Origin of the sequence: Paraburkholderia sp. RAU2J (assembly GCF_003634845.1) — a bacterium.
Lineage (GTDB): Bacteria > Pseudomonadota > Gammaproteobacteria > Burkholderiales > Burkholderiaceae > Paraburkholderia > Paraburkholderia fynbosensis.
In genome coordinates this window covers 55,094-110,154 of sequence record NZ_RBXG01000002.1, presented here as the reverse complement: position 1 = coordinate 110,154, position 55,061 = coordinate 55,094, and the positions used below count along the sequence as shown (strand labels likewise).

General features: G+C 60.3%; 55 protein-coding genes and 3 pseudogenes (1 of these 58 cut by a window edge). 18 read left to right on the top strand and 40 right to left on the bottom strand.

The genetic code is table 11. The features are described from left to right. Positions 1–20 precede the first annotated feature (20 nt). From B0G69_RS17970 to B0G69_RS17935, 8 genes are all read right to left on the bottom strand, one after another. On the bottom strand, positions 21–1,190 hold the full coding sequence (locus tag B0G69_RS17970; protein ID WP_121319714.1) for a porin: 1,170 nt from the start codon (positions 1,188–1,190) through the stop codon (positions 21–23). Positions 1,191–1,710: 520 nt separating this feature from the next. Further along, a complete protein-coding gene (locus tag B0G69_RS17965; RefSeq protein WP_121319712.1) occupies positions 1,711–2,997 on the bottom strand; it encodes an MFS transporter in 1,287 nt (428 codons plus the stop codon). 337 nt (positions 2,998–3,334) lie between these two features. After that, positions 3,335–3,757, bottom strand: coding sequence for a thioesterase family protein (locus tag B0G69_RS17960; protein ID WP_158608944.1), 423 nt, complete (start codon positions 3,755–3,757; stop codon positions 3,335–3,337). Between the two features lie 92 nt (positions 3,758–3,849). Further along, positions 3,850–4,791 (bottom strand): FAD-binding protein, encoded by a 942-nt coding sequence (locus tag B0G69_RS17955; protein WP_121319708.1) that lies wholly within the window; start codon positions 4,789–4,791, stop codon positions 3,850–3,852. Positions 4,792–4,805: 14 nt separating this feature from the next. Continuing rightward, the gene (locus B0G69_RS17950; RefSeq protein WP_121319706.1) at positions 4,806–5,555 is read right to left on the bottom strand and encodes an electron transfer flavoprotein subunit beta/FixA family protein; all 750 of its coding nucleotides are present in this window, start codon (positions 5,553–5,555) and stop codon (positions 4,806–4,808) included. Between the two features lie 62 nt (positions 5,556–5,617). Beyond that, a complete protein-coding gene (locus B0G69_RS17945; protein WP_121319704.1) occupies positions 5,618–7,228 on the bottom strand; it encodes a long-chain fatty acid--CoA ligase in 1,611 nt (536 codons plus the stop codon). Positions 7,229–7,301: 73 nt separating this feature from the next. Continuing rightward, positions 7,302–8,447 (bottom strand): acyl-CoA dehydrogenase, encoded by a 1,146-nt coding sequence (locus tag B0G69_RS17940; protein WP_158608943.1) that lies wholly within the window; start codon positions 8,445–8,447, stop codon positions 7,302–7,304. A gap of 32 nt (positions 8,448–8,479) precedes the next feature. Then, on the bottom strand, positions 8,480–9,562 hold the full coding sequence (locus tag B0G69_RS17935; RefSeq protein WP_121319700.1) for an acyl-CoA dehydrogenase: 1,083 nt from the start codon (positions 9,560–9,562) through the stop codon (positions 8,480–8,482). A 319-nt stretch (positions 9,563–9,881) separates the two neighbouring features. On the opposite strand from B0G69_RS17935, the gene B0G69_RS17930 reads away from it, so the two are divergent. Beyond that, positions 9,882–10,598, top strand: coding sequence for a TetR/AcrR family transcriptional regulator (locus B0G69_RS17930; RefSeq protein WP_147440736.1), 717 nt, complete (start codon positions 9,882–9,884; stop codon positions 10,596–10,598). Positions 10,599–10,828: 230 nt separating this feature from the next. Next, positions 10,829–11,002 (top strand): hypothetical protein, encoded by a 174-nt coding sequence (locus tag B0G69_RS41855; RefSeq protein ID WP_241991384.1) that lies wholly within the window; start codon positions 10,829–10,831, stop codon positions 11,000–11,002. A 578-nt stretch (positions 11,003–11,580) separates the two neighbouring features. Here the strand turns inward: B0G69_RS41855 and B0G69_RS17920 are convergent. From B0G69_RS17920 to B0G69_RS17905, 3 genes are all read right to left on the bottom strand, one after another. Further along, positions 11,581–12,216 carry a malonic semialdehyde reductase gene (locus B0G69_RS17920; protein ID WP_121319696.1) on the bottom strand — a complete coding sequence of 212 codons (636 nt, stop codon included), beginning with the start codon at positions 12,214–12,216 and terminating at the stop codon, positions 11,581–11,583. A gap of 1,256 nt (positions 12,217–13,472) precedes the next feature. Continuing rightward, positions 13,473–13,688 (bottom strand): SOS response-associated peptidase family protein, encoded by a 216-nt coding sequence (locus tag B0G69_RS42975; RefSeq protein WP_347232482.1) that lies wholly within the window; start codon positions 13,686–13,688, stop codon positions 13,473–13,475. Then, positions 13,678–14,076, bottom strand: coding sequence for a hypothetical protein (locus B0G69_RS17905; RefSeq protein WP_121319692.1), 399 nt, complete (start codon positions 14,074–14,076; stop codon positions 13,678–13,680). Before B0G69_RS17905 ends, B0G69_RS42975 begins: the two co-directional genes overlap by 11 nt. Before the next feature lie 858 nt (positions 14,077–14,934). On the opposite strand from B0G69_RS17905, the gene B0G69_RS17900 reads away from it, so the two are divergent. The 3 genes and pseudogenes from B0G69_RS17900 to B0G69_RS17885 all read left to right on the top strand — a co-directional run. After that, complete coding sequence (locus B0G69_RS17900) at positions 14,935–15,987, top strand: tryptophan leader peptide (protein ID WP_241991383.1); 1,053 nt, start codon at positions 14,935–14,937, stop codon at positions 15,985–15,987. Between the two features lie 246 nt (positions 15,988–16,233). Beyond that, positions 16,234–16,884, top strand: a complete 651-nt coding sequence (locus B0G69_RS17895; RefSeq protein WP_121323759.1) for a DUF429 domain-containing protein — start codon at positions 16,234–16,236, stop codon at positions 16,882–16,884. Between the two features lie 644 nt (positions 16,885–17,528). Further along, positions 17,529–17,983: pseudogene (locus tag B0G69_RS17885) on the top strand (OB-fold nucleic acid binding domain-containing protein); the annotation flags it as partial. A gap of 88 nt (positions 17,984–18,071) precedes the next feature. Here the strand turns inward: B0G69_RS17885 and B0G69_RS17880 are convergent. Beyond that, positions 18,072–18,461: a response regulator gene (locus B0G69_RS17880; protein WP_121323758.1), complete on the bottom strand. Its 390-nt coding sequence runs from the start codon at positions 18,459–18,461 to the stop codon at positions 18,072–18,074. A gap of 144 nt (positions 18,462–18,605) precedes the next feature. On the opposite strand from B0G69_RS17880, the gene B0G69_RS17875 reads away from it, so the two are divergent. Next, on the top strand, positions 18,606–19,568 hold the full coding sequence (locus tag B0G69_RS17875) for an SOS response-associated peptidase family protein (RefSeq protein WP_121319688.1): 963 nt from the start codon (positions 18,606–18,608) through the stop codon (positions 19,566–19,568). Between the two features lie 102 nt (positions 19,569–19,670). Here the strand turns inward: B0G69_RS17875 and B0G69_RS17870 are convergent, their stop codons facing one another. The 11 genes and pseudogenes from B0G69_RS17870 to B0G69_RS17815 form a co-directional block, all read right to left on the bottom strand. Beyond that, positions 19,671–20,192: a hypothetical protein gene (locus tag B0G69_RS17870; RefSeq protein WP_121319686.1), complete on the bottom strand. Its 522-nt coding sequence runs from the start codon at positions 20,190–20,192 to the stop codon at positions 19,671–19,673. Between the two features lie 297 nt (positions 20,193–20,489). Further along, positions 20,490–20,984 (bottom strand): TIGR01841 family phasin, encoded by a 495-nt coding sequence (gene phaP, locus B0G69_RS17865; RefSeq protein WP_121319684.1) that lies wholly within the window; start codon positions 20,982–20,984, stop codon positions 20,490–20,492. A 658-nt stretch (positions 20,985–21,642) separates the two neighbouring features. Further along, positions 21,643–22,014, bottom strand: a pseudogene (locus B0G69_RS42970) (porin); the annotation flags it as partial. Positions 22,015–22,293: 279 nt separating this feature from the next. After that, positions 22,294–22,641, bottom strand: coding sequence for a Rieske 2Fe-2S domain-containing protein (locus B0G69_RS17850; protein WP_121319680.1), 348 nt, complete (start codon positions 22,639–22,641; stop codon positions 22,294–22,296). 3 nt (positions 22,642–22,644) lie between these two features. After that, positions 22,645–22,956: a YciI family protein gene (locus B0G69_RS17845; RefSeq protein ID WP_121319678.1), complete on the bottom strand. Its 312-nt coding sequence runs from the start codon at positions 22,954–22,956 to the stop codon at positions 22,645–22,647. Positions 22,957–22,961: 5 nt separating this feature from the next. Next, positions 22,962–23,849, bottom strand: a complete 888-nt coding sequence (locus B0G69_RS17840) for an intradiol ring-cleavage dioxygenase (RefSeq protein ID WP_121319676.1) — start codon at positions 23,847–23,849, stop codon at positions 22,962–22,964. Positions 23,850–23,865: 16 nt separating this feature from the next. Continuing rightward, positions 23,866–24,933, bottom strand: a complete 1,068-nt coding sequence (locus B0G69_RS17835) for a maleylacetate reductase (RefSeq protein ID WP_121319674.1) — start codon at positions 24,931–24,933, stop codon at positions 23,866–23,868. A gap of 7 nt (positions 24,934–24,940) precedes the next feature. Next, complete coding sequence (locus tag B0G69_RS17830; RefSeq protein WP_121319672.1) at positions 24,941–26,407, bottom strand: aldehyde dehydrogenase family protein; 1,467 nt, start codon at positions 26,405–26,407, stop codon at positions 24,941–24,943. Between the two features lie 32 nt (positions 26,408–26,439). Continuing rightward, positions 26,440–27,459 carry a hydroxyquinol 1,2-dioxygenase gene (locus B0G69_RS17825; RefSeq protein ID WP_121319670.1) on the bottom strand — a complete coding sequence of 340 codons (1,020 nt, stop codon included), beginning with the start codon at positions 27,457–27,459 and terminating at the stop codon, positions 26,440–26,442. Between the two features lie 42 nt (positions 27,460–27,501). Then, positions 27,502–27,996 (bottom strand): hydroxyquinol 1,2-dioxygenase, encoded by a 495-nt coding sequence (locus B0G69_RS17820; protein WP_121319668.1) that lies wholly within the window; start codon positions 27,994–27,996, stop codon positions 27,502–27,504. Positions 27,997–28,109: 113 nt separating this feature from the next. After that, a complete protein-coding gene (locus tag B0G69_RS17815; RefSeq protein ID WP_121319666.1) occupies positions 28,110–29,039 on the bottom strand; it encodes a LysR family transcriptional regulator in 930 nt (309 codons plus the stop codon). 819 nt (positions 29,040–29,858) lie between these two features. Between B0G69_RS17815 and B0G69_RS17810 the strand changes: the two genes are divergently transcribed. Then, positions 29,859–31,112: an MFS transporter gene (locus tag B0G69_RS17810; RefSeq protein ID WP_121319664.1), complete on the top strand. Its 1,254-nt coding sequence runs from the start codon at positions 29,859–29,861 to the stop codon at positions 31,110–31,112. A 454-nt stretch (positions 31,113–31,566) separates the two neighbouring features. Next, the gene (locus tag B0G69_RS17805) at positions 31,567–31,746 is read left to right on the top strand and encodes a DUF2934 domain-containing protein (protein WP_121319662.1); all 180 of its coding nucleotides are present in this window, start codon (positions 31,567–31,569) and stop codon (positions 31,744–31,746) included. Positions 31,747–32,058: 312 nt separating this feature from the next. On the opposite strand, the gene B0G69_RS17800 is transcribed toward B0G69_RS17805, so the two are convergent. Next, positions 32,059–32,487: a hypothetical protein gene (locus B0G69_RS17800; RefSeq protein ID WP_121319660.1), complete on the bottom strand. Its 429-nt coding sequence runs from the start codon at positions 32,485–32,487 to the stop codon at positions 32,059–32,061. A gap of 658 nt (positions 32,488–33,145) precedes the next feature. Here B0G69_RS17800 and B0G69_RS42965 point away from each other — a divergent pair. Further along, a complete protein-coding gene (locus tag B0G69_RS42965; protein ID WP_347232481.1) occupies positions 33,146–33,349 on the top strand; it encodes a hypothetical protein in 204 nt (67 codons plus the stop codon). 257 nt (positions 33,350–33,606) lie between these two features. Here the strand turns inward: B0G69_RS42965 and B0G69_RS17790 are convergent. After that, positions 33,607–33,801 (bottom strand): annotated as a pseudogene (locus B0G69_RS17790) (DNA-binding protein); the annotation flags it as partial. A 134-nt stretch (positions 33,802–33,935) separates the two neighbouring features. On the opposite strand from B0G69_RS17790, the gene B0G69_RS17785 reads away from it, so the two are divergent. Continuing rightward, the gene (locus B0G69_RS17785; protein ID WP_121319656.1) at positions 33,936–34,175 is read left to right on the top strand and encodes a hypothetical protein; all 240 of its coding nucleotides are present in this window, start codon (positions 33,936–33,938) and stop codon (positions 34,173–34,175) included. 746 nt (positions 34,176–34,921) lie between these two features. Here the strand turns inward: B0G69_RS17785 and B0G69_RS17775 are convergent. Together B0G69_RS17775 and B0G69_RS17770 are read right to left on the bottom strand one after the other, a co-directional pair. After that, the gene (locus B0G69_RS17775; protein ID WP_121319652.1) at positions 34,922–35,926 is read right to left on the bottom strand and encodes a VacJ family lipoprotein; all 1,005 of its coding nucleotides are present in this window, start codon (positions 35,924–35,926) and stop codon (positions 34,922–34,924) included. A 2-nt stretch (positions 35,927–35,928) separates the two neighbouring features. After that, positions 35,929–38,544: an MMPL family transporter gene (locus B0G69_RS17770; RefSeq protein ID WP_121319650.1), complete on the bottom strand. Its 2,616-nt coding sequence runs from the start codon at positions 38,542–38,544 to the stop codon at positions 35,929–35,931. Between the two features lie 213 nt (positions 38,545–38,757). Between B0G69_RS17770 and B0G69_RS17765 the strand changes: the two genes are divergently transcribed. Then, entirely contained in the window at positions 38,758–39,360 is a 603-nt protein-coding gene (locus B0G69_RS17765) for an ABC transporter substrate-binding protein (protein WP_121319648.1), read from the top strand. Between the two features lie 108 nt (positions 39,361–39,468). On the opposite strand, the gene hpnH is transcribed toward B0G69_RS17765, so the two are convergent. Then, positions 39,469–40,620 (bottom strand): adenosyl-hopene transferase HpnH, encoded by a 1,152-nt coding sequence (gene hpnH, locus B0G69_RS17760; protein WP_121319646.1) that lies wholly within the window; start codon positions 40,618–40,620, stop codon positions 39,469–39,471. Between the two features lie 10 nt (positions 40,621–40,630). After that, complete coding sequence (gene ispH / locus B0G69_RS17755) at positions 40,631–41,575, bottom strand: 4-hydroxy-3-methylbut-2-enyl diphosphate reductase (RefSeq protein WP_121319644.1); 945 nt, start codon at positions 41,573–41,575, stop codon at positions 40,631–40,633. 334 nt (positions 41,576–41,909) lie between these two features. Here ispH and hpnC point away from each other — a divergent pair, with 334 nt between their 5' ends. Together hpnC and B0G69_RS17745 are read left to right on the top strand one after the other, a co-directional pair. Next, positions 41,910–42,776 carry a squalene synthase HpnC gene (gene hpnC, locus B0G69_RS17750; protein WP_121323757.1) on the top strand — a complete coding sequence of 289 codons (867 nt, stop codon included), beginning with the start codon at positions 41,910–41,912 and terminating at the stop codon, positions 42,774–42,776. Then, on the top strand, positions 42,776–43,948 hold the full coding sequence (locus B0G69_RS17745) for a glycosyltransferase (protein WP_121319642.1): 1,173 nt from the start codon (positions 42,776–42,778) through the stop codon (positions 43,946–43,948). Before hpnC ends, B0G69_RS17745 begins: the two co-directional genes overlap by 1 nt. 60 nt (positions 43,949–44,008) lie before the next feature. Here the strand turns inward: B0G69_RS17745 and B0G69_RS17740 are convergent, their stop codons facing one another. Together B0G69_RS17740 and hpnA are read right to left on the bottom strand one after the other, a co-directional pair. Next, on the bottom strand, positions 44,009–44,605 hold the full coding sequence (locus B0G69_RS17740; protein WP_121319640.1) for a hypothetical protein: 597 nt from the start codon (positions 44,603–44,605) through the stop codon (positions 44,009–44,011). Between the two features lie 142 nt (positions 44,606–44,747). Next, a complete protein-coding gene (hpnA, locus tag B0G69_RS17735; protein WP_121319637.1) occupies positions 44,748–45,758 on the bottom strand; it encodes a hopanoid-associated sugar epimerase in 1,011 nt (336 codons plus the stop codon). A 173-nt stretch (positions 45,759–45,931) separates the two neighbouring features. Here hpnA and B0G69_RS17730 point away from each other — a divergent pair, with 173 nt between their 5' ends. Continuing rightward, the gene (locus B0G69_RS17730) at positions 45,932–46,225 is read left to right on the top strand and encodes an acylphosphatase (protein WP_121319635.1); all 294 of its coding nucleotides are present in this window, start codon (positions 45,932–45,934) and stop codon (positions 46,223–46,225) included. A 79-nt stretch (positions 46,226–46,304) separates the two neighbouring features. On the opposite strand, the gene egtD is transcribed toward B0G69_RS17730, so the two are convergent. Beyond that, positions 46,305–47,285, bottom strand: a complete 981-nt coding sequence (gene egtD / locus B0G69_RS17725) for an L-histidine N(alpha)-methyltransferase (protein ID WP_121319633.1) — start codon at positions 47,283–47,285, stop codon at positions 46,305–46,307. 552 nt (positions 47,286–47,837) lie between these two features. On the opposite strand from egtD, the gene rarD reads away from it, so the two are divergent. Then, positions 47,838–48,734 (top strand): EamA family transporter RarD, encoded by an 897-nt coding sequence (rarD, locus tag B0G69_RS17720; protein ID WP_121319632.1) that lies wholly within the window; start codon positions 47,838–47,840, stop codon positions 48,732–48,734. Positions 48,735–48,779: 45 nt separating this feature from the next. Here rarD and B0G69_RS17715 read toward each other — a convergent pair whose 3' ends face one another. Then, complete coding sequence (locus tag B0G69_RS17715; protein ID WP_121319630.1) at positions 48,780–49,319, bottom strand: Mpo1-like protein; 540 nt, start codon at positions 49,317–49,319, stop codon at positions 48,780–48,782. 91 nt (positions 49,320–49,410) lie between these two features. On the opposite strand from B0G69_RS17715, the gene B0G69_RS17710 reads away from it, so the two are divergent. Next, positions 49,411–50,124, top strand: a complete 714-nt coding sequence (locus B0G69_RS17710; RefSeq protein ID WP_121319628.1) for a Crp/Fnr family transcriptional regulator — start codon at positions 49,411–49,413, stop codon at positions 50,122–50,124. A 149-nt stretch (positions 50,125–50,273) separates the two neighbouring features. Continuing rightward, positions 50,274–50,429: a hypothetical protein gene (locus B0G69_RS17705; RefSeq protein ID WP_241991382.1), complete on the top strand. Its 156-nt coding sequence runs from the start codon at positions 50,274–50,276 to the stop codon at positions 50,427–50,429. Between the two features lie 40 nt (positions 50,430–50,469). Here the strand turns inward: B0G69_RS17705 and B0G69_RS17700 are convergent, their stop codons facing one another. From B0G69_RS17700 to B0G69_RS17675, 6 genes are all read right to left on the bottom strand, one after another. Continuing rightward, entirely contained in the window at positions 50,470–50,982 is a 513-nt protein-coding gene (locus B0G69_RS17700) for a dihydrodipicolinate synthase family protein (protein WP_121319626.1), read from the bottom strand. A gap of 2 nt (positions 50,983–50,984) precedes the next feature. Then, positions 50,985–51,326: a hypothetical protein gene (locus tag B0G69_RS17695; RefSeq protein ID WP_121319624.1), complete on the bottom strand. Its 342-nt coding sequence runs from the start codon at positions 51,324–51,326 to the stop codon at positions 50,985–50,987. A gap of 243 nt (positions 51,327–51,569) precedes the next feature. Then, positions 51,570–51,941, bottom strand: a complete 372-nt coding sequence (locus B0G69_RS17690; RefSeq protein ID WP_121319622.1) for a hypothetical protein — start codon at positions 51,939–51,941, stop codon at positions 51,570–51,572. 300 nt (positions 51,942–52,241) lie between these two features. Then, positions 52,242–52,502: a hypothetical protein gene (locus tag B0G69_RS17685; RefSeq protein ID WP_121319620.1), complete on the bottom strand. Its 261-nt coding sequence runs from the start codon at positions 52,500–52,502 to the stop codon at positions 52,242–52,244. Then, a complete protein-coding gene (locus B0G69_RS17680) occupies positions 52,495–53,244 on the bottom strand; it encodes a DNA/RNA non-specific endonuclease (protein ID WP_121319618.1) in 750 nt (249 codons plus the stop codon). Before B0G69_RS17680 ends, B0G69_RS17685 begins: the two co-directional genes overlap by 8 nt. Positions 53,245–53,550: 306 nt before the next feature. Further along, positions 53,551–53,910, bottom strand: coding sequence for a DUF3564 domain-containing protein (locus tag B0G69_RS17675; protein ID WP_121319616.1), 360 nt, complete (start codon positions 53,908–53,910; stop codon positions 53,551–53,553). 160 nt (positions 53,911–54,070) lie between these two features. Here B0G69_RS17675 and B0G69_RS17670 point away from each other — a divergent pair, with 160 nt between their 5' ends. Beyond that, positions 54,071–54,751: a DUF4410 domain-containing protein gene (locus B0G69_RS17670; protein ID WP_121319614.1), complete on the top strand. Its 681-nt coding sequence runs from the start codon at positions 54,071–54,073 to the stop codon at positions 54,749–54,751. Positions 54,752–54,802: 51 nt separating this feature from the next. Here the strand turns inward: B0G69_RS17670 and B0G69_RS17665 are convergent, their stop codons facing one another. Beyond that, positions 54,803–55,061 carry the 3' portion of an acid phosphatase gene (locus B0G69_RS17665; protein WP_121319612.1) on the bottom strand. Its footprint extends 1,448 nt past the window's final position, so the window shows 259 of its 1,707 coding nt (coding positions 1,449–1,707); the start codon falls outside the window, past its right edge; it ends in the stop codon at positions 54,803–54,805.

Here is a 55,061-nt window from a genome sequence, read left to right as displayed (position 1 = left end):
GTGCAGTCCAAGGTATGACATTAGAACTTGTGCCGAATACCGATGCGAACGAGGATGGTGTGATTGTTCGAGGAATCGCCTTGGTTGTCGATGTTAGCAACTGCTGGCGTGCCGAGCGAAGATGTCCCGGATGCCCGTTGCCATCCAGCACCGCCATATAGGTCAGTCCGCTTTGAAAGGAGGTAGTCCACCAGGAATGCGACCTGATTGTAGTGCTGAGTGCCGACCATACTACCTTTGGAAGTCGTCACGGCTCGGGCATTGAGATAGTCATACGCAATGCCGGCCGACAGAGCGGGCATGAATCGATAGTTGAATCCAATGTCGAAGTTATTGAATATGGCCGTCCCATTGGAGAACGCAGCGCCAAGGTTGGCGTATTGCACGTTGGAATACGATGCCGCTAACGTCAGGTTACCGATTACATAGTTCGTGCCAACGACTGCCGACTGGTAAGCTTGAGCAACTGAGTAGGCTTTGTTTAGCGAGAACGCGAGTGGACTCGCACCGTTTCCGTATGCTGTAAAGAACCCGCTCCCGGCCGTTGACGTGGGATTTTTGAAATAGTCGAACGCAGCCGCAATCTTGAAGGGTCCGTGCGTATAGCCGGCGCCGACCGAGTACCCCGAAGTCGAGGTGAAGTTTCCAGGGACGCCACCGAAGCTGTATGCCGCCCCAAAAGTGAAGCCCCTAAAGTCGGGACTCATGTACCGTGCAGCATTGTTAAGGCGTACCGAGTTTCCCGCGTTATCGAAGTCGCCCGGGTGGGCCGACACCGAAGCACCTACGACAGCGTTTGCCGTGAGGAATTCGGGGAAGTACCAAATCATGTCGTACTGGCGACCAAACGTCACGGCACCGTAGTCAACACTGCTGAGCCCTACGAAAGCCTGACGTCCGAACAGGAGACCGCCTTGGCCAGACGAGCCATTTTGAAGATTAATGCCGGACTCAAGGGTGAAGACTGCGCTCAACCCTGCGCCCAAATCTTCTTTGCCGGTAAGACCCCATCGACTACCGACAATACCGGAAGCCGAGTCGAACCAGACTCTTCTCCCGCCATTGTAGTTGGTTTGATACTGGATGCCCTGGTCGAGCCAGCCATACAGAGTGACGCTGCTCTGAGCATGCGCCGATGAACACACTGTACAAACCAGTGTGCCGACCAAGAGCGCTACTTTCCTTTTCATTTCGTCTCCGATTTCTCATACTGTCGCCGCGCCGAGCGCGACGCTCTGCCGATTCTCTGACCATCTGTCACGCTGGTTAGAATCGGTTGTTTTGACGGCTATGGGTTAGACCTATTCGGTCGAATTTCCGCAGTCGCCATCGACTTGACGCGCTGTATCTTCGGGACAGCTACGCGATTAGCGGTACAGTTTTTGGTCTCCAACGGATGCACCGAAGCGAAGATGCATCACACCAATTTGACCGTATCCATGAATGCGAGTCCATACAACCGCTTCGATACACACATTCGATTTTCTCGATAACGTTCGAGCCATTTACAGATGACGATTTCTCTGGAAGCGAACAACGACAATATGGGTTGCTGAATAGTCAAAACGTGACCATCCTCGATGCAAATGTAAGCCTCGAGTCGTCTCGTGGGCTCGCACTACTACGGCATATAACTGCGACCCTTCACGTCGATAACGTCTCTTGAAAGTGATTGAGGGCTGCTGCCTGCAGCAGGCAGCAGCGTCTTCTTCATCGCGGCGACGCGCTCGATGGGCGCTCTCCATTCAGAGGCACCGCTTGCTCGCGTGCCGCATTGATTGGCGCCCTGGCCCCATGGGTAGGAGGGAAGATGTAGGTACCGAGACTCAACACGCAGACAATTCCTATAGCGACGAGCCCCATGAGCACGAGGACCACGCCGTCATACGATTTGAACGTGTCGTAGCTCTTGCTGATGAGCAACGTGCCAGCGGCCCCGCCCCATGCGAAAGTCATCCATATGGAGCCGGTCACGCGCCCGAACGAATGGATAGGGAAATAGCGGCTTACGAGGTAGGTGATGACATCGCCTTCGGCGCCCAGTCCTATGCCCAGTAGCACTGCTCCAGTCGTGATGATTGGCAGCGCTCCGCCATGGACTATCAACCAGATGCCAACCATGGCCGCAACGAAAATTACGGATGTGACGAACGGAGCAAAGATGCGGTCGACGAAGAAGCCAGTCCCAAGGCGTGCACACACGGAACTCAAACCGACCGTTGAGAGAACCCCACCTGCGACCGCGGGAGCGTAGCCCCGGTCAGTGAGAATTGGGAGAATCTGCGACGTCACGCCGAACGTTGAGAACGAGATAAGCCCGATTGCAGTGAAGAGGAGCCAGAAGTTCCGGTTGCGAAGGAACTGAAAAGACCGACTCCCGTCGATTGCGCTTTTGCTCTTGCGTTCGGCCTCAAATCCCTCCGGAACGCGCACCAGCAGAAGCAGGCAAAGCACCGGAATGAGAGCCGCCATTAATCCAAACGACACGTACCCGGTTCGCCAGCCGAATTTCTCGAGCAACGGAACGGCAATAACCGGAACAAGCATGCCACCAATGCCGTTTCCGGAGTTGATAATTCCGAGAGCCAAGCCGCGCTGTTTGTCGAACTGGGCACAGACGGCGACAGCGTATGGAACCATGACAGCCGCCGAGCCGAAGAACCCAATAACTACGAAGATGGCTAGAAAAATCGGGAAACTTTGCGGAATGAGCGACACTGCGGCTATGGACAGTCCAAAAAGCGAAATCATTACCCCGGTCGTCCATCGGGCGCCCCATTTGTCTATTGCGGCTCCAATAAAACCGATGCCAAATCCGTTGCCGATGGTATAGGCAGTAAGACCGAGCGCAACGGACGTCCTCGACCATCCAAATTCCTGTCCTATCGCTTTAGCGAAGATGCCAAACATAAAGGCCGCGATAGTACTCGACCCCAGCAACATGGCCAGTGTCCCGCCAGCTACGCTCCACCACCTGTTATGAGCGTTATTGAACATCGTCTCCTCCGTTGTATAAATTGCACAGCCCCAGCTACGCGGTAGCGTATTACTCGGATTCTCAGTTGATTTTAATGCGTTATCCTAAGGTTATTGTCTTGATTACTGGATTGCAGTGGCCCTCTGACCGGCAATTACTGCAGCTCGAACGACAGTTTGAAAACTACCGAACCAAGAAGCTCCGCGAGAACTTTCTCAGCACGATACCGTGACCTTCCGTATCTACATGTTCGCGTAATTCGGGCCTCCGGGTTTCGGGTTGATATCCGACATCGGTTAAGCACTTCCGGCGACCAACACCGTGTCCCGCTATCTACCATTTCCCAAAGAGGGTCGGTCAACGAAGCCTGCGCTCGGTCATTCGCGCACGCTGCGGGCGCGGAATTTCAACCGGATTCCGGCTTTCGCCGTCAATCAGAACCAGAATCACGGCAGCGACTGCGACACATATTCCATCCGAGAAAAGGCCCTGTATCAGCTTGCATGACGTCTTCCCAACGTCAAGAACCGCCGTCCCGACTGTCACCGGGTCTGGCCAGTGCAGTTCCCGGAGAAAATCTATCGTCAGTGATGCTGTGACGAAGATTTGGCCTCTCTCCTCGATTTCCGACACGAATCGTGAACGTCCTGTCTCGAAATAAGCGCCGATTGCAAGGTGATTGACATGCCCAAGCTGGTCCGTGTCGGACCAACGCACCGTGTCGGTAGACCAATGCGGGTATGCGTGCTCTTCCTCACCTTGTCGTTTCTGCCTCGTCATATCTCTTGACCTTCCCGGGTTTGGGGGAATTCGATTGGAATTGTGTTGCACCTGTAGGGAGAGGCTGAATTGGTCAGGCCTCGACATTGCCGTCAACGGGCAGAAATTGCGGCGACTATCTCTGGCACTGCGGTGAACAGGTCACCCACGAGACCATAGTCAGCGACGGCAAAGATGGGAGCTTCCTCATCCTTGTTGATTGCGACGATGACCTTCGAGTCCTTCATACCGGCAAGGTGCTGGATTGCGCCCGAGATGCCCACCGCAATGTACAGTTGGGGCGCGACAATCTTGCCGGTCTGACCTACCTGGTAATCGTTCGGCACGTAACCTGCATCGACCGCCGCGCGCGAGGCGCCCAGGGCGGCGTTGAGCTTGTCCGCGAGAGGCTCGAGGACCTTGGTGTAGTTCTCTGCGCTGCCCAGGCCGCGTCCGCCGGCGACGATAGTCCTCGCGCTCGTGAGTTCCGGACGGTCGAGCTTCGTCACTTCGCGGCTGACAAACTTCGAAAGGCCACTATCGGTGGCCGCCTCAATCTTCTCGACCTGAGCGGCCCCGCCCTCTGAAGCGACCGCATCGAATGCAGTCATGCGCACCGTGATGACCTTGACCTGGTCAGCAGACTGTACCGTCGCAATGGCGTTGCCCGCATATATCGGTCGTTCGAACGTATCGGCGCTGTGCACGGCTGTGATTTCGCTGATTTGCGCGACATCGAGCTTTGCTGCGATACGCGGCGCGACGTTCTTGCCCGCGGCCGTCGCCGGCGCCAGGATGTGCGAGTACGCGCCCGCGATGGAGAGCACGGTCGCTTCCACGTTTTCAGCGAGACCCGCTTCGAGCTGCGGCGCGTCGGCAAGAAGGACCTTCGAGATGCCAGCAAGCTTGGCGGCCGCGTCCGCAGCGGCCTGCGCATTGTGGCCAGCGACCAACACGTGCACGTCGCCGCCAATCTTCTGCGCAGCCGCCACGGCGTTAAGGGTCGCTGCCTTGATGGACACGTTGTCGTGTTCGGCGATTATGAGATTCGTCATGTTTCATTCGCTCCTTACAGCACCTTCGCTTCAGTATTCAGCTTCTCGACCAGCGTCTTCACGTCCGCCACCTTGCTCCCCGCGACGCGCTTCGGCGGCTCTGCCACCTTCAAAGTCATCAAGCGCGGCGTAACGTCGACTCCAAGGTCCTCGGGCTTGATGGTCTCCAGCGGCTTCTTCTTCGCCTTCATGATGTTCGGCAGCGTCACATAACGCGGCTCGTTCAGGCGCAGGTCCGTCGTGACCACGCCGGGGAGCCTCAGCGACAGGGTTTCTGCTCCGCCGTCGACTTCACGCGCGACGGTAACCTTGCCATCGGAGATGCAAATCTTCGAAGCGAAGGTGGCTTGCGGCAGATTTGCCAAGGCGGCGAGCATCTGACCCGTCTGGTTCGAATCGTCGTCGATGGCCTGTTTACCCAGAATCACCAACTGTGGCTGCTCCTTGTCGACCATCGCCTTGAGCAACTTCGCGACCGAGAGCGGCTGCAGGTCTTGGTTCGACTCGATGAGAACCGCGCGGTCCGCGCCGATAGCCAGCGCCGTACGCAGCGTTTCCTGACATTGAGTTACGCCCGCCGACACGGCGATGACTTCCGTCGCTACGCCCGCTTCCTTCAGGCGCACAGCCTCTTCGACGGCAATTTCGTCGAACGGATTCATCGACATCTTCGCGTTACCCAGCTCGACACCGGTCTGGTCCGTTTTCACCATAACCTTCACGTTCGAGTCCACAACTCGCTTCACGGCAACCAATATCTTCATCTCATTTCCTTACGGAATTCTAATTAATTGGAAACGACAGAAAGTCTGTCCCCGCCTTCCCGTTACAAAAACTGCTTCCTTAGTGCGACCTTATTGACCTTGCCCGTGGCCGTCGTCGGAATCTCTTCGACGATTTTCACCGTCTCCGGGAGCCACCAACGTGCGATGTGGGGACGCATGAATTCGATAATCTCCTTGCCTTCCAGCATGGCGCCAGGACGCAGAGCGACTAGCAGCATCGGCCGTTCGCCCCAACGCTCATCGGTCACGGCGATTGCAGCTGCGCGTTCAACGTCCGGATGGCGCATGGCCACGGCCTCAAGCTCGGCGGAGCTAATCCATTCCCCACCGGACTTGATGACGTCCTTCGCGCGGTCGACGATTTGGACATAACCGTATTGGTCAATCGTCGCGATGTCGCCGGTCACCAGCCAACCGTCAGCATCCAATGCGGCGCGCTCGGGTTGGTTGATGTACGTGTGGGGCGCCCACAAACCACTCACGCGCAGATGCCCAGCCGTCTTCCCATCGCGGGGTAACTCCCGACCATGTTCGTCGACAATGCGCAGGTGCATGCCGAATATTTCTCGACCCGTCTTGGTGCGATAGGCCATCTTTTCCTGCTCGGGCAATTTGTCATGACCTGGCTTGAGTGTCCCGCTACTCGCATTCGGCACTTCGGTCATACCCCATGACTGGGACACGTCCAGGCCATAGCGGACCATGAGTGCGCTTAGCAGCTTGGCTGGGAGAGGTGAGCCCGCAGAGAACGCGTGACGTAGCGTGAAGAATCGCTTGTCGTTCTGGTCGAGCCAATCGACAAGGATTTGCCAGACTGAAGGCACACCGGCCACACGCGTGACGCGTTCGGATTCGATAAGCTCGTAGAGACTCGCTGGCCGCATGTCACGGCCAGGAAACACCACCTTCGAACCCGTCAGCGGGCCCATGAAGGGGAAATTCCACGCATTCGCGTGGAACATCGGCGCGAGCGACAGGAGAACTTGCTGCTCACCGTTGGGGCCGCCGGGCATGTTCGCTGACGTGCCAATGAGCGAGGAAAGCAGCAACGACCGATTGGTGTAGGTGACGCCCTTGGGGTCGCCTGTGGTACCCGAGGTGTAGCAAATCACCGCCGGCGCGCGTTCATCGAAAACCGGCCACCCAAAGGTCTGGTCCCCTTCGTTGACAAGGTCTTCGTAGTAAAGCACATTGGGCAGCTTCGTGTCGGGTACGTCACCCTTTTGCCCCATCGCGATGTAGACCTGCACGCTTCTCAGTCGTGGCGCGATTTCCTCCACGAGCGCAAGCGTCTCGCTGTCAAAAAACAGCACGGTGTCGTTTGCGTCGTTGATGATGTATTCGACCTGCGGCGCAAAGAGTCGCGGATTGACCGTGTGCAGGGCGGCACCCGTCCCCGGAACTGCGTAGAACAATTCGAAATACCGAATCGTGTTCCATGCAAGCGCTGCCAGTCGGGACTCAGGTCCGAAACCACGCGCCACCAATGCCGACGCCAAACGGCGTGAGCGCAGCTCAGCTTCAGCATACGTCTCGCGACGAATTTCGCCAGATATCTCCCGAGCTACGACCTCGGTATCGCCGTGGCATCGTGATGCATAGGAGAGCACGCTCGAAAGGAGCAGATGCTCATCAAGTGGAATACCACTCATTTACTGTCTCCTCAGCCTCATCATTGTTTTCTGCGAGGGGGTCGCGCGCCGTCGGCGCGAGGAAGGCAAATGCTTAACGCAGGTCCTTCTGGCCGTACCCCAGCAGGTGACGAGCGATGATGAGGCGTTGTACTTCACCCGGTCCTTCGTAGATGTCGGAGATGCGAGCATCGCGGAACCACTTCTCCGCCAGGTCGGCTTCGGTCAGCGAGCAATTCCCGAGCAGCTTGAGGCAACCCTGGGTGATGTTGCGCGCGGCCATGCCGCCCATCGCCTTAGCGGTCGACGCTTCAACCTTCACGCCGCCCGTTTTGTCCTCAAGCCATTTTGCGCGCACTACGCTAAGCCATGCAGCCTCGTACTCCGCCTCGAGGTCCAGCAGACGCTCTACAAGAGCGGATTGGTTCCCAATGCCGCTGCGATAGTCTGGCGTGACGCCGACCTCGGCGAGCTTTTCCATCGTGAAGTCCAGCAATGCACGGGAGGTGCCCAAGCCGAAAGCGGCGACGATGGGGCGGGAAAAGTTGAAGACCTCGAAGACGGTCTTGAAGTTGGCCTTCACATGATTGAACGCCGGAAGGCGACAATCCTGAAAAACCAGGCCTGCCGTGTCTTCAGCACGAATGCCCATTTTCTTGACCTGCGGGCCGACCGTAAAGCCAGGCGTGCCCTTCTCGACCAGGAAGGTCGTCAGACCCAAATCTCCGGTCGCATCCTTGGCCCGCGCGAACAGCATGACTGCGTCAGCGTCCTCGGCGTAGGTGATGAAAATTTTCTCGCCGTTGATGACCCACTCGTCTCGCTCCGCGTCGTAGACCGCATTCGTCGTCACGCGTGCGGGGTCCGAACCTGCACCGGGTTCTGTGATGCCGATGGCAATCCGCGCTTTGCCCCAGCGCTCGAGCTGTTCAGGGGAGCCGACGCTCTCGAGCACATAATTTCCGAGACTGATTTGCGGCACGCGCAGCGGCACCACGTCGCCGCGGAAAAACTCCATGTGGAGGAGCGCTTCGACAATCGCCTTGCCACTAATCTGCTCACCCATTTCGAGGCGCTGCATGAACGGGTCGGGGCGGCCGGCCGCTTCCTTCAGTTCGCGCGGCGGAACCTCGTTCTCGTTGTGGTCATAGTACCGCGCATAGTTGCGAGCGAGCAGCGCCTGTTCCCTCGCCTCGTTGACGAGCATTTTGTCGCCGTCTGACAATTCAAAGTCAATCATCTCGACCATCCGTATACGTTGCTGTTTTGCGCCTAGATACCGACCATGCCGTCCAGGACCGAGAGAGTCCTGACATTGCGATACCACATCTCCAGCGGAAAATCTCTCGTAAACCCGTGTCCCCCGAGCATCTGAAGGCCCTCGTCGGCAACCCACATCGCGTGCTTGTTCGCGTAGATTTGCGAAAGGCACGAGAAGCGCGTGGCAGGATTCCGACGGTCAAGGGTCGATGCCGCCCGCCAGTACATCCACCGCATGCATTCGAGCTTCATGTGCATCTCCGCGATTCGGAACGCGATGACCTGCTTCTTGGCAAGTTCCGAACCGTGAGCAACGCGCTCTTTCGTGTAGGAAATGACGTAGTCCAGCACCGAGCCGCTAACGCCGGTCAGGATTGCGGAGAGTGACGCCCGGGATGAATCGACAAGGCGATTCACGATATCGCCGGCAGCTCCTTGCAGCCGGTTGCTCTCGGGAATCCACACGTTGTTGAAAGCGATTTCGCCCGCGGCCAACCCGCGCAATCCCAGCGTCGCATGGCGCTTCTTCACCTCGAGCCCGGCACAACCAGCATCAATGATGAAAGCCTCTTCTTGACCACGCAGCAACGCGATGACGAGGAAGTGCTGGCTGGTCTCGGCGAATGGCACGAAGCTCTTGACGCCAGTGAGCACGTAGCCATCGGTCGCCTTCTCGGCTTTCATACGCAGCTTGGTACGGTCGAAAGCTGGGGTCGGTTCGACGAGCAGGACGCTCGCCGCATGGAACCTGTCGTCACCGAACAGCGAACGAAAACGCTCGACCTGTTCAGGCGAACCGAACTCACGGATGGCCGCCGCGAAGCCAAGCGACGAAGCAACGGCCGCGGCAGCAGATGCATCGCCGCGCGCCAGTTCTTCAAGGATAAGTGCGCCCATCAGCGCGCCACCCTCTTCGTCATCCGATTCCAGACGCGATTGCACGACGCCGAGCGACCACACCTGCTTCAGGGTTTCAGGCGCGAACTGCGCAGCATCGTCCGCCTGGCGAGCTTTCGGCGCGAGCACCTCGGCCGCGAACTCGCGAGCAGTCGACTGCGCGATTGTCTGCTCTTCAGTAAGTTCGAAAGAAATCATGGTTTTTCATCCGTGTCTTCATGTTGGGGCTGTTTTCATCATTGCTCCTGCTGTAGGTCAATATAGGCATCGTTAAAACAAGCGTCAAGAACAAATGACTAAAACACGTGTTCCTATAAACCCCTATTTGCACGGCGATGCGAAACCGCTCACTCTCTTGTTTCGGGGGCTCAGTGCAGTGCAGTAGAATCCTGCAACCGACTCAGGCGCGGCGCATAGACGCCTGGCAGATGGACCGCGAGGGTCCGCCCTATTTACTTACTACGTTGCTTGTTCCGCGGTGCCTGTGGCCCATAACCTTGTTAAACAGATTGGCTTGATGGAAACCAGTGACCGAATCAAACTTGCTGCTGTGCGGCTCTTCGCGCGACTTGGTGTTGAAGCCGTGACGGTCCGTGACATTGTTGCGGCAGCAGAACTTAAGAACCCAGGCTCGCTGAATTACTACTTTCGCTCGAAAGAGGAGCTGATTCGTCAGGTCATAGTCGACGCGATGGGTCAGGCCAACGAAATCTGGGGAATGCGGCTCAAGGCCATCGAGGACCGAGGTGGTCCTACGGCCTTGCGCGAAGTCGTCGAGGCGCTTGTGACCTGGCCACTCTCCGAGCCGCTCGACGGCAGCGTATCCCATACCGCTCGATTCCTCGCGATGGCAGTTCAGACGCGAAGTCAAATGGTTCGTTCGCTGACGCGCGAGATGCAATACAAGGAATACGACCGCGCAATTCTCTATATCCGACGGTTCCTCAAAGACCTGCCGGACGACGTCATCGCACAGCGAGTCATCTTCTTTTTCTGGTCGCTCACTGGATTCTTGACAGCGTACGAGGCATACGTCGACTCAGAGGCGAACTCAGAATCGGTCTGGCACAAGGTTGACCCCTTCGGGAACTTCGTCGATTCCATGGTCGGAATGCTCACGGCACCGGTATCGACGTTAATTTCGACTCCAGCAAAGGCCAAGCGTCAGCCCTCAACGAAATCAAAAAACGTCGAAAGGCCGAGAGGCAATCTGAAGCGCGCCTCCGATGTATAGAGGAGACACGACGGGCGGCATGTAACGGCGTAATTCGAACCAGGACGACGGACTGCACCGACCGGGTCGCAGCCGGTCGCTCTGCATACGGAGGAGTCCATCATGCGAGTTGCGACGAAAGGAATCCTGCTTGCTTCGGCGTTAATGTTGAATCTGTCCGGCGCCGTCTACGCGCAGGGTGCGGGAACAAGTGGTGGAGGGGCGCCGGTGCAGGCCAAGGTGGCACCGGAATGGGAACGCCGAATGCAAACGGCGCTACCGCGTCACCATCCGGCGCGTCCGGCGCAAACACCATGGGTAATTCGGGGGAGATGTCGCAGAAACAGATGAAGCCGAAAACGCAGAAGAAGGGGGGCATGAACGCGCCCGCCTCTGACAGCAGCGGAATGAAGAAGACTTACTGAAAAGGGTGTCGCTGCAGGCATCCTGTTTAAGCTGCCAGGTCAGTCTCGCGGTCAGGAGCGTGGTGCGGCAGGACACCAGCGACGCGGGATAGCGTCCGGGAACGTTGAGTGGTCGGCGCAAAGCGACAACGAAGAGGCTCGTTGCGAGCCTTGCGCCGCTGTCGCTCCGCCTTCAATCATTGCAACTCGACTACGCGGAAGCCTACTGCAATCCAAAGAGTCGCTCCTTAGCCGAACCCGCGGCATGCTTGCGAAGTGACCTTGTCGATGCCGACGTGAGTTGATGCGCCCTTGAAGCCCGGGCGCATCATGCAACGAGGATTGCGGCGAGACCTTAGGTGTCGACGCAATGCATTTTCACTTTGCCGGCTCATCAACAATTGGTCAGAACTTGTGTCCGAAGCCCTCCGCGCAGCCGTCGCACTCAGCACTGCCGCGTCCGCTCCAGAGATAGCGGTGACGTTAAACGACTGTGTTATCTGCGACACGAGGCCCTCGGATTGTCGGCGGACTCTGCAATTTCGTGAACGATTTCTGCGAGTCGGGCGGCTCACCGAGCGCGCTGAAGAGGGACCAGGTCACAAAAGCGTGCACGCCTGGTCGAAATCAAGGCGCGGCCCGCGTGGGTGGAGCGCGGAAGCATCACCGTACCCCAGGTTGCACAGGAAATTCGATTTGAGGTGGCCCTCCGGGAAGAACTCTTCGTCAGTGTCCTGGTCGCTCTCTCCGGCCCCAAAAAACTCCTCGTCGACCTTGGCATTGTCAAATCCGGACATCGGTCCACAATCAAGGCCCAATGCGCGAGCGGCGAGAATCAGATAGGCCCCTTGCAGAGACGAGTTGCGCCTCGCAGTTGTGTCGACCAGGTCCGGCGTGCTGGCGAAGTGGTCGCGCATGCCGGGGTTGTGTGGAAAAAGCGTGGGGAGTTTTTCATAGAACTTCAGGTCGTAGGCGATGATGGCGGTCACGGGAGCGTTCCTTACCTTGTCCACGTTACCAGGGGAGAGCGTTGGTACCAGCCTTTCCTTGGCTTCCGTTGTGCGAAGGAAGACGATTCTTGCGGGGTTGCAGTTGGCGCTCGTGGGCGCCCACTTCATCAGGTTGTACAGTCGCCGCAGTGTTTCATCGGCGACGGGTTGGTTCAGCCACGTGTTAAGTGTGCGAGCTTCGCGGAACAGAAGGTTGAGTCCGTCATCATCCAGTATCTTGTTCATAAAATCCTCCTTGATTGGGAAGGCTGACGCGACCACTCGCGGTGCGCTTCGGCTAACGGAATTGTAGTCGCAGGGCATGCCGACAGCTACTTTGTAGACCGGTGGTAGCATCAGGTCTATCTCTTGAAAAACGTCGGCCTCGTAATGCAGACGCTTCGAAATCCCGGCTCACCGGACAGAGAAAGTCTGGCGGGTATGCTGGCCAGGGCTTTTATACGTGACCCACTCGCGCTGCACGTGTTCCCGGACAACATGGTTCGCCAATGAAGGCTGGTAGCTGTCTACCGACTCTACCTTCGCGTATTCTTGCGTCGCGGTATTGTTGTCACCAACAATGAGCACCGCGCTGCAGCACTTTGGTTACCTCCCGGTCGCTACCCGCTGTCGCTGGCCGCACATCTACGTTTACTGCCACGCATGGCGATGGCTACCGGTTTGACGGCACTCCCCAGGGCACTGCATGTGTTGGGTCATCTTTGAGAAGATGCATCCTCCTGGCCGAAGGCTCTGGTATCTCGGTGTCCTGGGAGTTGAACCATACAGGCAACGCACGGGCCTTGGGAGCGCCCTGCTCAAGACGGGACTCCGCATGTGCGACGAAGAGGGCACAGGTGCCTATCTCGAAACTGCTGAGCCCAGCAATCTGCCGTTTTACTCGGCGTACGGATTTAAGGTACTGAGTACTTCTGAGCTGCGGAATGGACCTCGCGTCTGGAGCATGTGGCGTGAGGCACGCGACACTCGAGATTGTTGACGGGAGACCGCGGCAACAATGGCGCGAAAGCGCTGGCGTTTGCCGAACGGCGGCGCGCTTCGCACGACGGGCGTGCCCGGGACACGGAGACAGCGCAGCTAACGGTATGGCGCTGGACAAACGTGTCTCGCTCGTGCCCTCGGGCGATGACGCGTCCTTATAGCGCAACGGCTTAAGCCATATTCCTTTCCGCGATTCGGGTAATCGGTTGTTTCGGCAGATGCCGTAGTAGATTTCGCGGCTGCCGATAACTTTGCAGCCAACTCCCGTTTTGCTATCAATCAGGCCACGGCCTTCTCGTCGACCGACGGATACGCGGACATTGATAATCACGCGCTGGAAAGCTTGACCACATGACGGTCGCAACTCATTCCAGCAGTGACGGTTGCCCGTCCTCCGCGTGTTTTATCTTCGACGCCGTGGGCGGGAAAGGGAACGGTGCTGCATGCAGCGCTTTCGCTGGATACAGATGAAAAAGCTTCGGACCCTCGTCGGTGCATTTTTACGAGAGCCAGTCCGAATAGGCGTCGGCCCGAATAATGACAACGCCGCGTTTTTCGTCGCCCGGTTTGTGAAACCGGCGCATGAGAGGATGCTCATCAGCATTTACCGTGAGCATCGTGAAAGACAGTGTCGGCGGTCCGTCTGCTTGCTCCCAGGCTCGCCATAAGCCGGTGATTGCCGCGCGATTGCCGAAACTCGGCGGTTCAATGGCCATGGCCTCCCCCGTGCCCGCCATGACCGCCCGAGTAGCCATGTCCACCGCCCCAGTAGCCGAAGCTGAACGACACCGACGGCCCCCACCAGCCGGGCCAGCCATACCACGGGTAGGGGGGATAGTACGCAGGGTAGTAGGCGGGCGCGACGTACATGGGCGCCGGAGCGACATATGAGGGTTCACCCGGCGACGCGGGCGGGATGTTCTGGGCGTCGGCGCCGTTCGGCAAGCCGTAACCTTGAGCAGGGACTTCGTGCTGGGTAGCGATAGCAGGAACGGCGGGATAGTAGCCGTATGGATAGTAGCCGGGGCCGACGTAGTAGCAGCCGGACAGCGCAAGCAGTGCAACGGCGCTACCGGCGCGCGCCGTTGCCGGGAAGGGCTTCATGACATGCTCCTGTTTCGTTGCGACGCCACGATGCGGCGCGCACTCATGAGCTTACTTCAGCGCTGGAATAGAGGGAACGGAGCGCATATGGCCGGACGCGTCCGAATCCGAAGGTCATCGCGAAGTGGGTCTCTTCGCGGCCGGGTGTGACGCTCAGCAATTACGTCGCGCGAATAAAGCGTGGCAGGGACCCGTTCGCATATTCCATGGCAAACACGACAAGAGACAATTGATAAACGTTAAGAGCAATCAGCCCTTTTTCTACGCCGCCCTGCGTCCAGCGCCGGGTAACTTTCGGCTACGACGACAAGGCTGCGGAACAGGTAAAAAAGGCTATAGGCGACCTGGTCAACACCATCCTCAAGCCAACGCGCTTGCCCTAGCTTGGGGCCGGAGCGGGCCGAAAAAACCTTGCTTTTGTCGGCCGTTCATCAATCGCTGGCGCACCAGGTGACATCGCGCGCCCGTTTCGACTTCAAACCTTGCTCACGCCCCGGCCCCATTGAAGCTACCTCGGAAGAACAAGTCAGCCGCCGGTTTACGGCCCCGGCCGAGTGTGCAAGTATTTGCAAGCGCACACCGCACACCTTTGCGAGGTTCAGGATGGCCTGGAAGCTCTGAAAAACCGAGAAGCGGCACGATGAGACGCAAATCTGGCCCAGCGATACGCATCAGTCGATACAGCAGCTTCTGGGCATCTACCTGGGCAGCGACGCCGCACCCTTCGCAGGCTGGGCCGCGCCTGGCATCACATTCACGCAAGATGTCGAACCGCTCGTACGTAACGGAGTCCGGGGATATCAGCTTGCCCTCTGGTTCTGGCTGTTTGCCGGGAAGCACGGCACTATAGCGGCACGTATGGTACGCGAGTCGTTCTGCCTGCTCGCCGAGGCAGCGCAGCCGTCGTCGGGCGACAATATTGATGCGCTCCTCGAGCTCGAAAACCGCCTGGCGCATTCTGTCGAGGCAATTTCCTCTGAACAGCGCACCTTCCGGCAGGAGGGCCTGTCCGTGGAACTTCCGATGGAGTTCTTCCTGGCCGCAGGCTTCCTCCGACTCGCCCCCGAATCTCCTTATGCCGGTAACGAGGGTGCCAATCTGCAAGGCAACGAGTACAAGCTGGCAGACTGTTTTCGCCATGCAACCGGGGAGGCGCTTGCGGTGTTCCGACCGATGATAGTCGCAGTCGACTTCGATGCAAAATCACTGCCCAACTGGAAATGGAGCGCTCATCCAGGCGCTACCGAGCGACACCTGCAACGACGCTACAGCAATCCGCTGTTTCCCCTGCATCGCCAGATGGTGACGGCTCACGAGGTCTATGAGGCCCGTCTTGCCGACGCGCAAGCCCTTGAGGATGTCAGGAACGAGCTTAACGAGGTGAGCCGCTCGTTCTCCCAGACGAATGAACTGCCGTTGAACTGGCAGTCCTTCCTCGAAGGATATCGTGACCAGGTCGACAGACTCGATGAACGTCGCCTCGTGGCTGGCGGGCAGAATGCACCACTCGGCGACGCCATTGGAAGCCTGCGCACCGACATCCTCACGACCTGGCGAGCTTCGATTCACAAGAACCGGCACAGCCTTGCCGCCCTTGAGCAGCAAGAAGCGCAAAGGACCGAGCGACGCGCGCTTCTGTACGGATGCGACTGGACCGCACAGCTTCTCAGTCACGGGTCTCTGATACCGCCAGACGAGGTCGTTCCTGCCCTGTTGAGCGAGTCCCCGTCTGAACTGGAAAAGGTGGTGACCGGCCTGCAGGCCGAACCACGACTGCATGAGACGTTTGCGCAATGTCGTGCAACCGCGCATCGGCTTGTCAACGAGTTGCGCGCGGGCGGTCACAATATTCCCGATATCGGCGACAAGCTTCGGATTCTTGACAGCGCACCGGGGCAGGCGCCGGCCTGACCTGGCCCTCTCTAAGGCTCTTCCCATAGTTGCAGGAAGCCGTCGTCCCGACGCCCTTTCTTTTCTGCCGCATATCGTGTCCGACTGGCCAATCGGGCCGGGAGCCCGACTCAGCTCGTGGAGCCGCGCCGGTCGGATTGAGCGCCGGCGTGTTGCCACCTATGCCGTTCGACGACGAAAATGCACTCGTCTATTGCGTTCCTCCTCCCTGCGAACGCTGTGATTTATTTGAGGGGCAATTGCGTGATGAAGTCGGGACGAGCTGTAGCTGGAATCGATATCGGCGGAGACCGGAAGGGAAATCATCTCGTCATCCTGCGCGGCACCCAGATTGTCTGCAACCTCTGCAAGGAGACGCCCGAGCATATGCTCGAAAAGTGCCTCCAATTTGAGGTAGCCGCGGTGGGCATTGATGCACCCTGTCAGTGGCGAAATCGTGAGGCCGCAAGGCAAGCAGAAAAGGCGCTTGCACAGCAACGAATCTTTTCGTTTGCCACTCCGACTCGTGAACTGGCCATGGCCAGTAAAAGCGGATTCTACGGGTGGATGTTCAACGGCGAGCGTGTCTATTATGCATTCTCGCCACACTTTCCTCTTTTCAAGAATGGGGGAGAAATCGGGGACCGGGTGTGCTTTGAGACGTTTCCCCACGCCATAACTTGCGCTCTTATTAGGAATGCAGTCGCATCTGCGAAGCAAAAGCGAACTCAGCGCCGAGAAATTCTTGAAAAAGCGGGAATTGATGCAACGTCGCTGAGGTCTATCGACGAAGTGGATGCGGCGCTATGCGCCTTGACCGCAAGCTTCCTACTTGAAGGGAGAGTCGTTGCGTACGGCGACGAGCTAGGTGGATTCATTATCGTGCCCGCTCCCACTGGCCACGGCAGAGAGGCTTAGGGCAGACCGCTTTCGCGGCCGAACCGACACGGCTGACGTAGCCGAAGCGCCAAGTGTCCCTGAGTCCATCAGGTACACCTCGGGGTCCGCGCAAAAGCGACCGCAGTTTAATCCAGGCAAACACGTTCAGGGAGAACCGGTGCATCTGAGACAATATGTGGCGTTGCTGCTATCACTGGCAGCGTTTGGTTCGACCGGAGCATGGGCGAGCGATATTCGATGTGCCACCACGCGGCAACCGGCTGAGCGCGTCATATGCGACCACGCCATCCTAAATAGTGAATACGACGACAACCGTATTAAAGCGCTGATAAGAGGCTTACCGCACAAAGGCGGTAAAACTGTGAAGACGGTTGGCTGGGGTTAAACCGGTTTGGCAAGGCCTTGGTCAATCGGATGTATCTATTCGCGGAACTCTCGCTCTTCAGCGCGGGGACCGTCGGGGACGTGGAAAACGTGGGGCGACCTTCGAATACGCAGCCGCGAATTCATGGGACACCGACGCCTCGACACATCGCGCCTGTTGGACATAGGAGCGTCCTTGCAGCTGCGCCACTGTCCGGTAGGACGAGTACCTGTGTGCAGCGACACTTGTGCGTGGTAGCAAAGGCATTGCGGCGTTTCAGCAACGCCGAGCTCGTCGTTCAGCGGTTCAGGACGAGACGCCCGAATTGGGCGCACCGTCGGAAGCGAACGACATCGCCGCAGACTATAGGTCTGTCGGATTGACGTTAGGACGGCACCCGCTCGAACTGCTTCGGCCGCAACTGCTCGCAAACCGGCTGATGCCGCGTCAACGCTGCGTACCTATCGCGACGGGCGGTTGGCACGGGGCTGCGGGCTCGTGACGGTGCGTCAACGCCCCGGAACTGCCAAGGGGGTCATGTTTGTCACGCTTGAGGACGAGACAGGCAACGTCAACGTCATCGTCTGGCCGAGCTTGTTAGAGAAGCAAAGGAAGGAAGCGCTTGGGGCGTCGTTGCTTGCCGTGTATGGGACATGGCAGTGCCAGGGAGAGGTTCGACATCTGGTCGCACAGCGCCTTGTCGATATGTCTCATCTGCTCGGCGGCCTGATTGCTGCGAGCAGAAATTTTTGCGGACTTGCCAACGTGCCTTTGGAATCGGCATTTCCTTTCAACAGCCATATTTCGATTTCCCTCGTCAGCACAAGAGGCGGCTTTTCGACTACGATGTCTTGCCGCGCTGTTGCTCGCGATGGGTTACGTGGTCCGCCAGCAGCCGTCGCATTGTGGCCAGCAACACCGGTCCGTCCACGGGTTTGCGAAGGAAGCCGTCGTAACTGATGAAGGCCGGTGGACTGGGTTCGCCGGAAACCAGTATAAAAGCAACGTCGGGTAGCGCCGGGAGCGTGCGCAAACGATGGCACAGTTCACTTCCGGACACGCCAGGCATGCGCCAATCCGCGACCACTATATCGACAGGGATTTCGGTGAACATCGCCAATGCCGACTGGCCGTCGCTCGCGATTCTTACCTCAAATCCGTCGGCGGCGCAGATTGCACCCCACGCTGCCAGCGTTTCCGCGTCGTCGTCTACCAGTAGCACGCTAGCCATACCCAAGTGCCCGAGTCGCCACATGGTATGTGGCAGCTCAATGCTATCCAAAAGTTCACGCGGACATGTCTCGGAACCCGAAATTCGTTATGCCCGCCTTGTTCCGGAGAGTGCGTATTATGGGAGCAGTAAACGGAGGCACCCATGTGCTACTCGGCTCAGATTCAAGCAGACTACCGCAAGTTTGTGCGTACTTTCGGCGCTCTGATGGATATCCACGAGTTTGCGCGTCTATTTTTTGAGCGCGCAGAGGGCATCAGCAAGGCAAAGGTGCCCAAGGCGATGGAAGATGCGTTTGCTGAGCCGCAAACTGACGCCGAAGGCGCCATCAAGGCCCTTATCGACAGGTTCGAAGCAGAACAGACATCAAAACTCCAACAAGACCTCTTTGCACAGCGCAAGCGACTGGCTGACGCAGAGCGTTCGCTCGAGAGCAAGGTCACAAAAGCAGCGACCGAAAGCAAGCGCATTGCAGCGAACAAAATTGAACAGACTCTCGGTTGGCTCGACGACATTCGGCGAACCGAGCCGAAGCCGCGCGACTCGCGCATTTTTCCGGGTCATTACGCTCCCCTGATGGTTATGGAAAATGGGCAGCGCGTCATCAGGCCGATGCGCTACCAGTGTCGCATTGCGCGCAAGCCCGCGTCACACGACGTCAAATACCAAGGGGGCTACAACGCGAGGCGTGACAATCTCGAAGGATTCTGGAAGCCGCTCTTTGGCTACTCGCACGGTATTCTCGTGGTCAACGCGTTTTATGAGAATGTTAGCCGGGCCAAAATGGAAGGTCGCGTGCTCGCCGAAGGGGAGCAGGATGAGAACGTCGTTCTGGAGTTTCGTCCCAACCCTGCTCACGAGATGCTGGTAGCTTGCCTGTGGTCACGCTGGTCTGCGCCAGGTGAGCCAGACTTGCTCTCATTCGCCGCTATTACCGACGAGCCCCCAGCGGAGGTCGCCGCAGCCGGCCATGACCGATGCATTATTCCCATCAAGCCTGAGAACATTGACGCGTGGCTCAGCCCGAATGCATCGGACCTTGCGAGCCTATATGCGATACTGGACGACAGGGACCGGCCGTACTACGAACACAAGATGGCTGCGTGACGACTGCTCAACAGCCTGCTCGGTGTATCACTCCCACTACGACAAATGACGGAATGCCATTGGCGCTTTAACCTGGATGGTGAGTGCCCCGAATGGCCCGCCTCAGGACGTCGACCTCGGCTCTGGCCAGGGCCAGCCCCTTTTCTCGTTACGTAAGGCCGGCTTCACGGGTGACACAACTGGGTCATTCGGCTCGGCCTGTGTTGTCTTATCTGCGGCACCGTCCGCCGGCTCTGTCAACACGTTCCCTTTCACTGCGGGAAACCCGATTCCGAACCAAGGCACTTTCTTTTGAATGTGAGCGACGTACACGTTCCAGCCGTTGGGGTTATCGTCAAAGAGGTTGTGCTGAACGGTTGAGGCTAGCACATCCCGGTTGAGCTTCGTCTCAAGCAGCTCCCGTGGCCACTGGGAGAACGCACTGGCGACCCGTGCGCCAAACTCTGACACCTTCATCTTTGGGGCTAGCGCCCAGAGGAACTCAAAGGTCTGCAAAGCATCATTTGTCTGCACGACCTGCGTCACAGGGGCGCCTGGTTCACTCGTCCTGGTTAAACAGTTCAAAGCGTCGAGAATGTCGCCAAGGTGGAGCAACAGTTCTCGTCTATCAAATCGGTCGTCCATGCTGTCTGTCCGTTAATTCATTCCTTGGGTTGATGCCCTGTTTGGGCGCAACGCTTTGTCCGGTCGCCGCATATGCCGGCGCATCTTCGTCGAAAGGTCGACGTGTCTTGATAGCAAGAAGCGGCAGCGCTGTCAGCCGTCGCGAGCCGGCATCGCCATTCGTGGCGCGTCAACGCTTCAAACACATCGAGTCACGGTCGACATTCGTCGCTTCCCGGTACATCCAATGCCGGAAGGACAAATGCGAACCGAAGTTCGCATTTGCCGACCTACAAGCGCTAGGGGAGAACAGCGGTCTTACTGGACGGTGGACACCGTAGCGACGAACTGCTTTGCGGCTTTGTTTGCCGATTCGTAGGTCGCGTTCGCCGCAGAGAAGACCGAGTTCCACGCAGCTATAGCTGATTCGCTTCCAGCAGGCGCGTTCTTTTTGAGGCTTTCGACGAACCCTTGGGTATCTCGCTGCAATTGCTCGCCCTGCGCTGTCGCAGCGGCTGAAATTTCGCTTTGAACTTCGGACACGATTTCGTGAACGCTGCGGCCGTACGCGACCAACTTTTCCACAGCAGCCTGGCTGAGGCTTGCTTGCAATGCGAGCAGCGCGCCCGGGTTGCCGGCCGAAATGGCTTTGGTCACGATTTCCTGGGTCTCGGAAAGAGCCGCCTTACTGACCTGCAAATTCAACGCGACCAGCTTTTCGAAGCCTGCAAATGCCTTGTTCGTCACGCCAAAAAATGCATCCAGGTTGGCTTGCTGGGCGGCAATCAACTGCTGAGGGGTAAGTGTGCTCATCACTGCTCCGTAAGGTGAGGCGGCAAGAGGCCACGAGTGAAACCAGACACGCGTCAAGACGGCCGAAGGTGAAATGCTGCGCTGCAACATGAGTCCATTGTACGGGGCGAGCTCAGGAAGTCAAACAGTTTCGGCGTGGGGCAACGGGACGAGGAAACATTCGCGACTACGCGTTCCGCGAACATCGCTTGAAGGGAGTGGGCCGCCACGGTGGCGCAACGGAATCGGCTGGAATTTCAACGTGGCCGATGAATTCGCGCTTTCGTGCTGGAGCAGTTTTTTCTGAGCACCGATGCCGCAGGGTCAGGACTTTGCTCCGCGATGTTAAGGTAGGCAAATCGCGCGGCAGCGCCCCTCGCGCAATCTCAGCTGACAGCCATGTCGGCTCGCAATACCGGCAACCGACGATGGAACTTTGGATTCAGCCATGCGCCCGGGGCGCTGGCCTTGACGGGACGGCGGCCATCGAGTCTCCGCGCCGGGACCTCACCCTCAACGGCTCCGGTGCCGGCGAGAATGTGCGAGCGGAAGAGCACTACGCCGGCGCTCGGTGCCGCGCGGTTTTTGTGCGCATTCTTGCGGAGCCAGAAATTCAGTGGGTTTGGTTGCTTCAGAACGCAGGGCAGCATTGACTCAAAGCTTGTTCAAAATCTCGTTTTCCTCGGCAAAAAAGAGAATCCACCATGAAATCGTACTGATTCCCTAGAGTAAGGCTGGCAAGTCGGTCGCTTTCCAAGCCGACGTATCCGGTGCGCCCAAAGATACCGGAGCCGATGGTTCCCCCATTGGCCATGGAGAACTGTTCACGAGCGCGAACTTGGCGCGGTAATCTCCACCAAGGTCCTCCACGCCACTAAAGCAAAGAGGTTGGGGGTGAATATCCCGTCGTCAAATTTGACGTTCCTTCCTCCGCCCGAATTGCTGACATACGTGACCCCGGCGTCCATAAGACCGAACATCGTCACGCTGCTTGCGCCGATGCGCTTTCAGCCACGGCGAGAATGGCAATCGTTCCAAACCGCAGTTTCATTTTGTCTCCGTCTTATTATTAAAATGCGAGCCAGCCACCCGCGTGGTGTCTGTCTGCGCGATTCGTTTATTGGTGGCACTCCGCCTGCTCGACCCGATTTCCTACAATGCCGATACAGCAATTTGGCATATATATAGTTATACTAATGTCTTTGGCTTTGATAAGGGCGTCATACCCGCGCACAAGGCGACTGTTGCGCTTAAACCCTATTGGCTTCCTGCTGAATCCAAGCGCCCTGCCCGAAAACACGCCCAGAGCGGGTCAGCACGGCTCAACTCGCTAACGTTGATATTGAGGGCCCAAAGAGACGACCCATGCGGATGAATCCACCTCGACAGGCACGCCTTCTAACGTCGCCCCCGCGCATGGTCCCTCGATACAGAATCCATCATTAAATCTGAACAGCGCGCTGTGATGAGCACACATTAAGACCTGGGACCGGTAACACGATACGCTGCCCGGTACAAAATCGAGTGGGACCGAAAAGTGTGGGCATCGATTGACATACGCCCACACTTGTTCACCGCGCCGTACCACAATGACGGGGCGACCGATGCATGCTTCGTCGATTACTCGCGCACCGCCGTCAGGGACGTCTGAGAAGCGGCAAAGTTGTCTCGCACTCATGACTCACACTCTTCGCTCTGGGTTCCCTAAGCTCCAGTCCCACGGCCGCACTTCCACTCGCGAAAAAAGGCCTTCCTTCATATATGGGTCGTTCCCTACGAATTGCATAACGGCATTGATGTCGTCCGCCTCAACGACGAGGAGCGTCCCGTTCATTGCGTCGCACAGCGGTTCCAGCGTCGGGCCGCCGAGTCGCACATAGACACCGTGCTGCGCGGCGGTCCGCAGGTAATTCCGATGACTTGGACGCACACGGTCGCGTACATCGCGCATACCAGGCTGGTCGGTAGCAAAGACCGCGAAGAATCGAGCCATTTCAATTAGCTCCTGTCGAGGATGAAGTCATACGTCGCTTCGCGGTATGGGCCGTTCAGTTTGAACTGACGCGCGAATTGGTCATTCCCGGCCCGCTGACGATACTGGACCATGAGCGATGGCTTTACGCCGAAGACTGCGTCCGACTTCAGATACGGGTCGTGCTTGTCGAAAAGATGGGTGACAAGAGTGCGGTAGCCGGGCGCGTCAATCATGAAGTGCAGATGCGCGGGACGCCAAGGATGGCGCCCAGTAGCGTCGAGCATCTTGCCCACGGGCCCATCAGTTGGGATGGGGTAGCTGACTGGCAGTATCGTCGTGATTGCGTACCGGCCTTCCGCGTCGGTCCGGTAACGGCCACGCAGGTTACCGTGGGGCTGTTGCGTGTCTTGCCCGGAATACATGCCGTTCTCCGCCGTCTGCCACACGTCGAGCACGGCGTCCGTTATTGGAGCACCATCGATGGTAAGGACGCGGCCACACACGACGACTGGTGCTCCGGGAGTGTGTGCCATATTCTCGCCAAAGGCTCGCTCCGGCATTCCCTTGATGTAGAACGGCCCGAACACGGTCGTCTCGGTCGCCCCTGTCTCGTATCGATGGTTGATTGCGTCTACCAGCATCGATACGCCGAGCGTGTCGGACAGAAGGATGAACTCCTGGCGAACGACGTCATCGCACATCTTTCCGGTCTCCGTCAGGAATCGAATTGCCGCCATCCACTCGGCTTCGGTCGGCTCCGTCTCGTGCACAAACGCGTGAAGGTGCCGCACGAGGCTCTGCATCAATGCGCGCAAGCGCGGATTTGGAGTGTTCTCGAAACTGGCCACGACCTGCTCTGTGAGCATGGCACCGCTATCCTGATGTTCATTATGGGTCACGTCTGTCTCCATTCTCGCTTTCGGTAACTCAGCGCGGGGGCCGCCCTTCCCACGCGTCCTGAAGCAACTCGCGAATCGCCGCGCGCTCTATCGGACGCGGGTTCGCATATGGCTTCTTGCATGCGATTTCAGCAGCTTCATCGAGGCCGTCCTGCAGCATCCCGATTTCTGAGAGCGCTGGCGAGATACCGAGCTGCGCGTTCAGCTTGAACAGCAGCGGACCTGCTTCAGCCGCTTCAGTCCCGCCCAACGCCCGCGCGACGCGGCGCAGCGCCTCGGGCGCAGCGGCATGGTTGTAATGCGCGGTATGAGGCAACATTGCAGCGTGCGTCTGAGCGTGCGGCAGGTTAAAAGTGCCCCCGAGGGTGTGACAGAGCTTGTGGTGCAATGCCATCCCGACTGCACCGAGGCACGTCCCCGCAAGCCAGGCACCGTACAACGCCCGGCTGCGCATCAAGCGGTCCTCCGGTGCGCGAACCACAACGGGCAGTGCTTCGCCGAGCGCACGAATGGATTCCTCTGCCATCAAGCTGATGACGGGGTTCGTATCTTCGGCATAGAGCGCTTCCACGGCGTGCGCCATCGCGTTGATGCCAGAAGCCGCAGAGATGCCCGGCGGCAGCGACAACGTCAAAGACGGGTCATAGAGCACGGTACGGGGCAGTACCCGTGCGTCGCGCCCGGTGCGCTTCAGCCGACCTTCCGTCAGGCCAAAAATCGGCGTCATTTCCGAGCCCGCGTAAGTCGTAGGCACCGCGAGGATGGGCAGCGAGGACTCGAGTGCGATTGCCTTGCCCAACCCGATAGTTGAGCCACCACCAATCGCGATGCAACAGTCAGCGCGGAGCTCACTGGCCGTCTCGCGAGCCGCGCGCGCCACCTCGACCGGTACATGCATGACCGCCTGGGGGCAGACACCGGCCGCGCGCTCGCCCAGCACTTCCTTAACCCGGTCAGCGAGAAGGCGCTGCTCAGGTGTCGACAGAATCAGCGCGCGGCGGGCACCGAGCCTTGTCAGCTCATCCGGCAGCTTTGCGAGCGCGTCCCATTCAAAAACAACCCGGGAAGGGGTCCCTTGGTAGACAAAGCGCTCCATGAAGACCTCAGCGCTTGAAGTGTGGCGGCACGTTACCGTCGACGTTGACCCACACGGACCGCGCTTCCGTGTAGTCGTGCATCGCCTCGAACCCCATCTCGCGACCGTAGCCCGACTTGCCTACGCCGCCGAACGGGCTGCCGGGATTGACGCGCTTGTAGCAGTTTATCCAGCACATACCAGCATTGATTTGCGACGCCATCTTGTGGGCACGGGAGAGGTCGTTTGTCCAGAGACCGCTGCCCAAGCCATATTCTGTTAAGTTCGCGATGGACAGCGCTTCCTCATCGCTACCGAAGCGCAACACCGTGACGAATGGGCCGAAAACTTCTTCCTGAGCGACACGGTCGGACGCACTCTTAGCCTCGATGACCGTAGGGCGGACATAGTAACCATTCGCGAGCGTAGGGTCTTGCGGAGCGCTTCCGCCGGCGAGAACACGGCCGCCTTGTTCGCGAGCCACGTCGACGAAGGCGAGCACGCGGTCCAGGTGCTGTTTCGACGTCAGCGGACCCATCTCTGTATTGGCATCGAGCGGATTGCCGACACGGACGGAAGATGCCAACGATATGAATCGCTCGAGGAACTCATCTGCGATACGTTCGTGCAGAACGAGACGCGAGCCCGCGATACAGGCTTGTCCCTGGTTATGAAAGATAGCCCAGGCTGCGCCGTTGATGGCAGCATCAAGGCTGGCATCTTCGAATACGATGTTCGCACCCTTGCCGCCCAACTCCAGTTGAACACGCTTCAGGTTGGTTTGCGAGGCTTCGACAATTCGTCGGCCCGTCGCCGTTGAGCCCGTGAACGCAATCTTTCCAACGCCGGGGTGTTCGGCGAGCCGCTGACCGGCCGTGTGGCCATAGCCCGGGACAATATTCACGACGCCCGCAGGGAAGCCGACCTCGGCCATAAGTTCCACGATGCGCAGGGTTGAGAGCGGCGTGATTTCAGACGGTTTCAATACTACTGTGTTGCCTGCGGCAAGTGCGGGGCCCATCTTCCAGCTCGTGAACATGAGCGGAAAGTTCCAAGGAACAATCTGGCCCACAACGCCGATGGGGCCACGCTGCACGTAGTTCAAAAAACCAGTTTCAACGGGAATAACGGAGCCCTGAAGCTTGTCCGCCATGCCGCCGAAGTAGCGGAAGCAGGCTGCCGTGCGCGGAACGTCTAGCGAGCGCGAATCGCGAATCGGGTGGCCAGTGTCCAACGATTCGAGCTGCGCCAACTCTTCTGCATTCGCCTCAATAGCGTCAGCAAGGCTCAGCAACAGGCGGCCACGTTCGGCTGCCGGCATGGCCGACCATTTCGGGAACGCGCGGGTTGCCGCTTCGACTGCCAGGTCCACGTCCGCCGCAGTCGCCGCGGCAATTTTCGTGACAAGCGAACCGTCGTGCGGATTGAGCACTTCAATGGTGCCGCCGTCTAGGGCGTCAACGAAGCGCCCGTCGATGAAAAGTTGGTTTTGCATGAATCTTCCTCGATTTATTGCTGGCTCGCCACTTAGAACTCGATGGGATACGGAGCAAGCTCGCCACTCTCGTATCGCTTGGGAAGGTCCGGCGTCGCGTTTTCCCAGACGAGCAGCATCGAACGCTTCGTGGAGTAGCCTTGATGCCGGATGTCGGCTGGCATTGCGCATATATCACCCGCACGCATTGTGATTCGCGCTCGGGGCGCCCCGGTGTTCTTGTCGCCGATGTCCCATACGATTTCATCGGACAACTGCAGGAACCATTCGACGCGGTCATTGCCGTGGAAGACCGGCAGGATGAACTCTTCGGTGGTCGGGCAAAACAGGCTGGGGCCGCAAACCGACGTGACTGAGGGATTCCAAGTCACGTCAGAGCGAGATAGGTATTTGAAGAGGTTGAAGGCGTGCAGTTCGCCTTCGAAGCCTGGCTCGACGTGGACTTCCGGCTCGTCCTGGGCGACATCCAGGAAGCCGCGATTGACAGGCAACTCGTCGCGCAACGGCGAATCACCTTCAAGGCCGGGCATCCGGCGTGTCGCGATGCGTGTGCGTTCGATTGCCGAACCGTTGTCGCCGTGCTTGCGACCGAATGCTGTACCAGTCTCATCTGGGGCCGCGAATGGGTCAAACCCTTCGTTCGTCCAGTCGTGCAGGATAGCCTTGAAGGTTGCCATGATGGTCGGCGTCTCGAAGGTCTCGGTGTAGTCAACCCCGGCTTCTTTCAAAATGCCGTTGAAGGTGCCTGCGTAAACATCCACCTTGCCGTAATGATTGCGAGTGCCGAAGACGTGGTCGAAATTGACCCAGCCATAAAAGAAGCCCCATGCTACATCCCGCATCATCGCCCGAAGGAACGCATCAGCCGGCACAGCATGCGTGCGAGTCTGTCCTTTCGCCGGCCAGCTGATTTTCACAAAGTACTCGTCACGCTGGAACTCGAATTTGCCGAGCTGGAAACTGCGGTAACCGGTGACGGGGCTGGGTTCGCTGGAGCGCACCGTATCGGCAGCAAAGCCTGCGGGATTGTCGAAGTTTTCGAGGGTGGCCATAACTTGTCTCCTGGGATATTCGAATAGCGGCAGTCGCAAGGGTCAATGCAGACAGATGTCTGCCCACTTCTCTATGGACAGTTCGCCGAGAATTGTCTGCACGAGTGCAACGCCGGGTTCTGCGGCAGTGAAGCGGTATGCACAGCCGGCGGGAAGCAGCGCTTGATGCCCCTTGCGTAGGACAATGTGCCCCATCTTGCGGCCAGCGGGCTGCGCACCAGCGTTCACGGTCCCCCGGCCTGACTTTGGCGGGACGTCGAGCTTGATGAAATCGATTCGGACTTGGCCATCCATCTGAATAGTGAACTCGTCGTGTGCGCAGGCGAACCAGGGCGACTCGCCTTCGGTACGCATCACTTCAATGACATATTCGAGATTCTTGCCGGCGACCACCTTATCGTAGGGGGCCGACCTGGATGCCACTTCGAAGACGTTCGAAAAGGCGTAGTGATGAGCGCTGCCGCTAGTGATTTCAATTTCACCCTTCTTATAGCTGTCGAGCGAGCCAAAGACGGTGTGGTATGCCGTGTCGGTCATTGCTGTCTCCTGTGTTGAACTGCTTGTTACATTCAACTTTAGGGGCAACGGGCGGCAGCAACAAGCTGCGGTACGGCGACTACGGCATTTGCGTTTCCCGAATAATCAACCCGTCACCGCACCCAGCCACGCTCCAGCAGCGGTGCGTCCCATGCGGGCTCGTTTCCAATGTGTTCCACCAGGAATTCAACCAGCGCCCTGACCTTTAAGGCCTGTCGTTGAGTCTCGGGGTAGACCGCTGCGAAGCTTAGGGGGGCCAGTTGATATTCGCTCAAGACAGGCAGCAACGTACCAGCAACAAGCGCATCGCTCGCAACAAGAGTCGGCAGACAAACAAGGCCCCCGCCTGCAAGCGCGTATTCCCTTAGCAAGTGCACCGAATTCGAGCGAATCATACCTGGCAGCTCCATCTCGATAACTTCTTCGCTGCGGGTCATTGTCCAGCGGTTGCGTGAGGGATATCCCGAATACAGTGCCGTTGTGTGTTGCAACAAGTCGCGTGGATGTTGTGGTGCACCATGCTCGGAGAGGTACTCGGGCGCAGCGCAAAATAGGCGTCGAACCGTGAAGAGCCGTCGCTCGATAAGTGATTCTGATATCGGCGGGAAAATCTGGAATGCGATGTCAAAACCCTCTTCAATGGGGTCTACAACTCGGTCATTGACAATGATGTCCAGCTGGATGCCGGGGTAGCGTCGATTGAATTCGACCAACGGAGCACCGAAGTGACCGAGCGCGAAACCCGGGAGCATCTGAATACGCAGCCGTCCGGTCGGCGTCGCGCGAAGCTCGCGCATCTGGTCAGTCAATTCGTTGACACGACCAACCACCTCGGCACACTCGCGATAGAAAGCCTCGCCAACTTCGGATAACCGCACATGCCGCGTGCTTCGATGGAAGAGCGGCGCATTGACGAACTTCTCCAACTGCTGAATGCGGTTCGTCACCACTGAACTTGTCACACCCAACTGCCTGGCGGCTTCCGCGAAGCTGCTCGCCTCCGCGACTCTTACGAATGTCTCGATGCTCAGGAACCGGTCCATACCGCGTCCTTCTCGTCAGCGAAAACGTAAGTTTATATGTACAAGACAGCTAGCTGCGTCTGGAGAAGACGTCGGCCTGTTACCAGGTTGATTCCAATCCCACATGCTGCTTCCGCGGGAATCGCTCGTCATGGACTGTCCCCTATTGCCCCGATGCTGAGGGGGCTCTCTTGGGATAGGCATTTGCACGAAGAGTTGCACCGTTTATCTTTTAAGCGCTGACATCGCTGGTCACCCGTCTGAGTGGCGATGCGGACTGAGACGACCACCTCCTGTTAAGCAGCAGCAAAGACGATTGGCCCGATGTTTCGTGCAGGCCACCGGCGATGCCGAAGGCATCGTACCTGACCTCAACGTCGGGCATCGTGGCCCGGCCAATACCGTTCAGTTGGCCGGTATGTTTCTGGGGGCCGACGTCCGGCGCTTACAACGACTGTCGGACGGAGGGCCAGTTTCGACACCTGCCGAATGATGTGTTCGGCCCGTACGTCACCCCTTCCATGTCTATGAGGGATTCTCCCAAGGAAGCGGAAATCATTGATTTTGCTTCGCGGTGATAGTCGCGCCGCGCTTCTCAGTCAATGCTTGGCGCGTTTTCCATCGATTGTTTGCGTTTGGCAAATGGTGCGTTCGCTCGTTGTTCCATACCCGAAAAAAGAGCTTGCTCCTACTGTTGTGACGTCGGCGAATTGAATTCACCGCCTCGGCGGGTGGCCGACCATCCCTCGCGATTTACGTCGCACACACAAGACATCGGAGCTGGCTAAGCGCAAACGCCCCCGGGCGCGCGCGGATGACCCGGCGTCCACGGAGACGGACATGAAATCAAACGAGTGGGACATATCCTACGAATGGAAAGCGGTGACGCTGCTGGCTCTGGGCTTTGGGCTGGTCGGCTTGGACCGCTGGTTAATTGCGCCGCTGTTTCCTTCAATCATGAAGGACCTCAACCTTAACGCGCAGGACGTGGGCAATTGCATCGGCGTGCTCGGCCTCTCTTGGGGCGTCTTCGCTGCACTGATGGGGGGCATCTCCGACAAAATCGGCCGTAGGAAGGTCCTGATACCAGCCATCATCGCTTTCTCGCTGCTTTCTGGGTTTTCGGGGCTCGCAGGCGGTCTCTTTGGTCTGATAGCCATCCGGAGCCTCATGGGCGTCGCGGAGGGCTCGTTCTGTCCCACGAGCTTCGCAGCGACGGCCGATGCGTCGCATCCGCGCCGTCGGGGCCTGAACCTCGGTCTCCAGCAAAGCGGCTTCGCGCTGTTCGGATTGGCGTTGTCGCCCATTATTGCCACACAACTGCTCAGCTTCGTGACGTGGCGTTGGGTGTTTGCCCTTGTGGCACTCCCCGGTCTGATTCTCGGCGCGATTATGTTCTTCGTTATCCGCGAACCGAAGGTCACTTTGCGGGGCGCGTCGGAACATGCACCCGCTTCGCTGGGGCATGTACTCAAGAATCAAAACATCATCGTCGCAATGGGCGCACTCTGCTGTGCGATGACGGGTGTGTTCGTTCTCGGCGCGCTGCTGCCGCTCTATCTCACTGGATATCTATCGCTTGATACACAGAAGATGGGCCTTGTTGTTTCGGCCATCGGCTTTGGTGGCTTTCTGGGGCAGTTCGGGTTGCCCGGACTCTCCGACCTGGTTGGTCGTCGCCTTGCAAGCGTCGTTGGCTTCGCGGGAACAGCGGTGATGCTCTATATTTTCCGCGGGCTCGGCCCGCAGCCCCTCCTGCTATTCGCAGTCTTGTTCGTTGCTTCGTTCTTCACCCTCGGCCTGGTCTCACTCCTGTCCGGCCCGGTGGCAACCGAGGCCGCGCCAATCGGCCTTGTCTCGACTTCCATTGGTGCGGTCGTCGGCGTGGGCGAAATTTTCGGAGGAGGTATCGCCCCTGCGATGGGCGGGTACGTCGCGGCGCACTTCGGAATCCAGAACATCCTTTGGCTGCCGATGGTCGCGGTTGTTCTTGGCATTTTGGTCAGCATGCTTCTGAAGGAAACCGCACCGGCTGTCCTACAGCGTCGCTCGGATGTGCGACCGGACGTGGCAGCGGGAGAGCAGCCGCAGTAATTGCTTCGGGACTGACGACCTGTTTGTGAGATTGACGTGCGCTGACACTCGGCCCGAATCCAACGCTCAGGAGCGGGTTAGTTGTCCCGAAGGCGGTGACTCGCCGTCGTTAATGGTTGGGCAGTCCCTCAGCGAGGAAGCATCGTGTACTGCTCTTGAACCAGCACTGCGTCAACTAAAACATGACAGAGAGTAACGCGATGCGTCATTAACTACAGATGGTGTTGGCGTACCCTGCAATCTGCATGGTCAGGCTCCCGGTTAGTGAGCGTTATTCGGCAGGTTGCCGGGGAACGCAGGAGAGCGTCCGGAACGTCAGATGCCGATAGCTATCATATGGTCGCCCACTTTGGGTTTATCGGTTCTTGCGTTAGCTCTTGCGCCTTCCATCGAAAAGGTCGCTGCACAAATTGATGAATAGTTGGTCGTGAGGAACCCCACCAGGAGCCATGCAATGGATAACGATTTGCGGGAAGAGAAGATTCGTGTAAGGGCCTACGAGCTCTGGGAAAAAGACGGCAGCCCGGAGGGACGCGCCGACGAGTATTGGGAACAAGCGCGGTTTCAGATAGATGAGGAAGAATCAGAAGCCGACGACAACGGAGACGGCCCGAAGGGCCGGCTGCCAGGGTGACGAAAACCGGCTAGCGCTGAGGAGTAGCCACGCCGTTGAGTGCGTGGCCGAGCCATAACCCAGGCCACTACATTCCTCTTGCTGGCGAACTGCACGGCGGCGCGGTGCTCGCGTGGTGTTCCTTCGTTGCCGCTTCGTGCGACCGCGATGACAGTCCAAGCTGGCGCCGCCTGTACCCAAGCTTCGCGTGATGCGGAATCTCGGCGCTCGCTGAGGAATAGCCGACATAGAGTTCCTCACTAAGGGTCCTGGTGACCTACAGGTATAGCGAGGGCTGTCTCCGACAGACTCAAAAATGCTCGGCGTTGAGAATCAGTTTTCCGTGGACCCGTCGAGGTCGAAGGGGGCACCACCTGCGTGCTGCTCGAACCAAAGGAGCGCATCTTCCGAGCCGAGAAACCTGACGCGCTCTCGTGCAGCTTTCAGCGTCTTCACTTGGTCCTTGATGTCCGACGGCGGGTTGCCATAGGCGTTCAGAATTGCCTTGCCCGCAAATACGCGTTCATAAGGTACACCGTCCCTCGTCAAGGTGACCATGAAAAAGCCACGCGAAAGGGGCTCGTTCGTCAGGCTGTCGTCCGCAGTAATCACCTCGACAGAGGCATCCGGGTCAGTCGCCTCCGACCATAGCGGCGAGCCGCCCGCCGTATCAGTGCCTATCAGTTCAGCGGCTCGCGCGTAGCCATCCGGGACACTTGTCACAGTCTTGCGCAGTGGGTCGATGAGAAAAGATACGTCCATTGGCTCCTCTGCTGACAACCTGTTTCGGGGCAACGTCGGTGTTCACGATAATACACGACGCCCGCTGGCCGGAGGCTAAGCGGCCGAGCGGTGTACTCCGGCAAAACGACGCGGTAACCTAGGGGAGGGAACAAGCAGATTAGCTGTCGACGCCAAAATGATTTTGACCCGCATGCCGACATCGGATTGGCCTACCTGCATCAAACCAAGGTTCCAGCATCGATGCCTCGCGGCCCAATCTGACTGGTCATCCGCATTACGGCATGCGGGTCAAGCTGGCATTGGCGACAACAGTCCGGCCAGCGCGTGTCTCGCCTTGAGCTGCAAGACACATCGGATTTGAGCCGGTGTCATGGGTCACAGCGTGCTAACGGGCCGACCTGACCGTTGCCTTGAGAGGCTCGGCAAAAAGCGGTCGTGCAGCCATCGTGCTTTTCGTCCATCTAACTCAACATGTTGGCCGTTTGCCGCGCTACCAGACAACTGAAGGAGACCCGCAAAATTCGTTCTCAAAAACACAGCCGCCCGGCAATGTCCCCTTTTCTGCGCACGCTGACTTACAGCCACGCTTCGCTTGAGCCTGTGACGCAGGCGATGCTTCTGCAGTGCTACATCGCACTGGATGCTTTCCGACGGGGAATCGGCACAAGCCACGCTTATGCATATCAACGCCGAAGAGCACGCAGGCGGCGGGTGGCGTGTCTGCGATGCAGATTACTTGCCTGTATCCACCGCTCTTGCTGTATTCAGTGAACAACTCAACGCTGCTTCCCTCAACGACATCACGAAAGCTGAGGCCCGGATGCTTGAGGGTCTTCCTGGTTCGGAGCGGGCGACGCGACAGGTTAAAGAGCTGGCCTGAAGGCTTTTCATCGCCAGGCTTGCCGCCGTCGAATGACGTCGCACCGTAGTGAGGCTTTCGGCCCGGACGAGAAGTGTCGTGCGTCATACTCACGCGCGAGCTGGTCCTTCAGAAGGAAATGGCGGGCGCTCAACCAGAATCGGGTCACTCACAAAACGACGCGCTATCCAATTGCTACGCCGACGTCGTGCGTCGCAAATCAAAACGCCCCCCGGATTTTGGTCGCGAGGGGCGCTATCACGTCAGAACACTTTCGCTTACAGTGCGGCGTCCTTCAGCTTCTTCAGCGGCCGCACTTTCAGACGCATTGAAGCAGGTTTCGCGGCGAACCACTTGTCTTCACCCGTGAACGGGTCCTTGCCGAAGCGCTTCTTCTTGGCGGACACGTCCTGAGCCACAACCTTCAGCAGACCGGGCAGAGTGAACTCCTTCGCGCCCTTCTTGTGAACCGATGTCAATCACGTCGAACGAGTGTGCAAGTCATCGAGCGTCTGATTGATGCCCGGTGATTTGCTGCAATGCACCTACCGCATCGCGACCAACATGCTAGGATTTCTGCGTACAACGCAGGCGTCAGGAGGGTGGCATGGACGGCTTCGTCAGGCATCAAATAGAAGGTGCGTCCGTCGACATCGACGTGATACCGGCTACGCCACGTGGCTACTGCGCGCGCTTTCGCATCTTCCGTGACACGTCTGATAACCCGGAGTGGCACCGAGTGCATGTGTCGGGCAGTGTGTTCGATACGGCCGAGCAAGCGGAGGAAGCGGCCAGGTCGATGGCGCTCGAACGGGTGCTGGCGGGGGCGGCTAAGCCGCACCCATGAAAATTGCCGACCAACGGTCGGCAATTGAGTCTCTTGCGGTCCAGGACACGCTCTCGGCGGGGGACGCCGACGCCATACGCACGGCGCGCAGGTGCTACGAAATCGGAGGTGGTGACCAGTTTGTCAGCGCGGCGGGAACGCTCATTCCCCCCGGTGTCCCCAGGAGGCACGCCTGCTGTTTTGTCAGTCACCTACGGACGACGCGTATCCGTCCGCGCCCGAAGCGTGCCCGGGACCAGGCTCGTGCCGGTCTGGGCCGTCACGGAAAGTGACGGCTGAGCTGCGACCAGTTGTCGAATGGAATTCAATTGAGATGCGAGTTCTTGTTTGTACCAGTCCGGCGCCGTATTGCTAATAAAGGGCTCCCGAAAAGACCTTCATCACCACCATGAGTTATCAGCAAGCCAACGTCTTGCTTTAGAGTGCGCATACTTCCATGCAGCGTCCCAACCCGAATGCATAGACTTGCGCGAACTTCGCGGCTATGGATTCGGAGCGGGCAAGAATGGCACCCGCCTATAATGACTATCACAGAGGCGGATAGCCTGCATTGAGGCCGAGTTGACCGGCTCCGGTGTCGGCAGGAGTCGCGGCGGGGGGCGCTGCGCCGCATACTGAAGTGATGCGGCATTCCTGTTCGGTGGAGTGGCCAGCGTCTAGCTAGTTTTTACGGGACGCCCGTTCTGGGCGTCCCGCAGCGCGTTCGTACGTCCGCGGCGCTTTTCCCACCTCTCATCTTTCCTGCGTTATTGCGCGACCGGTGCCGCAGCCGGCTGTTTGTCGTCGGCCGGGCTGGATTGAGGCGACGGCGCCGGTGTGGCGGACGCAGGCGCCGGGGCCGTCGCGGGCGCGGCCGGCTCTGCGCCCGCTGCGCCGCTGGCCGGCGTGTCGCCCGGATCGGTGTAGTTGGGCACGCCTGCCGGTGCGCCCGTGGCCGCCCCGGAGGCCGCATTCGGGGCGTCGGCTGCGTCACCCGGGTCGGCGTAGTTCGGCAAGCCTACCGGTGCGCCGGCAGCGGGCGCTGCCGCGCCCGAGTCGCCCTGGTCGTCGTAATTCGGCAGCGGCGTGGCGTTGCCGCTTGTACCGCGCAGTCGCGCGCGGCGCTGCTGCGTGTACGCGTCGCGCACGAACGAGTATTTGTCGAGCGCGGCTTGCTGCAGCAGATCGGTTGCGCCCAGCAGATCGGAGCGCACGCTCACGAACTGCAGCACGTACAGCGGATTGCGCACGGCCGGTTCCATATAGTTCAACGGATTGAACTTCACATCGACGATGAGGCCCATGCTGTCACGCACGGTGCTCGGCCCGAACAGCGGCAAAACCAGATACGGACCCGACGGAATGCCCCAGTGCCCGAGCGTCAAGCCGAAGTCCTGATGGTGCTTGGGCAGACCGGCGGGCGTTGCCCAGTCGAGCAGGCCGCCGATACCAAAGACGGAGTTGAACGCGAAGCGCATGATGTCTTCCGTCGCGTCGGTGAACTTCAATTGCAGCAGTGCATTGGCGGCGTTGGTCAGATCGCCGAGGTTCGAGAAGAAGTTGCTGACCGCCGTGCGCAACGGCTGCGGCGTCACCTTCTGATAACCCTTCGCGACGGGCACGGCGACATAGCGGTCGACCCCGTCGTTGAAATTGAACACGGCCCGGTTCATCGGTTCGAACGGGTCGCCGGGCTTGCGGTCGGGCCCGGTCGCACAACCGGAGATCAGACCCGTAGCGGCGAGCGCCAGCGCGGTGTTACGCAGCATCATGCTTATATTCCTTTTTGCTTCGCGCGACGTTGGCGCGGCTTGCCCATGAGCACAGGTTGAAACACCACGGCACCGATCAGCGTGCAGAACAGCGACAGCGCCAGCAGCCGTCCCATGCTGGACGTTCCCGGGTGGTGCGACAGCCAGAGGCTACCAAACGCGGTCGCCGTTGTCGCCGCGCTGAACAGTACTGCGTGCGTCAGGCTCGACTGCAGCAGGCCGGTCTGGCCGTTGCGCCACGCCATCACGAAGTAGATCTTGAAAGCGACCCCGACGCCAAGCATCAGCGGCAGCGCGATGATATTCGCAAAGTTGAGCGGCATGCCGAACACCACGCACAGCTCGAGCGTGACGAGCGCGGAGACCAGCAGCGGTAGGAGCGTGCGCAGCACGTCGCCGATCCGCCGCAGCGCGATCCACAGCAGGATGGCAATCGACAGCAGCGCATAGCAGGCCGCTTGCAGGAACGCCTTGATGATCGTGTCGGCCGAGTGCAGGATCGAAATCGGCCCGCCGATCGCGCCCGGCTCCGCCTTCTTCACCGCGTGGGCGAAGCGGGCGAGCATCGCGTCGTCGCCGGGATCGGTGCCGGGTTTGACCTTCGGCGCGATGTCGACGAGGGCGCGGCCGTCCTTCGATACCCACGCAGCGGAGATGGCCTTGGGGAGGTTCTCGCGGGTGATTTCGGTCGGCTGCAGCAGGTTTTCCAATTGCTTTAACGCGATGCGCAGCGTCTGCGACATCGCAGTTTCGGCGCGCTCGCGTGTGGCGACGTCGGCGGCGGCGAGTTTTTGCAGCGTCGCCGACAAATGCTGGGCTTCGGCGGCGCCCGGGCCGGGGTGATCCTCGGCGGCGAGCGAGAGCTGGTTCGCCGCGCGCTTGAGCGCGGCGACACGCACCTCATCGGTGGCCTGCTGCGCGGGTTGCTGCTGCAGCGCGGGCAGCAGTTGCTGCGCGGCGCTCGCGATCAGCATCATCTTCTGCTGCTGCTCGGTCGGGACGAACGTGTTCAGCGTAGTGACGCGGCCCACTTCCGGCAACGCTCGCAAGCGCTCGGCCATGCGCTCGGCCTCGTCGAGCGACGACGCCAGCGCATGCACGTTGTTGACCGAGGCTTCCGGCGAATCCTTCAGCGACAGCAGCGTCGCCATCGATTCCGTATGCGGGTCCTTCAGATGCAGCGGGTTGAAGTCGAAGCGTAAATGCGTAAGCAGCGGCGTCGCGCCGATCACGACGATCAGCGTGCCGATCAGCACCGGGCGGCGGTGATGGTCGAGGAAATCGTCGACGGGCGCGAGTTGCTTGAAGCCCGGCGAGCCGGTTTCGCCCGGTGGATTGAAGACTTTCAGCAGGGCCGGCAGCAGCGTCATGTTGGTGAAATACGCGACGAACATGCCGACGCCGGCAATCTGCCCCAGTTCCGACACGCCGCGATACGCGGTCGGCAGGAACGAGAAGAAGCTGAGCGCGACCGCCACCGCCGCGAGCGTCAGCGGCACGCCGATGCTGTGCGCGGTGTGCATCAGCGCGGCGGACAGCCGGTTGTCGCGGTTGCGCTCCTCGCGGTACTTGACGCCGAACTGCACGCCGAAATCGACCCCGAGGCCGATGAACAGCACCATGAAGGCGACCGAAATCATGTTGAGTGCGCCGACCATCAGCAGGCCGAGCGCGGCGGTAATGGCGAGTCCGACGAACAGCGTGATGAACACGGCGGCGATCATGCGGCCCGAGCGCAGTGCGAGCCACAGAATCACCAGCACGACGATGAACGTGCCGATGCCGTTGAGCACCGCACCGTCCTGGACCGACGCGAACTCTTCGTCGGCGAGCGGCTGTTCGCCGGTCAGCCGGACCGTTGCGCCGTAGCGCGCGTCGAGGTGCAGCGACGCGGCCGTGTCGCGGATCGCTTTCGATGCGCTCGCCCCCGGTTGCAGCGCGTCATAGTTGACGACCGGTTGCACGATCACGAACGCGCGGGCCGGATCGGTGGCGGCGCTTTTGTCGACCAGCGCGCGCCACGAGAATGCCGCGGGCTTGCCGGCCAGCACGAGATCGAGCGTGTTCGCGCTTTGCGACAGCAGGTGGCTCATGTCGGCGAGCTTCACCTGACCGAGTTGGAGCGGCAGCAGCAGGCTCGTGGTGAGCGTCCCGGCGAGGCCGGTCAGGCTCGGATCGTGGGCGAGGGCGTTCACGAGCGGGCGCGACTGGACGAGCTGCGAGGTGGTGGACATCACCTCGTCAGTGGACAGGAACAGCAGGCCGTTGTGTTCGAAGAACGGCCCGCCGGCGGGCTGCGAAACGGCGACGAATTCCTTCGTATCGGCTTTGAGCGCGGCTGTCAGCGCGTTGGCGGCGGCGTCGGCGAATTCCGGCGCACGCGCTTCGACCACCACGAGCACGGTGTCGCCGCGATCGGGGAAGGCCTGGCTCAGCGCGTTTTCGAGCGCCGTCCATTGCTTGTCGGTTTCGATCAGACGGCTGATGTCCGTGTTGATCTTGAAGTTATGCACAACATAGAAGCTGCTCAGAACGGCGAGCACGAGCGACAGTGCGATGACCCTGTACGGATGGCGCACCGAAGAGGCGACGAGACGGACAATAGATGACTTCAGCATGTAGGCGAACGTAGCCTTATCACGGATGTTGTTTTTAACGAAAGTGCACAAGTATACAGAGCCCGAGCGCTCTAACCCGACTTCGGTAGCAAGTACGGCTCCCGCAAGGGCTTTCAGGGGCGGGAACGCATTGTCGATATACTGGTCTATCCTGCTTTCGCCTTGGGCTCGCAAGCCTGTCGGCGCTTACTTTTCTCAGGTCCTGACGAACGTATGAAACGTTATCTGTCTGCTTTTCTGGCGGCGGCCGTGGTGTCCACGGCGGCCTACGCGCAAACTGCGCCCGATGCGGTCGTAAAAAGTGCCGTCGAAGGCACGGTTGCCGCGATGAAGGCCGACCCCCAGGCGCGCGGCGGCGACATGGCGAAGATCACCGGTCTGGTCCAGACGCGCTTCGTGCCGGCCACCGACTTCCAGCGCACCACGCGCATCGCGGTCGGCAAGGCATGGGCGACCGCCACCCCTGAACAGCAGAAGCAGCTGTACGAGCAGTTTACGCTGCTGCTGGTACGCACTTATGCCGCGTCGCTTTCGCAATTGCGCGACCAGGACGTGAAGTTCAAATTCCAGCCGGTGAACGTGCCGGCCGGCGCGACGGACGTCGTCGTGCAGTCGCACGTCATCAGCAACGGGGGTGACGATGCGATCGACTACCGGCTGACCAAGGGCCCATCCGGCTGGAAGATTTACGACATCAACATGATGGGCGCGTGGCTGATCCAGGTGTACCAGACTCAGTTCGCCGATCAGATCGCCAAAGGCGGGATCGACGGGCTGATCAAGTTCCTGACCGCGCATAACGCGCGCGGCGCCTGACGCCCAACTGATACAAGGCCGCAAAAGAAAAAGCGCGGTGGCCATCTGGCCACCGCGCTTTTTTGTCGGGCACAATCCGGGACGGCGCGAGGCCGCCTCATTGACTCATCAGTGCGCGGTTGCCGTCTGCACCTTCTTGCCCTTGCCGCTGCGCTGAATCTCGTCGAGCTTGATCTCGACGTGACGCGAGAACACGTATTCAGCCGGGCGCTGCTTGCCCAAAGGAATGTCCTTCGCGAAAGCGCCCGTGGTCTTCGGACCACGCAGGCTCACCCTCAACGCCTTCAGCGGATGCGCAACCGTATCCATCACGGCGGTCGCTTCGAAGCCGCAGTGCACCATGCAGTCGGCGCACTTTTCGTAGTTGCCCGTGCCGTATTTTTCCCACTCCGTGGTTTCCATCAGCTCCTTGAAGGTCTTCACATAACCTTCGCCGACCAGATAGCACGGTTTTTGCCAGCCGAACACGGTACGCGCCGGGTTGCCCCACGGCGTGCATTCATACGTCTGATTGCCGGCCAGGAAGTCGAGGAACATGCCCGACTGGCTGAACGACCAGTTCTTGCCATTGTTGCCGCGCTTGAAAATTTCGCGGAACAGATGCTTGGTCTTGTCGCGGTTCAGGAAGTGCTGCTGGTCCGGCGCGCGTTCGTACGCGTAACCCGGCGAAACTGTGATGCCGTCCACGCCCATCGGGCCCAGCGTGTCGAAGAACGCGGCGACGCGTTCCGGCACTGCGTCGTTGAACAGCGTGCAGTTGATGTTCACGCGAAAGCCCCGGCGCTTCGCTTCGCGAATCGCGGCCACCGCCTTTTCGTACACGCCTTCCTGCGACACCGAGTGATCGTGTGCTTCCTTGTCGCCGTCGAGGTGAACGGACCAGACGAAATACGGATTCGGCTCGTAGTCGTCCATCTTCTTTTCCATCAGCAGTGCGTTCGTGCACAGGTACACGAACTTCTTGCGCGCGATGATGCCCTTCACGATCTGCGGCATTTCCTTGTGCAGCAGCGGCTCGCCCCCGGCGATCGACACCACGGGCGCGCCGCATTCGTCGACGGCGCCGAGGCACTCTTCCAGCGACAGACGCTGGTTCAGGATGGGGTCCGGATAGTCGATCTTGCCGCAGCCGTTGCAGGCGAGATTACAGCGGAACAGCGGCTCCAGCATCAGGGCAAGCGGGTAGCGTTTGTTGCCGGAGAAGTGCTGACGCATGATGTATGCGCCGACCCGGACTTTCTGCAGCATCGGAATAGACAAAATGTCCTCCTTAAACTTCGCGTGCGGCCAGGGGTTGCATCAGCTTCGATGGCAACTTGAACTCGACCTTTTCTTCACGGCCCGCCATCGTCGTGACATCGACGGGGCCCAATGCGCTCAGCGCATCGATGACGTTCTTGACCATCTCTTCCGGCGCCGACGCACCGGCCGTGATGCCGACGGTCTGCACGTTGGCAAACCATTCCGGCTTCACTTCCGAACCGTCGGCGACGAGGTAGCTCGCCACGCCGCTTTCGCTGCCGATCTCGCGCAGCCGGTTCGAGTTGGAACTGTTGGTCGCGCCCACCACCAGCAGCACGTCGACCTGCTTGCTCAACTCGCGCACCGCTGCCTGGCGGTTTTGCGTCGCGTAGCAGATGTCGCGCGTATCGGGGCCGACGATGTTGGTGAACCGGCGCAGCAGCGCGTCGATGATGCCGCGCGTGTCGTCCACCGACAGCGTGGTCTGCGTGACATACGCGAGCGGCGTGTCGAGCGGCAGGTCCAGATGCGCGACCTCGGCCTCGCTCTGCACCAGCAGCACCTTGCCGGGGATCTGACCAATCGTGCCTTCCACTTCGGGATGCCCCGCGTGGCCGATCAGGATCAGCGTGCGCCCGGCGCCGACATATTGACGGCCTTGCACATGTACTTTGGTGACGAGCGGGCAGGTGGCGTCGAGCACGTCGAGACCGCGCGCTTCTGCATCCCGTTCGACGGTTTGGGCAACGCCATGCGCGCTGAAAATCGCCACGGCGCCTTGTGGCACTTCATCGAGCTCCTCGACGAAGCGCGCGCCTTTCTGACGCAGATTGTCGACCACGTGGCGATTGTGGACGATCTCGTGACGGACATACACGGGCGCGCCGTGTTGCTGTAACGCGCGATCGACGATTTCGATTGCGCGAACAACACCCGCACAAAAGCCGCGGGGCTGAGCAAGGATGACTCGCATAGGTTGGCGAACTCCGACTGACGCGGGTCCCGAAGAAGTCCGTAACTCTGACTTTATCGCCGCGACCATCTAATTAGTTGACGTCTTGAGGCCCGGCGACGGGCCGGTACAGCAAAACCAAACGCGCATTCTAACGCTATCAGGCCAGCTTTGCTTTTGGCGCGCCCTTGTGTGGGGCGCCTGCCGCAGCCGCGGCCTGCCTTGCGGGGCCGCGCGGATGGTGCATGCGGTAATGATTGCACGCTGCACCGGTTGGACGGAACCCTTAAACTACAAGGTTCCTGCGGAGCGCATCAGCGATGCCGCATTACAGAATGGTTTCGAGGCTCGCTGGATGGACGTCGATCAGTACGAAAATTTTCCGGTCCCGAGCGTGCTGCTGCCGAAGGCGCTGCGCGCGCCAGTCGATATTATCTATCAGGTTGTCCGCACCGCGGCCGATATTGCCGACGAAGGCGACTGGAGCGCCGTCGAGCGGCATGCCCGTCTCGCCGATCTCCGGGCGGGCCTCGACGCGGTGGCGCAGCGGCGTGCGGCGCCGGTTCATCCGCTGCTGTTCGGCAAACTCGCTGGCGTGGTGGCTCAATATAAACTGCCGCTCGCGCCATTTTACGAGTTGCTCGACGCCTGTGCGCAGGACATCGGCACCCGCCGTTACGGCGACCGTGCGGCGCTGCTCGACTATTGCCGCCGTTCGGCGAACCCGCTCGGGCACCTGATGCTGCATCTGGTGGACGCGGCCACGCCGGACAATCTCGCCGACGCCGACGCAATCTGCACGGCGTCGCAACTGATCAGCTTCTGGCTGGACGTCGCCGCCGACTGGAAAAGAGACCGCGTGTATCTGCCGCTCGCGGATCTGCGGCGCTTTGGTGTGACCGAGGCGCAGATCGCCAACGGCATCGTCGACAACGCCTGGCAGGCGCTGATGACGCACGAAGTGTCATTCGTGCGGGACATGCTGGTGCGCAGCGCGCCGCTCGCGTTGCGGATTCCGGGGCGGCTCGGCATCGAGTTGTGCGTCGCCGTGCATGGCGGGCTGCGCTTTCTCGAGCGAATCGAGAAGGCGGGCTACGACGTGTTTCGCGAGCGTCCGGTGCTTGGCACATTTGACTGGTGCGTGGTCGCGCTGCGCGCGGTGGTGATGCGGCTGTCGCGGCGCGTTGGCGTACAGGCGCAATCAATCGAGGGTAAAGCTTAATGGCGGCGGTTCTGTTTGTTCTTTCGTGTGTTTCCCTGCTGATCTGGGGCGTGCTGCTGCTCGGGCGCGGCGGCTTCTGGCGGGCGCGTCCCGCCGCGCCGCTGACTGTCGCGCCGCGCGCGACGTGGCCCGCGGTAGCCGCCGTGGTGCCGGCCCGCAATGAGGTCGACGTGATCGCCGAGGCGGTCACGACGCTGCTGCAGCAAGACTATGCCGGCGCGTTTCACGTGATCGTCGTCGACGACCACAGCACCGACGGTACCGCCGACGCCGCGCGCGCGGCCGCGCTGCACCTGCAGTGCCCGGACCGGCTGACCGTGTTGAGCGCGAAGCCGCTGCCGCCGGGCTGGTCCGGCAAGGTATGGGCACAGTCGCAGGGTATCGAGGCGGTGCGCATGCTCGGCCTGCCCGCCGATTTCCTGCTGCTCACCGACGCCGACATCGGCCATCCCACGGACGCGCTCAAGCAGCTCGTCGCCCGCGCGGACGTGGAAAAGCGCGATCTGGTCTCGCTGATGGTGCGTCTGCGCTGCGATTCGTTCTGGGAGAAGGCGCTGATCCCGGCCTTCGTGTTCTTCTTCGCGAAGCTGTACCCGTTCGCATGGGTCAACAACCCGCGCAATCGCACCGCGGCGGCGGCGGGCGGCTGCATGCTGGTGCGACGCAGCGCGCTGGAAGAGGCCGGCGGCATCGAGTCGATCCGCGCCGAACTGATCGACGATTGCAGCCTGGCCGCACGCATCAAACACCGCGGCACGGGACGTCATCCGATCCGGCTGGATGTGGCGGCGCGTAGCGTGTCGCTGCGTCCGTACGATAGCTGGCGCGAGATCTGGAACATGATCGCGCGTACCGCCTTCACGCAGTTGCATTACTCGCCGCTGCTGCTGGCAGGCACGCTGGCCGGCATGACGATCATCTATCTGATGCCGCCCGTCGCCGCGCTGGTGCTCGGTCCGTTGGGCTGGCCCGCGTGGCTCGCGTGGGCGGCGATGTGTTGCGCGTATGCGCCGATGCTCCGCTACTATCGCCGCTCGCCGTTGTGGGCGCCGTTTCTGCCGCTGGTAGCGCTGTTTTATGTCGGCGCGACGTTTGCGTCGGCGGTGCGTTACTGGCGCGGCAAGGGCGGTCAGTGGAAGGCGCGCGTTCAGGCGCCGGTGCAGGAGCGTTGACGCGGCGCGGTTGAATCGATTGGACGAAAAAAAGCGGCGCTACGGCGCCGCTTTTTTATTTCACTGAGTCAGCAGCATGTAGAGCTGAATCACCACGTCGGGTGAAAACTGGAACGGCACCCAGCCGTGACCGGTATGGCGCATCACCAGCAGGCGGTCGCCGTTCGACTGCTTCTGCACGGCCATGACGGGGTTCTTCGTCGAGACGAATTGCCAGCCCGGCGGGATGCCCGGCGGCTGCTCGAGCGTCATCGACGCGCGCGCGTTCGACAATTCCTCGATCAGTCGGCCGATCTGATCCGGGCGCAGCGCAACCATCTGGTTGCCGATCTTCATCGTGATCTCGTCCTGCGACGGGCGATCGATTTCCAGCGTCGGCTGGAGTTGCACGGCCGGCTGTTCCGCCGGCGGCTCGCCGGCCGGTTCGGGCGCGGGCTCGCCGGAGACCGGCGCATTGTCCTCGACGAGGGCGGGCGCGGCCGTCTCAGGCGCAACCGTCTGCGACGTGTATTCGGGCGCGACGTCCTCCGCAGGCGCGCGCTGCGCTGCGTTCTGTGCGGATGTCTCGGGGATGTTTTCGGGCTGCTGGGCCACGACAGCCTGAATGAGCTGATCGACGCCCATTTCCAGCGCGCCGAGCTGTTCGTGAAGATTCATGCGAGGTTTCTCTGGTAAGACCCGCGATTTTACCTGCTGCGCGTAGGCTTTGACCTGTCGCGGACACGGGACTTGTAACAAAATGCTTACGGCCGCACCGGATCATCCGGTGCGGCGCGAGGGCCGAGCTTGATGCGGCGGGTCACGGCTTCAGGTAGCCGGCCTCGCGGAACCATTCGAGCGCGTCGCTCAAACCTTCGCGATACGGCCGCGCGCGATAGCCGAGTTCGCGTTCCGCCTTCGCCGAGGTGAAGTACATCTTGTTCTTCGACATCTTCAGGCCGTCGACGGTGACGAACGGTTCGCGTTTCGTGATCTTCGCGACCGCTTCGGCGCCCATCGCGAGCGGATAGAGCGGCCAGCGCGGCAAGCTGAGTGTCGGTGCCTTGCGGCCGGTCAGTGCGGCGATGTCCGCGAGCATCTGCTGAAGCAGCAGATTTTCGCCGCCGAGAATATAGCGCTCGCCGATCTTGCCGCGTTCGAGCGCGAGAAAGTGGCCGGCCGCGACGTCGTCCACGTGCACGAGGTTCAGGCCGGTATCGACGAACGCAGGAATCTTGCCGAGCGCCGCCTCGACGATGATGCGCCCGGTCGGTGTCGGCTTGACGTCGCGCGGGCCGATCGGCGTGGACGGATTGACGATCACCGCCGGCAGCCCGTCCTCGGCGATCATCCGCTCCACCGCGCGCTCGGCCAGCACCTTGCTGCGCTTGTACACGCCGATTGCCTGGTCGGCTTTGAGCGGCGAGGTTTCGTCGGCGGACTGGCCCGAACTCGTCACCTTGAGCGTCGCCACGCTACTCGTGTAGACGATGCGTTCGACGCCTTCCTTCAGCGCCGCGCGCATGGTCGCCTCGGTGCCTTCGAGGTTCGAGCGCTCGATCTCGCTCGGGTCCGGCGCCCACAGCCGGTAGTCGGCCGCCACGTGCAGCAGATAGCGCACGCCGCGCAGCGCGTTGCGCATCGACGCTTCGTCGCGCATGTCGCCGACGACGATCTCCGCGTCCAGCGCCTCGACGTTCTGGCGCGAACTGGTGGCGCGCACCAGCACGCGCACCTTGAAGCCCTTCTGTTGCGCGATGCGCGCCACCGACGAGCCGACGAAGCCGGAAGCGCCGGTCACGAGCACGAGGTCGCGATTCTGTTCGGTCATTCTGTTTCCATTTCCTGCATGACAGTCGACGGATTGTACGTGGCGCGCACGCCGTATGGCGCGCCGCGAGCCTCGAACGGCAGCGAAGAGTCCGTCGAACCTGCACGAGGTCGAGCAGCCTCGCCGCGACGCGACTAGAATGCCGGCTTGAAAGATTGTGAGGAGAAGACGGCATGGCCCCGGATCTCGATCAGCGGATCGAAACGTATCACGTGCACGTACGCGGCTTGGTGCAGGGCGTCGGCTTTCGCCACGCGACAGTGCGGCAGGCGCACGCGCTCGGCATCAAGGGATGGGTCGCGAACCTCGACGACGGTTCCGTCGAAGCGATGCTGCAGGGTCCGGCCAATCAGGTCGACCGGATGCTGTCGTGGCTGCGTCACGGGCCGCCGGCGGCCCGCGTGACGGAAGTGAGCGGCGAAGAGCGCTCGACGGAAAAGCGCTACGAGCGTTTCGAGCAGCACTGAGCGGAGCAGCGAAAAAAGGCGGCGCGCCATCGTGTTGATGGCGCGCCGCCTTTTTCGTTTGTGTCGAGACAGTCAGCGTTTATTGCGCCACCAGCAGGCTCTCCGCAAAGCCCCATTCGTCCTCGATCCACTGATGGCTGCACAGGAAGCCTGCACCGTCGGCAATCGCGGGCATCTCCTCCGCGCGATATTTGTGGCTGCTCTCGGTCCAGATCGTTTCGCCTTGTTTGAGCGACACCGTCAACTGCGCCGCGCCGATGCGCGCCGTGATATCGCGCTTCGCCCGCAGATGCATCTCGATGCTGCGCGCGTCGGGATTGAAGCGCGCGACGTGCTCGAACGCGTCGAGCGGCAAGTCGCCATCGAGTTCGCGGTTGATGCGCGCGAGCAGATTCAGATTGAACGACGCGGTCACGCCGATCGAATCGTCGTAGGCGGCCACCAGCACCGGCGTCGGCTTGATTAAATCTGTGCCGAGCAGCAATGCGTCGCCGGGCGCGAGCATGTTGCGGATTTCACGCAGAAAGCGCGTGGCCGCGAGTCTGCCGAAATTGCCGATGGTACTGCCGAGAAACAGAACGAGTAAGCGCTCGTCCGGTGCGCGCTGCTTGCTCACTTCGGCGAGACCGGCCAGATAGTCACGCTCATAGCCGACGATCGAAATCCGCTCGATGTCGCCGAGTTCGCGTCTGCAAAGCTGCAACGCACTGCGCGAAATTTCAATCGGGCAGTAAGAAGTGGGGCGCTTTTTACACAGTGCTTCAAGAATGCGCCGCGTTTTCCGGCCGCTGCCGCTGCCGAGTTCGGCGACGGTCACGTCATGCGGCAGATGCTCGACGATGTCCGCAGCGTGCTCTGCGAGCAGCCGTTCCTCGGCGCGCGTCACGCCATATTCGGGCAATACGGTGATCACTTCAAAGAGCGCGGAGCCCACTTCGTCGTACAGATATTTCGACGGCAGCTCTTTCTGCGGCGTGTGGGTGAGTCCCGCGCGCACGTCGGCGGCGAAGGCGGAGCGTAGGTCGGGCGACGCGTCGTGCGATAGGGCTGGCTGGGTCATGCTGGCTCCAGTAGTCATATTCGATGAGCGGGATTGCTGGCCGGGCGGCGCATGCGCGGTGAAACGACGCGAGCGCTGCATGCCGTGAGAGAGAAGGGCGGGCGAGTCTTTGCAGACCGCCTTTGCCGTTCCGGCTCGTTGATGCTGCGTGTGCTGTTGCGAACAGCGTGCAAGACTTCGTAGCAAGTTTCGCGCTTGAGTCGCTCGCGCAACTATGTAGAGCGCGGTCGATGAGACAGCGCGGCTTCGCCCGCCGCGCGTGAAGCTTATGTTCTAGTGCATCGACGCGCGATGCGCACGAACTAATTGCAGACGGTCGCCGGAAAAGCGCAAGCCCGTGGGATGAATAACCCGTCTAGAATGCCGGCTTGCGCCGTTCTTCGAAAACAAAAAACGCAGGGCTTGCCGATGTGCACTGCCCGGCTGTGAGACCTCATTGCCAATGACAACAACGAACACCGCACAAGCGGATGCTGCGCTGCAAACCGCTTCGCCTGAATCCGCCTCATATGCCGACGCGTTTGCCGCAGCGTTGACGCCATGAGCCGCGCGATGAACCAGTATGACCCAAAGCGCGGTATTGCGTTGTCGGTCGGCGCGTCCGCGATGTTCGCCTTGCTGTCCGCTTACGCAACGCTGCTCGCGCCGCTGAACGGCCTCGACATCTTTGCATGGCGTGTCATATGGACGGTGCCGGGTGCGCTGCTGCTGGTCGCGTTGCGCAAACGCCTGCCCATTCTCCGACGACTTCTTTACCGCATGGTGACCGAACCGAAGCTCTGCGCCGCGATGATCGCGAGCGCGGCGCTGCTCGGCGCGCAACTGTGGTTGTTTCTATGGGCGCCGCTGCATGGGCGGATGCTCGAAGTGTCGCTCGGCTATTTCCTGCTGCCGCTAACCATGGTGCTGGTGGGGCGCTTCTACTATCACGAGCGCCTCGACGCGTTGCAAGGGCTCGCCGTGCTCTGCGCGGCAGTGGGCGTCGGCCACGAACTGTGGGCGACGGGCGCGTTTTCGTGGCCGACGTTGCTGGTCGCGCTGGGCTATCCGCCGTACTTCGCGCTGCGCCGCAAAATCAACGAGGATTCGCTGGCGATGTTCACCGCCGAAATGGCGCTGCTACTGCCGGTGGCGATCGTGTGCATCGTCAGTGGCGGTTCGCTGACGACGATCGCCGGCCGCGTCGACATGTGGTGCCTTCTGTTGCCGGGCCTCGGCGCGTTGAGCACGATTGCGCTGGCTTCGTATCTGAAGGCGAGCCGCTTATTGCCGGTCGCATTGTTCGGCATCCTCGGTTATGTGGAACCGGTGTTGCTGGTGCTGGTGTCGATCACGCTGCTCGGTGAAACACTCAGCGCCGCGCAACTGGCGACTTATATTCCGATCTGGATCGCCGTGGCGTTGACGGCATTGCATGGTGTCCGTCTCGTCCGGCTCGCGCCGAATTGAACGGCGCCGGACACCGGCATCCGATGCGCACGGCGTTCCGGGCGCTCAGCGCGGCGCCGCTGGCCGCTTCGCATTGATGCGCGTCGGACCGACTTGCGCGTCGATCGCTTCGCGCAGATCGGGCCGCCAGCCGAAGCCGAACATCGCTTCCGCAAGAACGAACAGCGGTCCGATGAGCAGGCCGATCACATCGTCGACGAAGGCCGGCTTGCGATGCTCATACGCGACATGGCCGATGAACTGGAACACCCAGCCGATCACGAAAAGCCCAATGCCGGTAGCGAGCCACACAAGCGTGGATTGCGCGGCGAGCCACTCGCCGAACGCGACGCAAAGCGCCGACACGCAGGCCATCAGCACGCCGAGCGGCACATCGAGCATGAGGTAGTAGACGGTTGCCGCAGTGAACAGCAGCCATGCAGCCGATAACGTCACTGGCAGGAGGCCGGCGCCGAATGCAGGGCGGCTCAGCAACACGGCCAGCGCCAGCACGATCAGCGGAATGCCGACGAAGTGCGTGGCGATATTGCGCCGGTCGCGATGGTAGGCCGCGTATTGCGTCAGTTGTTGCGTCAGCGTTCTCATGGATGCCGCTCCTCGTTCAAAGTCAGCATAATCGCGGGCAACCTGATTTGAAACCATCGGGTAGCCGACAATCGCGCACGGATGCTGTCCTATGAGTGTGAGTTTTTCATCGAATGAGCTTGGCATGCGGCTTGGACGTAGTGCATGGTTTCGCTCGGCGCCCGCCGTGATGCAGGCGGAGTTGATCGAAACGGGGCGCGTCGAACGGCTTGCCGCCGGGCAACGGCTCTTTTCGCGCGGCGATGCCGACGACGGGCTCTATTGCGTGCTCGACGGCCTCATGAGAATCGGCGCGGCCAGTGCGATGGGCAAGGAAGCATTGCTCGCCGTCATCGAGCCGGTGAACTGGTTCGGCGAGATCGCGCTGTTCGACAACCGGCCGCGAACCCACGACGCGTATGCCGAACGCGATTCCGAACTGTTCCATGCGCCGCGTGCCGCACTCGTCGCGCTGCTTGAACGCAGACCCGCGTATTGGCATGTGTTCGGTTTGCTGCTGACGCAGAAGCTGCGCCTCGCGTTCGAGGCCATTGAGGAAGCCGCGTTGCTGCCTGCCGCGCAACGCGTCGCGCGCCGGCTGTTGCTGATGGCGGGCGGCTATGGCGAACCCGGCGCATTGCGGCGCGTGCTCAAGGTGCCGCAGGAAGATCTGGCGATGATGCTCGCGCTGTCCCGGCAGACGATCAACCAGGTGTTGAAGCAGTTCGAAACACAAGGCGCGTTGAAGCTGCGCTATGCGGAAATTGAAATTGCCGATGTGCGCCAACTCGGCATACTGGCGGACCTGGACATGGGGTCGCTTTGATTTTTCATCATATTCGGATACCTGAATAACGCGTCGAGAATGGTACGGCATTTTTATACGCATTTTACGGCGCGCCCCTGTTTCTTTGGCGATTCGCTACATCAAGCCCGGTAACGTCGAGACATCCCGGTCAGGAAGCGAAAACATACATGGAAATAGCGCGCTGGATGGTGTGCCAACCCGAAGCAGAAAGCGGTGGCGATCTCGATGCCGCGCTGCTTCGCTATAGCGGCGGCGGGCGCGGTTACGCACGGCGCGTCGTGTCGCGCATGCAGCGGTTCGATGCGAGTTTGCGCCGCGAATGATGAACCGATTCGCGGCGCACGGGTAGTCGAGTGGAACGCGTTAGCTCATCGTGCCGGCGAACTCCTTCACGCACTCCTTGATCGCGACGATGTTGTCGTATTCGACGCGACGCGCGACCGTGTTCGGCTTGATCGTCACGCCGGTGCGATACGGCACGTTGTGCAGCACGATAGGGCGGTCGGTAGCGAGCGCGGCCTGTGCGAAATGCCACTGCACGCTGGCCTGATCCGGGCACATGTAAGATGGCGCCGCGACCAGATAGCCAGCGCAGTCCCAGCATTCATAGCGTTGTATTTCGTGCAGCGCGTCGCGCGTATTCGATCCGCCCACGCCGATCAGCATCGGCAGACGCGAGCCGATCACGTCGGTCAACGCGTGCAATACGGTGAGGCGTTCGCCCTGCTGCAGCAACGCGGCTTTGCTGGTCGTGCTCAACGCGACGAAACCGCTGATCTCTGTGTGCAAGTAGTCCGCGAGGCGCTGCAATGCGTCGATATCGACTTCGCCATTGCGCAGTGGCGTCACGATGGGCAACCCGGTACCGGAGAACATGATTAGTGCGCCATTGCGGCGTTGCCGCGACGCTTCATCGGGCCGATCAACGCGGCGGCGACCGTCGAGATCAGCGTATGCAACGTGAAGTTGAGGTTTTCGCACGAGATGTCGAGTTGCACGCGCACTTCGTCGCGCACGGCTTCCGTGCTGACGACATAGACGCCGAGCGGCGAGTGAAGCAGCGCGCGAAGTTGGGTGCCCGCCAGATCGTGCGGCGAATGCGGCAGCGTCACCTGCAAGAGGGCGCGTGCCGAAGGAAACGGGATGACGTTGCTGTGTTGAACCGGCGGCTTGTCGAGCGACTGCGTGGCGAAGCTGTCGATGGATTGCGTAAGGGCCATGTGATGTGGCGTTCGTTGACGCCATGGGTTGATCAAGACAGTTCGAGGTTAGACTTCCGCAAGTAAACGCGGTGCAAAAATTGGCGCATTCGCTGAAAAAATCATTGGGGGCGCGCCGCACACCCCGCGACGTAATCGCGCAGAAAAAAAGGCGAGTCATGCGACTCGCCCTCCCTGAATGGCACAGTGCGGCTTCGATCAGTTACACATGCATGGCCGGTGCGTGCCTGAACCGATCACGTGTTATTGCGTCGTTGTCGTGTCGGCTTGTGCGCCGTCGGCTTTTGCCGGGGCATTGCTGGCCTCTTTCGCGCTCCCCGTATTGGCTTTTGCGTCGCTGGTTTTGGCGGCGGTTTTCTTGACGGTTTTATGTGCTTTGGCCGTGTGCGTGGCGGAAGTCTTTTTCACCGATGCCTTCGTCGTAGCCTTGGCGGGCGCTTTCGCCGTGGCGGCGCCTTCGTCCGTTGCGCCGGTCTGCACGGCGGTGCTCGCCTTCAGATTCGCTTGACCGGCGGGCTGCATTTGCGCGGGTTGCGTGCTGGACGGCGCGGGCGTTTGAGCGAACGCGGTCGACACGAGCAGAGCGGAAGCGAGAGCGGCGAAAAGCGTCTTCATGGTGTGACTCCTCATTGAACCGGTGGATTCTTGTGTCGCGGCTGAATGATTTCAGCGCTGCCGGTTTAACGTTGGCCGAACGACAGACGTTGACGCCGCTCTGGTGACAAAACGTAACCGCCGAAACATATCGGGGTACTGAATCAACGGCGGTGCGTAGAGCTATGCGGGGGAGAAAATGGTGGCGTTCGCTTTGAAACGAAGCGCGGAGACGGTCACGAAAGCGAGGCGACAGCAAAGGCGGCGAGCTTATCCCCGCCTTCGCGTCACGCGCGTTTCGCTAGTGCCAAACCTGAAGCATCATTGAAACGGATTCTCGACCACACCCGGTTTCGCATCCGGCTCGTCCTTCACCTTCGCCGGCAGATTGGTTTGCGCCTGCAAGCTGGCGACGATCGCATCCACCGCTTCCTTCAATGCAAGCGCCGCCTTCAGTCCGCGCTGATCCTGCGTCAGTTCCAGCGTGCCGTTCAGCACGACGCGCGTGGTGCCGTTGCTCAACGTGAGCGCGTCGCCCTGAATGTTGAGTACGTCGTCATCGTTCGAATAGGGTTTAAACACCTTTGAGTCCTCCCGGTCGCTGGTCCTTGAGGTTTTCCGGAATGCCCGGAAAACGGATGCCCGATGCTGCTTCGAGTTCGTGAATCGTCCGGATGTCGTAACGATTGGTCGAGACATTGTCCACCACCACCGCGAACGCCAGCTGTCGCGAAGGCACGTAGACGACCTTGAACAACTGTGTCGGCACGAACACGCGCGTTGCGCCGATGGTCTGCAACTGCTGGCCGTTGAAGATCGGCCCGGTGACCACGTAGGTATCGTCGTACGACACCGCGATCTTGCGCACCGACGTTTCGATGCGCGCCCACAGCCGTTGGTTGTTCTCGCGATTCTGCGGCACGATGTTGGCGAGCGAGAACGATTGTGCCATCGCCTGCTGATTCCAGCGATTGCCCGCCGGACTCATATGACCACGATCGAAACCGCTGCGCTTGTAGTCTGCGAGCGTTGCGCCTTCGCCGTCGGGTAAACGTGCATCTTCGAAGAACTTGTTGGTGCGCACCATGTCTTTCGCGGCTTCGATATGATCGCGCGTCAGATGCTCGGCAGACCAGAGCGGGCCATGCGTGATGCCCGAATGCAGAACCGCGAAATCGCTATAGCAGAGCATGCGCGTTTTCGGCGCCATCTTCTGATTGGTCAGAACGGGCCATTGCGCATTCGGTGTGAACTGGGAACAGGACGGTGCTGCGCTCGCGTGAGCGGCAACGGTGAATAACAGACAGGCGAACCACTTCTTCATGTGTCAGTCAGTCGAGGGATTGGGGTCGCAAGTATAGCGTTGCGAGCCTTGATCGGGCGACCGGACATGCAGGGCAAATGAGAGAAAGAAGAGAGATCGCGCGGGCAAAAAAAACGGGCCGCTTTGCAGCGACCCTTAATGCGTGGACTTTCGACTCTACGCACGCATGCTTAAGGCCGGCTTAACTGCACGCGACGCAGAATGGAAGTAGGTGACATGGCGTACGAACGCCCGCGCACGAGCGAACGCGCCCCGTGAACGGAACTTTCGACCGACATAATCGGCTCTTGAAAAAGACGCGAAAACTTAATTACCGAACACGCTGTTTTCGGCGTGAACCGTTTGACGGTCTACGGCTTGCAGGCGCCAGAAACCGCTGGCCGGCGCGCGGGTCGGCAAGCCAGTCCAGGCGGCGGCGCCTTGCGCCGCGCTCACGCGTTGCTTGCGGTCCACGTGCAAGCCTCGCAGCGTGCACAACGGTGCGTCCGTGCGGGGCGCACAGAGCGTCGTTACGCCGTCTTCGTCGTGCAATTCGCCCCAAGGGGGCAGGTCGATCCCTTGATGCGCTTCTCTCGACCACCGGTGTTCGTCGGTGTCGAGCCATAGCACAGCGTAATCGTGGCTGACGGTGGGATCGGAACCGTTGATCAGGATGGTCAGTCGCATGGCAGTTCCGTACAAATTGCGAAGTAACGCTCTATCAGTCTATGCGGTGATGCGCGTTATGCAAGGCAAACGGTATGAGGATCGGATACGAAAAAGCGCACGCCCGCTGCGCGCGGCGGTACGATAGCCGACGTCACGATGACGTTCGCGGAGGCGCGCCATGCTGCGTCGGTTTCTGCAATTTGCGATGGTGGCGACATGCCTGAGCGTGGCGACTCCGCTCAGTGCGACGGCAGCGGACAGCGTGCCGTTCGCCGCCCCCGCGCCGGTCGTCTATGTGTCGAACTTCGATCTGGACGTGGCGAACATCGCACCGGATAGCGGACCGGGACAACGCGTGCGCCGGCTGCGCGGTTTGCTGCCGGCCGGGCCCGGACCGCAGGGCCAGAGCAAGAATCCGCAAGAGCACGCCGCGCAAATCGTGAACGAGATGGCGGACGCGTTGACGGAAGATCTGAAAAAGGGTGGTGTCGATGCGCGCCGCATCGCGCCGGGACAACCGTCGCCGGCTGCCGGTTGGCAAGTGCGTGGTGTCTTTCTGAGCGTCGACGACGGCAATCGCTTGCAACGCGCGATGGTGGGCTTTGGCGCGGGTCAGAACGATATCCAGGTGGCGGTGTCGTGCGACAGCCTGGGCGCGGCCGATCTACCGCCGCTGTATCAGGCGGTCGAGGAAGCCGGCAGCAAGACCATGCCGGGCGCGGCGATCAAATTGAATCCGTATGTGATCGCGGCCAAATTCGTGATGGCGAGCGGTGACGAGAAAAAGACGATCAGGAAAACCGCGCAGGAGATTGCAGACGCGGTGATCGTGAAGCTGCACGCGGCGACGACGCAGTAAAGCGCGTGCGTCATCGCTGCCGGACAATCCGGGTTCGCCAGCCCAACGCCTTTAAGCCAGATCCAGCGACGCCGTCAGATCCCCCAGCGGTGCAAGCCCATTGCTCGCGAACGCCCGGTCGCGGGCACGCACGCCGTCGAGCGGCGGCAACCCATGCACACGGCTGATGAAGCGAAGAATCGAGTTGGTGTCGTACACCGTGTGGTCGACGTATCCCTTCTTTGCCAGCGGCGAAATCACCAGCGCCGGAATCCGCGACCCCGGACCCCAGCGGTCGCCCTGCGGCGGCGCCACCGGATCCCACCAGCCG

What these genes read in the sequence shown, in the direction of transcription:
- B0G69_RS17970 (WP_121319714.1), bottom strand. Translation starts at nt 1,190, where the DNA reads ATGAAAAGGAAAGTAGCGCTCTTGGTCGGCACACTGGTTTGTACAGTG.
- B0G69_RS17965 (WP_121319712.1), bottom strand. Translation starts at nt 2,997, where the DNA reads ATGTTCAATAACGCTCATAACAGGTGGTGGAGCGTAGCTGGCGGGACA.
- B0G69_RS17960 (WP_158608944.1), bottom strand. Translation starts at nt 3,757, where the DNA reads ATGACGAGGCAGAAACGACAAGGTGAGGAAGAGCACGCATACCCGCAT.
- B0G69_RS17955 (WP_121319708.1), bottom strand. Translation starts at nt 4,791, where the DNA reads ATGACGAATCTCATAATCGCCGAACACGACAACGTGTCCATCAAGGCA.
- B0G69_RS17950 (WP_121319706.1), bottom strand. Translation starts at nt 5,555, where the DNA reads ATGAAGATATTGGTTGCCGTGAAGCGAGTTGTGGACTCGAACGTGAAG.
- B0G69_RS17945 (WP_121319704.1), bottom strand. Translation starts at nt 7,228, where the DNA reads ATGAGTGGTATTCCACTTGATGAGCATCTGCTCCTTTCGAGCGTGCTC.
- B0G69_RS17940 (WP_158608943.1), bottom strand. Translation starts at nt 8,447, where the DNA reads ATGATTGACTTTGAATTGTCAGACGGCGACAAAATGCTCGTCAACGAG.
- B0G69_RS17935 (WP_121319700.1), bottom strand. Translation starts at nt 9,562, where the DNA reads ATGATTTCTTTCGAACTTACTGAAGAGCAGACAATCGCGCAGTCGACT.
- B0G69_RS17930 (WP_147440736.1), top strand. Translation starts at nt 9,882, where the DNA reads ATGGAAACCAGTGACCGAATCAAACTTGCTGCTGTGCGGCTCTTCGCG.
- B0G69_RS41855 (WP_241991384.1), top strand. Translation starts at nt 10,829, where the DNA reads ATGGGAACGCCGAATGCAAACGGCGCTACCGCGTCACCATCCGGCGCG.
- B0G69_RS17920 (WP_121319696.1), bottom strand. Translation starts at nt 12,216, where the DNA reads ATGAACAAGATACTGGATGATGACGGACTCAACCTTCTGTTCCGCGAA.
- B0G69_RS42975 (WP_347232482.1), bottom strand. Translation starts at nt 13,688, where the DNA reads ATGGCCATTGAACCGCCGAGTTTCGGCAATCGCGCGGCAATCACCGGC.
- B0G69_RS17905 (WP_121319692.1), bottom strand. Translation starts at nt 14,076, where the DNA reads ATGAAGCCCTTCCCGGCAACGGCGCGCGCCGGTAGCGCCGTTGCACTG.
- B0G69_RS17900 (WP_241991383.1), top strand. Translation starts at nt 14,935, where the DNA reads ATGGTACGCGAGTCGTTCTGCCTGCTCGCCGAGGCAGCGCAGCCGTCG.
- B0G69_RS17895 (WP_121323759.1), top strand. Translation starts at nt 16,234, where the DNA reads ATGAAGTCGGGACGAGCTGTAGCTGGAATCGATATCGGCGGAGACCGG.
- B0G69_RS17880 (WP_121323758.1), bottom strand. Translation starts at nt 18,461, where the DNA reads ATGGCTAGCGTGCTACTGGTAGACGACGACGCGGAAACGCTGGCAGCG.
- B0G69_RS17875 (WP_121319688.1), top strand. Translation starts at nt 18,606, where the DNA reads ATGTGCTACTCGGCTCAGATTCAAGCAGACTACCGCAAGTTTGTGCGT.
- B0G69_RS17870 (WP_121319686.1), bottom strand. Translation starts at nt 20,192, where the DNA reads ATGGACGACCGATTTGATAGACGAGAACTGTTGCTCCACCTTGGCGAC.
- phaP (WP_121319684.1), bottom strand. Translation starts at nt 20,984, where the DNA reads ATGAGCACACTTACCCCTCAGCAGTTGATTGCCGCCCAGCAAGCCAAC.
- B0G69_RS17850 (WP_121319680.1), bottom strand. Translation starts at nt 22,641, where the DNA reads ATGAGTGCGAGACAACTTTGCCGCTTCTCAGACGTCCCTGACGGCGGT.
- B0G69_RS17845 (WP_121319678.1), bottom strand. Translation starts at nt 22,956, where the DNA reads ATGGCTCGATTCTTCGCGGTCTTTGCTACCGACCAGCCTGGTATGCGC.
- B0G69_RS17840 (WP_121319676.1), bottom strand. Translation starts at nt 23,849, where the DNA reads ATGGAGACAGACGTGACCCATAATGAACATCAGGATAGCGGTGCCATG.
- B0G69_RS17835 (WP_121319674.1), bottom strand. Translation starts at nt 24,933, where the DNA reads ATGGAGCGCTTTGTCTACCAAGGGACCCCTTCCCGGGTTGTTTTTGAA.
- B0G69_RS17830 (WP_121319672.1), bottom strand. Translation starts at nt 26,407, where the DNA reads ATGCAAAACCAACTTTTCATCGACGGGCGCTTCGTTGACGCCCTAGAC.
- B0G69_RS17825 (WP_121319670.1), bottom strand. Translation starts at nt 27,459, where the DNA reads ATGGCCACCCTCGAAAACTTCGACAATCCCGCAGGCTTTGCTGCCGAT.
- B0G69_RS17820 (WP_121319668.1), bottom strand. Translation starts at nt 27,996, where the DNA reads ATGACCGACACGGCATACCACACCGTCTTTGGCTCGCTCGACAGCTAT.
- B0G69_RS17815 (WP_121319666.1), bottom strand. Translation starts at nt 29,039, where the DNA reads ATGGACCGGTTCCTGAGCATCGAGACATTCGTAAGAGTCGCGGAGGCG.
- B0G69_RS17810 (WP_121319664.1), top strand. Translation starts at nt 29,859, where the DNA reads ATGAAATCAAACGAGTGGGACATATCCTACGAATGGAAAGCGGTGACG.
- B0G69_RS17805 (WP_121319662.1), top strand. Translation starts at nt 31,567, where the DNA reads ATGGATAACGATTTGCGGGAAGAGAAGATTCGTGTAAGGGCCTACGAG.
- B0G69_RS17800 (WP_121319660.1), bottom strand. Translation starts at nt 32,487, where the DNA reads ATGGACGTATCTTTTCTCATCGACCCACTGCGCAAGACTGTGACAAGT.
- B0G69_RS42965 (WP_347232481.1), top strand. Translation starts at nt 33,146, where the DNA reads ATGCATATCAACGCCGAAGAGCACGCAGGCGGCGGGTGGCGTGTCTGC.
- B0G69_RS17785 (WP_121319656.1), top strand. Translation starts at nt 33,936, where the DNA reads ATGGACGGCTTCGTCAGGCATCAAATAGAAGGTGCGTCCGTCGACATC.
- B0G69_RS17775 (WP_121319652.1), bottom strand. Translation starts at nt 35,926, where the DNA reads ATGATGCTGCGTAACACCGCGCTGGCGCTCGCCGCTACGGGTCTGATC.
- B0G69_RS17770 (WP_121319650.1), bottom strand. Translation starts at nt 38,544, where the DNA reads ATGCTGAAGTCATCTATTGTCCGTCTCGTCGCCTCTTCGGTGCGCCAT.
- B0G69_RS17765 (WP_121319648.1), top strand. Translation starts at nt 38,758, where the DNA reads ATGAAACGTTATCTGTCTGCTTTTCTGGCGGCGGCCGTGGTGTCCACG.
- ispH (WP_121319644.1), bottom strand. Translation starts at nt 41,575, where the DNA reads ATGCGAGTCATCCTTGCTCAGCCCCGCGGCTTTTGTGCGGGTGTTGTT.
- hpnC (WP_121323757.1), top strand. Translation starts at nt 41,910, where the DNA reads ATGGACGTCGATCAGTACGAAAATTTTCCGGTCCCGAGCGTGCTGCTG.
- B0G69_RS17745 (WP_121319642.1), top strand. Translation starts at nt 42,776, where the DNA reads ATGGCGGCGGTTCTGTTTGTTCTTTCGTGTGTTTCCCTGCTGATCTGG.
- B0G69_RS17740 (WP_121319640.1), bottom strand. Translation starts at nt 44,605, where the DNA reads ATGAATCTTCACGAACAGCTCGGCGCGCTGGAAATGGGCGTCGATCAG.
- hpnA (WP_121319637.1), bottom strand. Translation starts at nt 45,758, where the DNA reads ATGACCGAACAGAATCGCGACCTCGTGCTCGTGACCGGCGCTTCCGGC.
- B0G69_RS17730 (WP_121319635.1), top strand. Translation starts at nt 45,932, where the DNA reads ATGGCCCCGGATCTCGATCAGCGGATCGAAACGTATCACGTGCACGTA.
- egtD (WP_121319633.1), bottom strand. Translation starts at nt 47,285, where the DNA reads ATGACCCAGCCAGCCCTATCGCACGACGCGTCGCCCGACCTACGCTCC.
- rarD (WP_121319632.1), top strand. Translation starts at nt 47,838, where the DNA reads ATGAACCAGTATGACCCAAAGCGCGGTATTGCGTTGTCGGTCGGCGCG.
- B0G69_RS17715 (WP_121319630.1), bottom strand. Translation starts at nt 49,319, where the DNA reads ATGAGAACGCTGACGCAACAACTGACGCAATACGCGGCCTACCATCGC.
- B0G69_RS17710 (WP_121319628.1), top strand. Translation starts at nt 49,411, where the DNA reads ATGAGTGTGAGTTTTTCATCGAATGAGCTTGGCATGCGGCTTGGACGT.
- B0G69_RS17705 (WP_241991382.1), top strand. Translation starts at nt 50,274, where the DNA reads ATGGAAATAGCGCGCTGGATGGTGTGCCAACCCGAAGCAGAAAGCGGT.
- B0G69_RS17700 (WP_121319626.1), bottom strand. Translation starts at nt 50,982, where the DNA reads ATGTTCTCCGGTACCGGGTTGCCCATCGTGACGCCACTGCGCAATGGC.
- B0G69_RS17695 (WP_121319624.1), bottom strand. Translation starts at nt 51,326, where the DNA reads ATGGCCCTTACGCAATCCATCGACAGCTTCGCCACGCAGTCGCTCGAC.
- B0G69_RS17690 (WP_121319622.1), bottom strand. Translation starts at nt 51,941, where the DNA reads ATGAAGACGCTTTTCGCCGCTCTCGCTTCCGCTCTGCTCGTGTCGACC.
- B0G69_RS17680 (WP_121319618.1), bottom strand. Translation starts at nt 53,244, where the DNA reads ATGAAGAAGTGGTTCGCCTGTCTGTTATTCACCGTTGCCGCTCACGCG.
- B0G69_RS17675 (WP_121319616.1), bottom strand. Translation starts at nt 53,910, where the DNA reads ATGCGACTGACCATCCTGATCAACGGTTCCGATCCCACCGTCAGCCAC.
- B0G69_RS17670 (WP_121319614.1), top strand. Translation starts at nt 54,071, where the DNA reads ATGCTGCGTCGGTTTCTGCAATTTGCGATGGTGGCGACATGCCTGAGC.